Raw genomic sequence first — 51,524 nt, forward strand, 5'->3', positions numbered from 1 at the left:
GCGCGGACCCGGTGGCCACCGGCGACCCGGCGGACTGGCGCCAGATGTACGAGACCAACGTCATCGGCACCCTGAACCTCACCCAGACCCTGCTCCCCGCCCTGGACGCGAGCGGCGACGGCACCATCGTGATCGTCTCGTCGACAGCAGGCCACGCCGCCTACGAGGGCGGCGGGGGCTATGTGGCCGCGAAGAACGGCGCCCGCGTCCTGGCCGAGACCCTCCGCCTGGAGATCGTGGGCCGGCCGGTGCGCGTGATCGAGATCGCCCCCGGAATGGTCAGGACCGACGAGTTCGCCACGACCCGCTTCGGCGGCGACGAGGAGAAGGCCGCCAAGGTCTACGCGGGCGTGGCCGAACCGCTCACCGCCGACGACGTGGCGGAAGCGATCACCTGGACGGTGACCCGTCCCAGCCACGTCAACATCGACCTCCTGGTGGTCCGCCCCCGCGCCCAGGCGTCCAACACCAAGGTGCACAGGGAGCTGTGACCGCCTCGGCATCCACGCGGGAGTGAACGCCGGCCCGCCTCGGACGGGCGCGGGCCACGGTGGTCGGCGCGATCAGTTCTTGATGAATTCCAGGATGCCGGCGTTGATTTCCCCGTGGTGGCTGACGTAGATGCCGTGCCCTGCCGTCGGGTACTCCTGGTACGTGCATCCGGGCAGCAGTTCCGCCGTCTTCCTGCCCGTCACTTCCACCGGCGCCGAGATATCCGCGCCCCCGTGCAGCACCAGCGCCGGCACCGGGATGGCGCGCACGGCCTCTCGGTTGTCGGTGTGGAAGACGGCGTACTGGCACTGCAGCGTCGCCCACACCGAGGCTGACAGGCACTGGTCGAGAGTGAGCGCGGCCTGGCCGGGGGAGACCTGATTGCCGAGGTGAGTGGCGAAGTACGCCTGCAGCTGCTGGGACATCCACTTCGGCCGGTCGGCCCGGACCGCGGCGGTCAGCGCGTCGAAGGCGGCCTCCGGGATACCCGCCGGATTGTCGTCGCTCTGCTTGAGGTACGGCAGCACGGCGGCGAGCAGCACCACGCGGGCCACCCGCCCGGCGCCGTGCCGGTACAGGTAGCGGGCGACTTCCGCGCCGCCGAGGGAGTGGCCGACCAGGGTGGCGCCGGTCAGGTCCAGGTGCGTGAGCAGGGCAGCGAGGTCGTCGGCGGTGGAGTCCGTGTCATAGCCGCAGGAGGGACGGCCGGAACGGCCGTGGCCACGGCGGTCGAAGGCTATGCAGCGGTAGCCGCGCTCGGCGAAGTACGGGATCTGGTACTCCCACATGTCCGCGTTCAGCATGGCGCCGGACACGAAGACGACGGGCTCGCCCTGGCCGTAGTCCTCATAGGCGAGGCGGGTGCCGTCGTGGGTCTCGAAGTACATCGCGTTTCCTCCCGTTGGCCTGTTCAGATCAAGGTGCCAAACCCGGCGGAGGGCGTCGATTACGTTCCAGGTAATGGCGGGACCGGACCCCCTGTCCGCAGCGGACATGACACAGGCCGCGGCCGAGCCGAACCGATCCCGAAGCTCGTGTGAGGTGCGCGTCCCTGAAGGCCCGTCAGTGGCCTGGTTCCACCGGCGAACTCATAGCCGTACGAGGGTGCGAGGGGGTGGCGCACGCTTCTGCCGCGCCCCCTCGCACCGCTCAGCCCTTCACACACACCACCTGCTTGATCTTGGCCACGACCTCGACCAGATCACGCTGCTGCTCCATGACCTGCTCGATCGGCTTGTAGGCGGCCGGGATTTCGTCCAGCACTCCGGCGTCCTTGCGGCACTCCACACCACGTGTCTGATCGACCAGGTCCTGAGTGGAGAAATGCCGCTTGGCAGCGCTGCGGCTCATCCGCCGCCCCGCTCCGTGCGAGGCAGAGTTGAACGCCTTCTCATTGCCGAGGCCCTTGACGATGTACGAACTGGTGCCCATGGAGCCCGGAATGATCCCGTACTCGCCGGAGCCGGCGCGAATCGCCCCCTTGCGGGTGACGAGCACGTCCACACCCTCGTAGCGCTCTTCCGCCACGTAGTTGTGGTGACAGCTGATCTCCTGCCCGAAGGTGACCCGTGCCTTCTTGAACTCCTTCCGGACCACGTCCTTGAGGAGCCCCATCATGATCGCGCGGTTGTACTTGGCGTACTCCTGGGCCCAGTACAGATCGTTGCGGTAGTCACCCATCTGCGGGGTGTCGGAGATGAATACCGCCAGGTCCCGGTCGCTCAGACCCTGGTTGTGCGGGAGCTTCTGCGCGATGCCGATGTGGTGCTCGGCCAGCTCCTTGCCGATGTTGCGAGACCCGGAGTGCAGCATCAGCCACACGACCCCGTCTTCGTCCAGACAGATCTCGATCATGTGATTACCGCTGCCGAGCGTCCCCATCTGCTTCGCAGCCCGGCCCCGACGGAACTTGACCGCTTCGGCGACTCCGTCGAACCGCTCCCAGAAGTCGTCCCACCCCGCCGTCGGGAAGCCGTGCATCCGCCCCGGCTCCACCGGGTCCTCGTGCATGCCACGGCCCACCGGAATGGCCCCTTCGATCCTGGAGCGCAGCCGCGACAGATCGCCGGGAAGATCGTTTGCCGTCAGTGACGTCTTCACCGCCGACATACCGCAGCCGATGTCCACACCGACAGCCGCCGGACAGACCGCACCGTCCATCGCGATCACCGAGCCCACCGTCGCGCCCTTGCCGTAATGCACGTCCGGCATGACGGCGAGGCCCTTGATCCAGGGCAGTGTGGCGACGTTCCGCAGCTGCTGCATCGCGCCGTCCTCGACCGACGCCGGGTCCGCCCACATCCTGATGGGAACCTTCGCACCCGGAACCTCTACATACGACATAACTCCTCGATTCCCCCGAAAAACGTGAAAGAGAAAAACACGCATCAAGATCCGCGAAAGCGACAGCGGACCGGCGTGTACACCAGTGCGTGCGATAGACATTGTGTCCGGTCACCGTCATCAGGCGGTATCCGTTTTCCGTTCCGAAGGGAGCCTCGGACAGTGCAGCGAAGGGCTTACGTACCCGGCATGGTGCTGCTCGCAGCGCTCGTCACCGGCTGCACGACCGGTTCCGGGACCGATGGTTCCACCACCGACTCGAAGCCCGGCGGGACCACTCCCGCCGCAGCGCCCGGCAAGTACTCCACCCTGCCCGAGCCCTGCCGCGCCGCCGACCAGGACGCGCTCAAGGACATGCTCCCGGAGATCGCCGATCTGCCGAAGGACCAGCAGGAGAAGGCGTACGCGGGCACACCCGAGGCCACCTTCGACACCGACCGCCAGGTGGGCTGCCGGTGGAAGGCCGACTCGCCCGCCGACGCGCACCGGCTGCGCATCGGGATGGAACGCGTCGTGAGTTATGACGCATCGGTCAGCGACGACGACCAGGCCAAGGCCCTGTACGAGCAGAAGCTGACCGCGGCGGACCTGCCGGCCGACGCCTCGCCCACCGCGACCCCGTCCGCCACCGCGAGTACCGGAGCGGGCGGCGGCGCCCGTAGCGACGCGCCCAGTGGCACACCGGCCTCCGGAGACGCCGGCGCGCCCGGCGACACGCAGGACCCCGGGCAGGGCGACGACGGCGGGCAGACCGCGGGCGACCTCCAGTCGCGGACGGTCGGCGACCTCGGCAGCGCCGCGTTCCTCGACGACATCCCGCCGAAGGCCGGCGGGGCTCCGCAGCACACCGTCCGGGTCGTCTTCCGCGCGTCGAACGTCCTCGTCACCGTGGAGTACAGCGAGCAGCCCATCGACCCGGCCACTCCCCCCGACACCAAGGACCTGCAGGACAGGACGCAGGCCATGGCCCGCAAACTCGCCGATCAGATCAGCGAATAGTCCCTCGCCGAGGGCCCCGGCGTACCGTGGCCGCCCGGCCCCTACGTCCCGTACGACATGAGCGAAGGAACCATGCACCGATCAGCCCCGCGACTCACCCGCCTTCTCGCCTGTGCAGCCGTCCCCGTGATGCTCGTCGTCGCCGGCTGCTCGTCGGACTCCGGCTCCAGCGGCAAGAAGAGCTCCAGCTCCGCCCCCTCCCCCAGCGCTTCGGCTTCCCCGACCGTCGCGAAGGCGGTGTACCCCAAGCTGCCCGACGCGTGTAAGTCGGTCCCGGCGAAGACCGTCTCGGACCTGGTCCCCAAGGCGAAGGACAAGTCGGGCACCGAGGTCAAGTCGAGTGACCTGTCGGCCCGCGCCGGCTGCTCCTGGAACGGCCTGGAGAGCAAGGGGACCAAGGGGTCGCAGTACCGCTGGCTCTCCGTGTCCTACCTCCGCTTCGGGTCCGACTCCGTGCTCGGCAGCGGCCAGAAGCGCGCCCAGGACCAGTACGCCAAGGCCGTGGCCGACGTGAAGGCGACGGACGGCGCGAAGAGCGTCAAGACGGTGACCACGCCCGGCATCGGCAACGAGGCGACCACCGTCACCTACGAGCAGCGCAAGACCGACGCGGACTTCATCTACGCGGTCACCGTCACGCGCACGGAGAACGTCGTCACCACCGTCAACCACAACGGGGCCGGCTACGAGGGCTCCAAGTCCCCGTCCGCCGACGACATGACGAAGGGCGCGCAGACAGCGGCCAAGGCGGCTGTGGCCTCGGTGGCCGCGGCCAACAAGTAGACACGGCAGGTGCCTTCGGGCACCCGCGTCCGGAGCCCGGCCCCTCGGCGGAGACCGGGCTCCGGGCGTACCCGCGCAACGCCCTCCGCACTGATGTGCCAGGCTGTGCCCGCCGGATGTCGAACTCAGGAGGGGACCGCGGGTGGCCGCGATGCAGCTGACACGCACGCACCGGATACTCATCGGGGTCGTGGTCACGGGCGCGGTGATCATCGCCGGGATCGGGTTCGTGGGTTCCTACGCGGCCGTGCGTGAACTGGCCCAGGAGAAGGGCTTCGGTTCCTTCTCGACGGTGTTCCCGATCGGCATCGACGCGGGGATCTGTGTGCTGCTCGCACTGGACCTGCTGCTGACCTGGATCCGTATCCCCTTCCCGCTGCTGCGCCAGACGGCGTGGCTCCTGACGGCGGCGACGATCGCCTTCAACGGCGCGGCGGCCTGGCCGGACCCGCTGGGCACCGGGATGCACGCGGTGATCCCGGTGCTGTTCGTGGTCTGTGTCGAGGCGGCGCGCCACGCGGTGGGCCGGATCGCCGACATCACGGCCGACAAGCACATGGAGGGCGTGCGCCTCACCCGCTGGCTGCTCTCGCCGGTCCCCACCTTCCTGCTGTGGCGCCGGATGAAGCTGTGGGAGCTGCGCAGGTACGAAGAGGTCATCAAGCTCGAACAGGACCGGCTGATCTACCAGGCGCGTCTCCAGGCCCGGTTCGGCCGCGCATGGCGGCGCAAGGCGCCGATCGAGTCGATGATGCCGCTGCGGCTGGCCAAGTTCGGAGTCCCGCTCGCGGAGACGGCCCCGTCCGGGCTGGCCGCGGCCGGCATCGAGCCGGTGCTGCTGCCCCAGGCGCCCGCTCTGGAGGCGGGCACCAGGTCCGAGGGGCCGACGGCCGTCGCACCCGGACCGGAAGCGGCCGACGCCGCGGAGGCGATGGCCGCCGCGGGCCCCGCCGGTCAGCAGCAGGCGCAGGAGCCGCAGCCCACGCACGAGAGTCCGTGGTTCGCCGCACCGCACGTCTCGCAGGAGGCGTACACCGGCACCTACGACCCGGCGTACGAGCCCGCGTACGACCAGCAGTACCCGCCGGGGTACGAGCAGGAGTACCCGCAGGACTACCAGCAGGAGTACGACGACCCGTACGGACAGGGCTACGACCGGCAGCACGGGCAGCCCCACCAGTACGAAGAGCCCCAGGGCCCTGCGGAGCCGCAGGAGTACGAGCAGTACGAACAGCCCGGTACTCAGGACGGCGCCGCCCAGGTCATGGTCCCCACCGGAGCAGGCGGGTCGCGCCGCCTGGGCGGTGTGATCCCCGGGCAGCGCGCCGAGGAGCCGCCGGCGGACGGGACCGCCGAGGCGGACAGCCCCGAGGTGCAGGGGCTGCCTGAGGACGTGTCACGTGAGGACGCGTACTTCGGGGCCTACCGGAAGTTCATCAGCGAGAACAACGAGGTGCCGACGGTGCGTCAGTTCGGCCGGTACCTGAAGGACCTGTACGGGGTCACGGGCCGCAACAGCGAGACGCTGAGCGACAGTTCGCTCCGTCCGTACCTGGCCCGTTTCCAGCACCGGTACGCGGAGGAGCTGGACGCGGAGCACATCGCGTAATCGCGGGCGGCGCAAGCACAGACCGCACCACGAGAACGACGGGATCAACTGGGCCGACGACAACAGCGCGCGGCACGGCTGAGGGCCGCCGTCCCGGGCAGGAACCCGGGGCGGCGGCCCTCAGCCGTACGTCGTTCTCAGGCAGCGAGCAGCTTGCGCACCCGGTCCGCGCCCACGGCGAGCAGCAGCGTGGGCAGCCTCGGGCCGGTGTCACGGCCGACCAGCAGCTGGTAGAGCAGGGCGAAGAAGGTGCGCTGGGCGACCTTCATCTCCGGGGTGGGCTTGGCGTCCGGTTCGAAGCCGGCCTGGATCTTCGGTACGCCGTAGACGAGCGTCGTCAGTCCGTCCAGCGACCAGTGTGTGTCCAGCCCCTCAAGGAGCAGCCGCAGCGACTCGCGGTCCTGGTCGGAGAGGCCGGCCAGGGTCTCCGTGTCCGGCTCGTCGCGCACCAGGGTGCGCTGTTCGGCCGGGACCTGGGTGGTGATCCAGCTCTCGGCCCGGTCGAGCCGGGGGCGTACGTCGTCTAGGGAGGCGATCGGGTTCGCCGGGTCCAGTTCGCTGAGGATGCGCAGTGTCTGGTCCTCGGCCCCGGCCGTGATGTCCGCGACGGAGGCGAGTGTGCGGTACGCCAGCGGGCGGGGGGTGCGCGGCAGTTCACGCGCCGCCGTGCGGGCCGCGCGGGTGTGCGCCGCGGCGTCGGCGGGGAGCGCCGAGCCGTCGGCGACCTTGGACTCCAGCTTGTCCCACTCGTCGTAGAGCCGCTGGATCTCCTGGTCGAAGGCGATCTTGAACGACTGGTTGGGCCTGCGCCGCGCGTACAGCCAGCGCAGCAGCGGAGCCTCCATGATCTTCAGCGCGTCCGACGGGGTGGGGACCCCGCCCTTGGACGACGACATCTTGGCCATGCCGCTGATGCCGACGAACGCGTACATCGGGCCGATCGGCTGCACCCCGTCGAAGATCTCGCGGACGATCTGCCCGCCGACCACGAACGAGGAGCCGGGCGAGGAGTGGTCGACGCCGCTGGGCTCGAAGACGACGCCCTCGTACGCCCAGCGCATCGGCCAGTCGACCTTCCAGACCAGCTTGCCGCGGTTGAACTCGCTGAGCAGGACGGTTTCGGAGTGCCCGCAGTTGTCGCAGGTGTAGGCGAGCTCGGTCGTGGCGTCGTCGTACGAGGTGACCGTGGTGAGGTCCTTCTCGCACGCCCCGCAGTAGGGCTTGTACGGGTAGTACGCCGTCCCCGCGCCGCTGCCGTCGTCCTCCGCCGCCGCGCCGGACCCGGCCGCCGCTTCCAGCTCGGCCTCGTCGACCGGCTTCTGGCTCTGCTTCTTGCCGCCGCCCTTGCCGCCCGCCGCTCCCGGGTCCTTCTTCGTGCGGTACCGGTCCAGGATCGCGTCGATGTCGGCGCGGTGCTTCATGGCGTGCAGGATCTGCTCGCGGTAGGTGCCCGCCAGATACTGCTCGGTCTGGCTGATCGGGTCGTACTCCACACCCAGCTCGGCCAGCGCGTCGACCATGGCGGCCTTGAAGTGCTCGGCCCAGTTCGGGTACGCGGACCCGGCCGGGGCCGGCACCGATGTGAGGGGCTTGCCGATGTGCTCGGCCCAGGTCCCGTCGATCCCGGGGACGCCGTTCGGCACCTTGCGGTACCGGTCGTAGTCGTCCCAGGAGATGAGGTGGCGCACCTCGTACCCGCGCCGCCTGATCTCGTCGGCGACCAGGTGCGGGGTCATCACCTCGCGCAGGTTGCCCAGGTGGATCGGGCCCGAGGGGGACAGTCCGGATGCGACGACGACCACGGGTGCGCCGGCACCGGAGTCTTTCGCGCCCGCGGCACGGCGCTCCGATTCGGCGATGACATCGTCCGCGAAGCGGGAGACCCAGTCGGTCTCGGTGCTCTGAGCCACGATCGGCACGTCCTTCTTTCTCGTACGCCTTCAAGCAAGGGCGGACGCCATTGTCCCAGGTCCCCGCAGCAGAGCGAAAACGGCTTTACGGGCCATGGGATACTGGGCGGGATCCCTTGCACCCCTATGGAAACGGCAGTCGGCCCCATGCCTGAGCCAGTCTCGGTCAATTCCCTCGCTTCGACGCTCAAGGAGCACCTCGCGGACGCGCTGACGGCAGCTCTGCCGGATGCCGGCGCCGCGGACCCCCTGCTGCGCCGAAGCGACCGGGCCGACTTCCAGGCCAACGGGATCCTGGCCCTGGCGAAGAAGCTGAAGGGCAACCCGCGCGAGCTGGCCGCCACGGTCACCGCGGCGCTCCCGGCCAATGACCTGATCAAGGACATCGAGGTCTCGGGCCCCGGCTTCCTGAACATCACGCTCACCGACCGGGCGATCACCGAGACCCTCGCGGCGCGCGCGGCCGACGAGCGGCTCGGCGTGCCGTACGCCGGGGACGCGGGCACCACGGTCATCGACTACGCGCAGCCGAACGTGGCGAAGGAGATGCACGTCGGCCATCTGCGGTCGGCCGTGATCGGCGACGCGATGGCGAAGATCATGGAGTTCGGCGGCGAGACGGTGGTCCGCCGCCACCACATCGGGGACTGGGGCACCCAGTACGGGATGCTCATCCAGTACCTGATCGAGCACCCGCACGAGCTGGACCACGAGGGCGAGGAGGAGGACGGCGAGGCCGCCATGTCCTCCCTCGACCGGCTGTACAAGGCCTCGCGTGCGGTCTTCGACTCCGACGAGGAGTTCAAGGCGCGCTCGCGGGACCGGGTGGTGGCCCTCCAGGCCGGGGACCCGGAGACGCTCGCGCACTGGCAGCGGTTCGTGGACGAGTCGAAGATCTACTTCTACTCGGTCTTCAACAAGCTCGACATGCGGATCGCCGACGCGGACATCGTCGGTGAGTCCGGCTACAACGACGTGCTGGAGGAGACCTGCCGTCTCCTGGAGGAGTCGGGTGTCGCGGTCAGGTCCGAGGGCGCGCTCTGTGTCTTCTTCGACGATGTGAAGGGCCCGGACGGCAATCAGGTCCCGCTCATCGTCAAGAAGACGAACGGCGGCTACGGCTACGCGGCCACCGACCTCTCGGCGGTCCGCAACCGCGTGCAGGACCTCAAGGCGGACACCCTGCTGTACGTGGTGGACGTGCGGCAGTCACTGCACTTCAAGATGGTCTTCGAGACGGCCCGCAGGGCGGGCTGGCTGGAGACCGCCGACGGCCAGGCAAAGACCGTTCACCTGGGGTTCGGCACGGTCCTCGGCAAGGACGGCAAGCCGTTCAAGACCCGGGCCGGCGAGTCGGTGCGCCTGGTGGACCTCCTGGACGAGGCGGTCGAGCGCGCCACGGCCGTGGTGCGCGAGAAGAACAACGAGAAGATCGCGCTCACCGAGGCGGAGATCATCGAGAACGGCGCGCAGATCGGCATCGGCGCCGTCAAGTACGCGGACCTGTCCACGTCGGCGGCGCGCGACTACAAGTTCGACCTGGACCAGATGGTGTCCCTCAACGGCGACACCAGCGTGTACATCCAGTACGCGTACGCCCGTATCCAGTCGATCCTGCGGCTCTCCGGCGAGGCGAAGCCGGCCGCGCACCCGGAGCTGGAGCTGGCCCCGGCGGAGCGCGCGCTGGGGCTGCACCTGGACCAGTTCGCGGAGGTACTCGCCGAGGTCGCCGCCGCGTACGAGCCGCACAAGCTGGCCGCGTACCTCTACCAGCTGGCCTCGCACTACACGACGTTCTACGCGGAGTGCCCGGTCCTCAAGGCCCCCACGCCCGAGCAGGTGGAGAACCGGCTGTTCCTCTGCGAGCTGACCGCCCGCACCCTGCACCAGGGCCTGGCGCTGCTGGGCATCCGGACGCCCGAGCGGCTGTAGTCCCGAGCGGACCGCGCATCACTGCTGGGCCGGCTCCCAGGTGTCCCCGCCGAGCGGGTGCACGTACCGGGGCCGGCCCTTCACGCTGCTCGCCCGGAACGGCTTGCCGTGGTCGTCCAGACGAATGGTCCCGTGCCGGTCGCCGCTGCTCCACTGGAGATCCAGGTACCAGCTGACGTCGTGGGCCGCGGTACTGGCCTTGATCTCCAGGACCTGCGGGTCGCTGGAGGACACCTTGTACGGGAAGTCGGTGGCCGGGACCTTCCGGTCGCCCTGCACCCCGGCGGCCGGTTCCGCCATCGGGGTACCGGTGTCCAGGTTCACGTCGAACCCGGCCGGGACGATCCCGCCGCCGCAGCCGTCGCCCATCGCGTACGAGGACCAGGCGAGCGGCGCGTGACGGCCCACGATCCGCACGTGCAGGGCCTGGAGCACCACCGCGTCCGACGTCTTGCCCTGCACGGACAGCTCGATCCGCGCACCGCCGCTGGAGACACCGCCCAGCGCGGTCGCCCAGCTCGCGGCGTCCTGTTCGGCCGGGGGCGGCGGCATCTTCGCAGCCGCCCGGTCCACCAGGTAGGACTGGCTGCACGGGTCGTCCCAGACGTAGGGACGGACGTTCACCGTGAGCGGTACCGCGGGAACGCTGTCGCCGTCGGGCCCCAGGTCACCGGTCGTCCCCCCGGCCCGGCCGGCCCGCGCCGAGCGGGAGGCGGAGGGGGACGGGGTCGAGGAGGGAGAGGGCGGAGCGGAGTGGGACGTCCGCGGTGACGGTCCGGCGGACGCGGCGTGGCTCCGCTGATGTTCCGGCAGCCTCTCGGTGACCGAAGCGGCGCCGGACGCGCCGTCGGGGCGCAGCGCCATCGCGACGGGCACGGCCACAGCGGCGAGGACCACGGCGGCCCCGATCAGCCGGAGGCGGGTGTTCCTGCGCGACCGGACGGCCGGGCCCGGTCCGGTGGGAGCGGCGGACGGCGACCCGGGATCGGAGGCGCCGGACAGAGACCGCGGCTGCGGCCCCACGGCATGCTGAACCACAGCCTCCGGAAGCACAGCCTCCGGGACTGTCCGGCCCGCAGCCCGCTGTTCCGGAACTGTCGCTTCCGGCCCCGCACCGTCCTTGGGCCGTCTTCTCGCCGCGTCGGCCAGCAGCCACCGCCGGTGCAGCGCGACCAGTTCGTCCGGGGTCGCCGCACACAGCCGCGCGAACCGCTCGACCGGCGCGTACTCCGTCGGGACGGCGTCACCGTTGCAGTACCTGTGCACCGTCGACGTACTCATATGGAGCTTCCCCGCCAGAGCCCCGTAGCTGCGCCCCGAACGGTCCTTCAGCTCCCGCAGCAGCGCGGCGAATTCCACGGTCTCGGAGCCCACGGCCACCGTCCCCCTCGTCCCTCGCCCCAGGAACGCGTTCCAGGAAGGCATTCCAGGGGCATCCCGTATCCCCTGGTCACAGTACGCGCAGCCGTTCCAGCGTCCCCAATGGGCCGGGAACGATTGCAGGCTGAATCAGCCACCCCACAAGCTGAGTTCGTGTTCAACCGACTCCGGCAAGGCTTTGACCTGAGCATCGTCGACCTGGTCGCGCTGGCCGTAGTGGTCACGACGACGGCAACGGTCATCCTGCTCATCCGTCGCCTCTGAACCTTCGGACAACTCGGACCTCAGAGACCCGCACAGCCCACGGGCCCGCAAAGCTCACAGAACCTCACACCTACGGGGAGCATCACCATGAACGTCCGCCGCACCCGCATCATCACCGCAGCCGCCACCGGTCTGATCTCCGCACTCGCCCTCACCGGCATGTCGGCCGCCACCGCCGACGCCGCGCCGGCCAAGGCCGCCAAGATCGTGACCTGCACCCCCGCCAACACCAAGAGCGTGCTCTCCCCGGTCAGCCGCCCCATCAACCACTTGCTGATCAAGACCACCAACACGGGCAAGGCCCCCTGCTACGCCTACGGTGCTCCTCTCATCGGCTTCGACCACCCGCAGTCGACCGTCCAGATCCTGCGGGAGAGCGTGCCGCAGGCGGTCGTCACGCTGAATCCGGGCCAGTCGGCGTACGCCGGTGTCCTCACCTCCGGTGGTGACGGTGCCGGTGAAGGCGGCCACTGGTCGAAGCAGATGTCCCTCGCCTTCCAGGGCCGTGACATGGCCGGTTCGGTCGGCCCCACGGCCTCCCCCGCCGTACCGAAGAAGACGTGGGTCGACGACTCGGCTGCCGTCTCGTACTGGCAGTCCACGGCAGCCGACGCACTGGTCTGGTAGCCACCCGCCGGACAGCCGGACAGACCCGTTGGCCCCACACACCGAATCCCGTGAGGAACCCCCATGCAGATCCGCCGTACTCGTCGCGCGCTCACCTTCCTCGCCGTCGCCGGGGCGACCGTGCTCGCCACCGCGGCCTGCGGTACGAACGGAAGCAGCTCCGACGGCTCCCCGAACAGGAGCGAGGGCGCGGGCTCCTCGGTGTCCGGCTCCCCGGCATCGGGCTCGTCCGCGGCGAAGGGGACCGACGCGTCAGCGTCCGATGACAGCAAGGCAGGTTCCTCCGCTCAGGGCCCGGACTCCGCCGGCTCCGCCGGGACTTCGGGCTCGTCCGGGATTTCGGGGAGCAAGAGCGGCGGGTCCGGGCCGGCCTCGGGCAAGAGCGGCTCCGGCAGCAGCGCGGCCGACGCCACCTGCTCCGCCGGCGCCATGAAGATCGCGCTGATCAGTACGGGCGGCACCCTGCCCGCCGTCGTCCTCAAGGCCACGAACGCCTCCGGCAGCAGCTGTGACCTCTACGGCTTCCCGACCGTGGGCTACCCCGGAGCACAGGCTGCCGTCGGGGCCAACGAGCGCAGCAAGCCGCAGGCAGTGGTCACCCTCGCGCCGGGCCGGTCCGGGTACGCGGCCATCGCCCTCCCCGACGGCGCCGGCAAGCACCGCGAGAAGACCCTCACCGTCGGTCTGCTCGGCCGGGACATGGGCCCGGTCAACGGCCAGGCCACGGTCACCGCGTCCGGCTCCGGAATCGCCCTCACCGACAGCTCGACGGTCAGCTACTGGCAGTCGGACGAGGCCGCCGCGCTCCAGTGAACCACCACCCCTCCGGGCCCCGGTCCGCCGCTCCGGCACCATGACGCGCCCTGGCCCCCTCTCCCTGTGGCCAGGGCGTTCCGGCGTCACGCGTCACATCAGGACGGCTCCTGGCCGCCCAGCATGAATTCGGCCCGGCTGCTCCACACAGTGCCGTCATGGGCGACCAGTTCGACGGAGCGTACGGACGCCCCGAACGGCAGCTTGTCCCGCACATCGGCCTCGACCCTGTCGAGTACCACGGGATCCTGCCCCTGAGTGATCGTCACGTGCGGCGCCGGATCGCCGAACCTGCCCCGGTAAGGAGGCGCTTCGGGCCAGCGCGCGTGCACCGCCCGGGTCAGTGCGCGGACTGGCCCGTCCGGCTCGGGGGCCAGATACAGCAGCCCGGGGAATCGCCCGCACTCCCGGAAACTCACGTCGAAAGCGCGGTGGCCGCCGAAGAGCGCGGCCAGGGCGCCGAGCACGCCGTCGTCGATGCCGTCCTGCCTCAGGAACGGGTAGAGCACGGTCAGGTGCGCCGGAATGCCGTCCGCCGCCATGGGATCGAACCGCTCCCGCCAGCCACCGACCACGGGCTCGGCCTCGGGCACCGTGATCACCAGGGCTGTGTCGCCTGCCTGGTACATGTCCACTCCGTTCCGTCCTCGGGGGCGCCACACTGCCACAGCACCGGAACGTGCGGCATCGGCTCACCACCGACCCAGTTGGTATACCCAATTGACGCGATCCGCCTCGGGCGTCCGTCATTGCTGCCGCACAAATACCACTGAACTCCACATACCATTCCACGGCATTCACGTTTGGTATGCCGACTGCTAGTGTCGCCTCGTCTCCGCCGACGACAGCCGTCCGGCTGGGCCGGCTCCGGACACCGCACATCCGCAGGAGGCTCCATGCGCACTCGCCGCCGCGGCGCCCACGTCCAGGACTCCGTGCCGCAGTGCCGGACCGTCTCCGGGAGAATGCGCGCGGCGCACGCCGGGCGCGAGAACCGCGCGGCCGTGCCGCCGCCCGTTCCCGCAGCAGTCCCGCAGTTCGAGGAGACGCCCTGATGAACGAACCACCCGAGACCGGTGAGTCACACGTCACCCACGCCGAGCGGACCATCCGCGCACGCATCATCTCCGGTCAGTACCCCCCGGGTTCCCGGCTGCGCGAGCGCGAACTCTCCGAGGCCCTGGGTGTCTCACGCATCCCCGTCCGCGAAGCGCTCACCCGGCTCACCGCGGAGGGCCTGGTGGAGATCTCCCCGCGCCGCGGCGCGTCGGTGCGGCGTCTGTCGCTCCGCGATGTCTCGGAGCTCTTCGATCTGCGCCTCAGCCTGGAGGTCTTCGCCGCCCGCAGAGCCGCGGAAGCGTGTGCGGCAGGCCGCGGAGGCGGGCAGCTGAGCGACATCATGGAGGTGGCCGAGAAAGCCACCCGGCGCGGCGATGTCCACGAGATCACGGCCGCCAACACCGCGCTGCACGCGGAGATCGTCGCGATGACCGGCAACCGGCTGCTCCAGACAGCCCTTCAGCCCTCGCTCGGCCTGGTCCAGTGGCTGTTCACCCTCACCGGTGGTCTCGACCCGCGCGTGCAGTGCTCGGAGCACCAGGACATCTGCGCCGCGATCCACGCCGGCAACCCCGATCTGGCCGACGCCCTCGCCTACGCCCATATCGAGCGGGGCCGCGGCCCCTCCCTGGCCACCCTGACCGGGGTGCTCCCGGCCGAATGACCGACGGGGTGTGCCGCCCCGGCACCGAAACGCCCCGGCACGAAACAAGGAGAGACACCGGATGCTGATCACGAACGTCCGTCCCTGGGGCGGCGCCCCCTGCGACCTGGAGATACGGGACGGTGCGATTGCCGCGCTGACTCCGCACGACCCGAACCGCCCAGCGCCGGGAACGCCCGCGGGCGACGTGGTCGAGGGCCGGGGCCGGCTCGCCCTGCCCTCCTTCTCGGACGTCCACTGCCATCTGGACGCCACGCGTATCGGTCTGCCGTTCCGCCCGCACACCGGAGCCCCCGGTGTCTGGGCCATGACGATGAACGACCGCGCCCACTGGCGCGACGACGAGTGGACCGTGGCCGAACGGGCCACTCACACCCTCGGCCGCATGATCGAGCGCGGCACCACCCGCGTCCGCAGCTACGCGCAGATCGACGCGGACTCCGGGCTTGAGCGCTTCGAGGGCGTCCTCGCCGCCAAGGAGGCACACGCCGGCCGGTGCGAAGTCGAGATCATGGCGTTCCCGCAGGCCGGCCTGCTCAGGGAGAAGGGTGTTCCGGAGCTGATGGACCAGGCGCTGTCCTCCGGCGCGGCCGTGGTCGGCGGCATCGACCCGTGCACCCTGGACCGCGACCCGGTACGCCACCTGGACATCGTCTTCGGCCTCGCGGAGCGCCACCAGGCCCCGGTCGACATGCACCTCCACGAGCCGGGCCCGCTGGGCGTGTTCAGCGTCGACCTGATCCTGGAGCGGGTGCGCGCGCTCGGCATGGCGGGCCAGGTGACCCTGTCCCACGCGTACGACCTGGGGAGCGTCGACGAGGCGACGAGCCGGCGTCTCATCGAGGAGTTCGCGGAGCTGGACATCGCCATGGCCACCATCGCCCCGGCCCAGCACCGCGCGCTGCCGCTGGCCGATCTGACGGCCGCCGGGGTCCGCGTCGGTCTTGGCGAGGACGGCCAGCGCGACTACTGGTCGCCCTACGGCAACGCGGACATGCTGGACCGCACCTGGCAGCTCGCCTTCACCAACCGCTACCGCGCCGACGAGCTGATCGAGCACTGCATGGCCGTCGCTAGCCTGGGCGGTGCCTCGATCCTCGACGGGAACCTGCCCCGTCTGACATCCGTCGCCGACCGCCCCGGCCTCGCCGTGGGCGACCGCGCCGATCTGCTCCTCGTCGACGGTGAGACGGTGACCTCCGCCGTCATGGACCGCGGCACCGACCGTACGGTCCTGCACGACGGCCGGGTCGTCGCGAACGGCCTGCAGCTCGTCGGCTGACGCGCCGCAGCCGGCAGCCCGCGCACGACGGGGCCCGTCCACCGGGTGGTGGACGGGCCCCTCAGCGCCGCCGCAACCGGCAGCCACGGCGCCCGGTCGCTACCCGGAGGTCTCCCCGGCGGCCGGCACCCGTGCCGCGTCCGGCACCGCGCCGTCGTCTGTGACCAGATGGCAGGCCACCTGCCGTACGTCACCACCCGGCCCCGCGGGCAGGGTGCGCAGCGCCGGAGCCTCGGTACGGCAGCGGTCGGTGGCCAAGGGGCACCGGGTGTGGAAGTGACAGCCGGGCGGCGGGTCCAGCGGACTGGGCAGGTCCCCGCCGAGCACGATCCGGCTGCGGCCGCGCTGCTCACCGGGGTCGGGTACCGGCGCCGCCGACAGCAGCGCCTGGGTGTACGGGTGCTGGGGAGCGGCGAACAGTTCGGCGGCCGGGGCCTGTTCGACGATCCGGCCCAGGTACATCACGGCGATACGGTCCGCCAGGTACTCGACGGCCGCGAGATCATGCGTGATGAATAGGCATCCGAAGCCGCGTTCACGCTGCAGGTCGGCCAGCAGATTCAGGACGGACGCCTGCACGGACACATCGAGCGCCGATGTCGGTTCGTCCGCCACCAGGAGGGCCGGATTCACCGACAGGGCGCGGGCGATGGAGATGCGCTGGCGCTGACCGCCGGAGAGCTCGTGCGGGTTCCGGTCGGCCAGCTCGGGCCGCAGACCCACCTGGGCGAGCAGCGCGTCCACTCGCCCGGCGGCCTGCCTGCGGTCCGCCATACCGTGCAGCCGCAGCGGTTCGGCGATGATCTGCCGGATCGTCATACGGGGATTGAGCGAGGACGACGGATCCTGGAAGACGAGATGGAAGTCCTTGCGCAACGGCCGCAGCGCGCGCGGCGAGAGCGTGGTCACGTCCGTACCGTTGATCAGCACGCTGCCGCCGGTCGGCTGGTCGAGCCGGACCACGCAGCGCCCCACCGTGGACTTCCCGCTGCCCGACTCGCCGACCAGGCCGACGACTTCGCCGGGCCGGATCGTCAGCGACACACCGTCCACGGCACGTACGGTGCCGGCGGTCCCGGCGAAATGCCGCTTGAGATCGCGTACCTCAAGGGCCGCCGGGACACCGGCCGTCGTGGTGGGACCTGCCGGTGATATGAGGCTGCCGGTCATCGGACGGTCCCCCCGTTCTCTTCGGTCACTGCCAATTCCACTGCCTCTTCGTTCACGCCGGACCGGGCAGGGCCGGGGGCGGCCGGCCCTGCCGGGTGGTGACAGGCGATCCGGTGCGTACCGGACGCGGGCGCCATGAGCGGCCGGATCTCCAGGCAGTCGGCGGCCGCCGAAGCGCAGCGCGGCGCGAAGCTGCATCCGGCCGGCTGCTCGCGCAGGTCGGGTACGAGGCCGGGAATCTCGTTGAGCCGGGCCCGTCCGCCGGCCGTCCGGCTGCCGGGGCGCAGTACGGCGCCCAGCAGACCCCGGGTGTACGGGTGCCCCGGCGCCGCGAACAGCTCATCCACCGGCGCCTGTTCGGCGGGGCGTCCCGCGTACATCACCAGGACCCGGTCGGCGGCGTCCGCGACGACGCCGAGGTCGTGCGTGATCAGCACGATGGCCGTGCCGAGACGTTCCCGCAGGGAGCGGAGCACATCGAGGATGCCCGCCTGCACGGTGACATCGAGGGCCGTCGTCGGCTCGTCCGCGATCAGGACCGCCGGATCGCAGGCGACCGCGATCGCGATCATCACCCGCTGGCGCATGCCACCGGAGAGCTGGTGCGGATACTCGTCAACGCGGGTGCGGGGCGCGGGGATACCGACGAGGCCGAGCAGTTCGACTGCGCGTTCCCTGGCCTCGCGGCGCTTCAGCCCCTGGTGCCGGACGAGTACTTCGGTGATCTGCCGGCCGATGGTGAGGACCGGGTTGAGCGAGGTCATCGGCTCCTGGAAGATCATCGAGAGCCGTCGCCCGCGCAGCGATCCGAGCTCCTTCTCGGGTGCGCCGACCAGTTCCCGGCCGTCCAGCTCGATCGACCCGCCGACCCGTGCGGTGGGGGGCAGCAGTCCCATCACCGCCATCGAGGTGACGGATTTCCCGCAGCCGGACTCACCGACCACGGCGAGCATCTCGCCTGGCGACAGGTCGTAGGAGACCCCGTCAACGGCGTGCACGGTGCGTTCCGCGCCGTGGAAGGAGACCGTCAGGTCACGGACCCGCAGGACGGGCCCTGCGGAAGCGCCAGGGCCCGGGGCTTCGCGTGGAGCGCCGCCGGGCGCCGTGGGTGTGCCGACTCGGGTCACCGGGAACCTCCGCGGGGGTCGAGGATGTCGCGTACGCCGTCACCGAGCAGGTTGAACGCCAGCGTGGCGAGCACGATGACCAGGCCGGGGAAGACCGCCATCCAGGGGGCGTCGGCGATGAAGGGCTGGGCACTGGAAAGCATTACGCCGAGCGACGGCGAGGGCGGCTGCACGCCGAGGCCGAGGAAGCTGAGCACCGCCTCGCCGATGATGGCGGACGGGATACCCACGGTGGCCTGCACGATCAGAGTCGATGTGGCGTTCGGCAGGATGTGCCGGAAGAGGATCACACCGTCACCGGCGCCGTTCGCGACGGCGGCGCCCACGTAGTCGAGGTGTTTCAGCCGCAAGGTCTCGGCGCGGGTGACCCGCACGATCGCGGGGATCTGCGAGATGCCGATCGCGATGGTGGCGTTCTGCAGCGACGGGCCGAGTACCGCGGCCAGGCCGACGGCGAGCACCAGGAAGGGGAACGCCAGCATCGTGTCGGTCAGCCGGGACACCGCCGTGTCCGCGAAGCGGCCGTAGTACCCGGCGAGCAGCCCGAGCGGCACGGCGATCACGAAGGCCAGCAGCACGGCCACCACTCCGACCTGCATGGAGGCGGTGACTCCGACCAGTACCCGGGACAGCTGGTCCCTGCCCAGATCGTCCGTGCCGAGCCAGTGCGACCAGCCGGGTGCGGCGAGGGCGGCGCCGAAGTCCGGCCGGGCCGGGTCGTACGGGGCGATCAGCGGTGCCAGCACTGCCACGAGCACGAAGACCGCCGTCAGCACCGCACCGGTCAGGGCCAGCCGGTTGCGCCGCAGCCGGCGCAGCGCCACGGCGAGCCGTCCCGCGCGGGCAGGGGCAGCGGTCCCCGAGGAAGCGGTCGGGACGGCCGGCGCCGGGGAGGGGGCGACGGTCATTGGGAACCTCCGAGCCGGATACGCGGGTCGACGACGGAGTACAGGAAGTCGACCAGCAGGTTGATCAGGATGTAGGCGGCCGAGGTGAACAGCACCACGCCCTGGACCATCGCGTAGTCGCGGGTGAAGACCGCGTCGATGGTGAGCTTCCCGAAACCGGGCAGCACGAAGACCTGCTCGGTGACCACGGCTCCGGAGATCAGCTGGCCCAGTTGCAGACCGAGCACGGTGACCACGGTGACCAGGGAGTTGCGCAGCGCGTGGCGGCCGATCACGGTGCGCGGCGCCAGCCCCTTGGCCCGTGCCGTGCGCACGTAGTCCGACTGCAGCGCGTCGATCATCGCCGCCCTGGTCTGCCGCATCACCACGGCGGCGAGCCCGGACCCCAGCACGACGGCGGGCAGCACGAGCCGGCGCAGGTTCTCCACGGGGTCGGTGCCGAAGGGGACGAACCCGGAGGCGGCGAACACCGGCATGGCGATGGCGAAGACGAGGACCAGCACGATGCCGAGCCAGAAGGCGGGGACCGACATCCCCAGCAGGGCGATGCCGTTGGCGAGCCATTCCGCGGGCTTCCCGCGCCGAACGGCCGCCAGCACCCCCGATCCGACACCCACGACCACGGCCATCAGGAGGGCCAGCGCGGCCAGTTCGAGGGTGATGGGGAGAGCCTGCGTGATGGAGTCGAGGACGGGGAGCCCGGTGCGGGCCGATGTGCCGAAGTCCCCGGTGGCGGCGTTGCTGACGTAACGCCAGTACTGGACCGCGATGTTGTCGTCGAGGCCGTACTCGGCGCGTATCGCGGCCAGCACCTGCGGAGAGGTCTGCTCACCGGCCAGTGCCTGGGCCGTGTCGCCCGGCATCGCCCGGACACCGAGGAACACCGTGATGCTGACCAGCACCATCGTCACCAGCGACATGCCGATCCGGCGGCTCACATAGGACGTGAGCAGTCTGCGGAGGATCATCACCGGCTCCCCTTCGCATAGCCGGCTTCCTTGACCCGGATGAGGCCGTCGCCGGAGAGTTTGATGCCGCTCACGTCTTCCGTCGCGGACACGTAGTTGATGGGCCGGTAGAGGTAGATGACCGCGTGCTGCTTGTTGATCGCCGCGGTGAGGTCGCGGTAGATCACGCGGCGCTTCGCGACATCGGACGTGCTCCGGCCCGCCACGATCAGCCGGTCGATCTCCGGGTCGGACAGCTTGCCCTGGTTGTTGCTCCCCGGTGTGCCGACGAGGCTGTCGATGTTGCCCGCAGGATCGGGCTGACCGCCCCACCCGCCGGTCCTGGACTGGAAGTCCCCGGCCAGGGTGCGGGTCAGCCCGGTGGCGAACTCGGTCGGCCGCAGCCGGACATCGAATCCGGCGTCGGCGGCCATCGCCTGGATGACCTGCCCGAGGCGGCTGTCGTCCGGCGTCGTGTTGATCATCAGTTCCAGCGGCACAGGAGTCTTCACCCCGGCCTGCTTCAGCAGCTTCCTGGCCTTCGCCACGTTCCGCCGGGGGCAGGTCACCGGGCTGCTCAGCGGAATCCCTGGAGGCACAGGACCGCAGGCAGGCTCGTACATGCCCTGGAAGACCAGCTTGTTGATCAGGTCGCGGTCCAGTGACAGGTCGAATGCCTGCCGGACACGCACATCACGGCCGAAGGGTGTGTCGACGGTGCCTGGCTTCCTGTCGATGCCGTGCACGTTGCCGACGTTCAGCGTGACGCCCATGTAGCCGAGCGACGGGGTACTGAGGAGCTGAAGCCCCTTCTCACCCATGGAGTTGCGTACTTCGACCGGGCCCATCTGGTCACCGATCTGGACGTCCCCGGACCGGATGTTGGCCATCCGGATATTGCCGTCGGTGATCGTCTTGTAGATCACCCGGTCGAGGTGGACCTTGTCCGCGTCGTAGTACAGGGGGTCCTTCGTCAGCTCGATCCGGTCGCCGACCACCCGCTTGACGTACTTGAACGGGCCCACGCAGGACGGATGGCTCGCGAACTTGCTGCCGTACGTCCTGAGCGCCTTGGGGGACATGATCAGCCCGGCCGTGTTGGCCAGCCGTCCCAGCAGTGGGACGTCGGGGTGCTTGAGCGAGAGCCGGACGGTGTACGGGCCGGGTGCCTCGACCTTGTCGACGGAGTCGATCTCCGAGGCCCGTCCGGATCCGCGCAGGTGCAGATGGCGGTCGAGCGAGGTCTTCACGGCTGCCGCGTCCAGACGCGCGCCGTCGCTGAACCGGGCCCCCTTGCGCACGGTGAAGGTGAAGGTCCTGCCACCGTTCGTGATCCTCGGCATCGAGGCGGCGAGCTGCGGCACGAACCGGTTGTGCTGGTCCACGTCGTAGAGCTGCTCGCACATGGACGTGAACACCGTCCGGGCGACCAGCGTGGAGGTCAGGCTCGGGTCCAGCATGTCGGGATCGGACTTCAGCCCGATCGTGACGGTCCCGCCGTCGCGGACGGGACGCATATCGGTGAGCCGCGCTTTCGCGGCTGTTGCCTCGCCCGGCGGCGAGAGCGCGCTGCATGCGGTGGTGACCGCCAGCAATGCGGCCACCGCGATGGTGGCCGGAATTCGACGCACGGGACCAGGGCTCCTTCGGGCAGCACGGAACTGGAGCGCGGACCGGCACGGGCACGCGTTGAGGCGTCACGGTATACCAAAGGGCGTCGCCCGCAAACGGGTCCCAAGAGTCGTATTCGCCTGTTTCATGCGGTACTTGCTGGCTGAAAAGTGGGCAAGCCATCCCATCGAAATGCTCGTCAAATATCCATCGGGAACCCATTTGGCATACCGAATCGGGTTCCGAGAACAGAAGCCACCCCGGCATCACAGCACTTCGCTACGACCGCCCCCTCACGGAACGTGACACGACACCGTCCGGCCCCTCGGCGAACCGCCCGCCGCCCGGAAAACAGACCCCCAATGGAGCGGGTATGAGCCAGCTCCCGCCCGGCATCAGCCGTACCGGGTGGCCGGATCGGCCGCCCGCCGCGAGAGGGCCGCCGTCCGGCTGGCGTACCCCGCCGAGGTGCGCCCACGCCGGGGCACGCCTCCCTGGCGTGGCTCACCCCCCGAACCACCCCGCCACATCCACCCGGAAGCCGCCGCCCGGCACCGCCCCCGGCACGAGGGCCCGCAGATCGGACTCCAGCCCGGCGAGCCGCTCCGGGCCCAGGACACGCGCCCACTGCGCGTACAACTCGTCGAAGAACTGCCCCGATCGCACCAGCACCTCCACGCCGCGCGCGGTGAGCACCACGATCTTGCGCCGACCGTCGGAGGGGTCGGCGGCCCGCTCCGCGTACCCCAGCTCCTCCAGGCGCTCCACGGTCTTGCCCGCCGCCTGCTTGGAGACCCCGAGCCTGCGCCCCATCTCGCTCGCGGTGGCGCCCCGGACCCCGATCGCCTGCATCGCGAAGCCGTACGCGGGGCGCACATCCGGGTGCCCCTCGTCGGCCAGCCGGGCATGCAGCTGGTCGATGGCCGCACGGAAACCCGCGAAGAGCAGCATCGGCAGCTCGTATCCGCGCCCGTCCGCCGCGCTCACGGCGGCCCTGTCGTCAGCCATGGCGCAGATCACCCTTGCACAACTCGACAACCTCGTTTACGTTTTCGTCAATCACGTTGTCGAGTTTAGAGCGAAGGGCACACCCATGACCACCGCCTTCCCCACCCACACCGTCGACTCCGCCCCCGCCCCGGCGCGCCGCGCCATGCAGGCCACCACTGACCGCCTGGGCTATCTGCCCTCCCCCGTGGCCCGCATGGCCACCTCCCCGCAGACCCTCGACGGCTTCCTCAAGCTGAGCGCGGTCTTCGAGTCGACCACCCTGTCCCAGCCGGCCCGCGAGGTCCTCATCCTCACCATCGCCACCCGCAACGAGTGCCACGTCTGTGTGGCCATGCATACGGCGAAACTCACCGGCATGGGCGCCGATGCCGCCCTCATCGAGGCCCTGCGCGCCCAGAAGCCGCTCCCGGACGAGACGTTGGAGGCGTTGCGCGCCTTCACCCTTGAGGTCCTGGCCACCGCGGGCGCAGTCGCGGAGCCCGAGCTCCAGGAGTTCCTGGCCCACGGATACACCCCTCAGAACGCCCTGGAGGTCGTCCTGGGCATCGGTACGTACACGCTCTCGACCTTCGCCAACCGGCTGACCGGCGCCCCGGTCGACGACCAGCTCGCCGCGTTCGCACCGCAGGGCTGAGCCTCGCCGTGAGCAGCCGATGTCCAGGGAGGGGGGTGGTCGGCTGTTACGTGCCGTTACAGGCCCCGGACAGTCCTGTGAGAACTCCCCCGGTGGGCGGCCCATCTCACTTTCCGTAAGACGCACTGGAATACGGAGCGCGCCGGACTTCAGAGCCCGGCGCCGGAAAAGGGGAACCATGACCGCGAAGCTGAACCGAGTCGCCCGCTGCGCCGCCGCCGTACTGGCCGTCGTGGCTGTCGGAGCCGGTGCTGCCGCGTGCGACTCGACCTCCGGGTCGTCCCCCTCCAAGGCCGGCGCCCGATCCGGGACCAACGCCGGGTCCGGCACCGGCCAGGACTCGTCCTCCACGTCGCAGGACGGCTCCAACAGCTCCAAGAACCAGACCGGCGGCACCGCCGGCGGTTCGCAGGACACCGCTCAGGGATCCGACCAGCACAAGGTGAAGTCGATGTCCGAGAAGGGCTCACGCACCGACGCCGTGAACGAGTCCTCCGCCGCCACCAGCAGCCGCTGCCACACCAGCGACCTGAACTTCACCTGGAGCAAGGGCGCCCCCGACATGAAGGACGACACCGACCAGCAGGTCGCCTCCATCACACTCACGAACGACGGCGCGGACACCTGCACCCTCCACGGCTTCCCGGGCGTCCGTCTGATCAGCAGGACCGGCACCGCGTGGGACCTGCGCCGCTCATCGGACACACCGAGCACCATGACCCTGCACCCCGGCGACAGCACCGCATCCGTCAGCATCAGCCTCCTGGCCATCCCCGCCGACGCCCGCGACACCAAGCCCTTCGTCCCCGCCCGGATCCAGATCACCCCGCCCAACGAGACCACCCACATCACGCTCGACTGGCCCTACGGCGGAGCCATCCTCGACCAGGACGGCGCCACCGACGCCGGTACCTTCGTCAACCCCGTCGGGGTCTGACCCCCAACTCCCCCCACACGCCGGACACATACCGCAGGCTCTGCCGCACACCACGCGGCAGAGCCTGCGGCGCGACGGAAACCTTCAGGGCGGCAACCGCCCACCCGGTCGGCCTTCGCAGGGCTCGTCGCCCGCGCGAAAATCGCCTGATCCGCTCCCTGCGCCAGTGACAGGATGAACGCAGACCGACGGGAACGGGAGAGGTACCCCACACATGGCTGTCATCCACCACACCACGCTGAACCCCACCAAGCTGGAACTGCTCACCGCCTGGCTGCCCACGCAGCCCTGGTATCTCGGCGGGGCCGACGGCAAACCCGAGCTGGCCAAGGCGGGCGGGTTCCGGCTCGATGACCCGCAGGGCGAGGTGGGGATCGAGTTCATGCTGGTCGCCGACGCCTCCGGGGACGAACCCGTCACGTACCAGGTGCCCTTCGGCTACCGCGCCGGGCCGCTCGACGGAGCCGGTGACGACGCGCTCATCGGCACCATGGAGCACGGCGTGCTCGGCGAGCGCTGGGTCTACGACGGAGCCCACGACCCGGTGCTCGTCGCCCAGCTGGTCGCCCTGATGGCCGGGGCCGCCGTGCCGCAGGAGCAGAGCGTCAGCAACACCCCGGACCCGACCGTCGCCGGTCACTTCACGGGTACGGAGCACCCGGTGGCCACCGGGATCGCCGCGGTGACCAGCGACGCGCACGGCACCGGCGTACGGGTACGGACGGCCAACACCTCCGGCCCCGGGCTGACCCTCCACATCAACCGCGTGGTCCGTCCCCGGCAGGACGCAACCGCCCAGGACCTGGGCCACGTCACGGGGGACCTGCAGCTGCCGGACGGCACGAAGGCGCGCACCCTGTTCGCCGCCGTACGCGAGACGGGCTCCGGCCGGGCCTGATCCATCTGCGGGTCCCGGGCCCGCAGGCACTGAGCCCGTGGACACTGACCGCGCAGGCGCTCCGGGTGGGCGCCGGCAGTGCACAAACGTGTGTTGCCGCCGCGATCCGCAAGGGTCGCGGCGGCAACAGTACGAACCGGGTCAGGCCTTGTGCTGCATGCTCGTCCGGGCCGGATTGGACTGCTGGGCAGCCTTCGGGTCCTTCTCCGAGGCCTTGGCCCGCACGCCCTTCGCGATGCGCTCACCGATGGTCTTGTCGATGTTGGACCAGTAGGTGAAGGCACGCGTGAGAACGGGCTCGCTCACATCGTTCAGCAGGTGGCCGACGACGTTGTCCACGAGCCGGTCACGTGCGGCGTCGTCGAGGACCTCGCGCACCATAGTGCCGGCCTGGCCCCAGTCGTCGTCCTCCGCGTGGTCGACATACGCGGCGCGGGTGATGTCCCCGTCCGCGTGCCAGCTGGGCGGAGCGTGCCGGTCGGTGTCGGCGGCCGGACCGCCCTTGGAGTTCGGGGCGTAGACCGGGTCGGTGGTCTTCCGGTACGCCATGGCCCCGTCCTTGGAGTACGTGTGCACCTTCGCGACGGGTGCGTTCACCGGGAGCTGCTGGTAATTGGCTCCGATCCGGTACCGGTGGGCGTCGGCGTAGGAGAACAGCCGCGCGAGGAGCATCCGGTCGGGGCTGGGGCCGATGCCCGGAACCAGGTTGTTGGGCTGGAAAGCGGCCTGCTCGATCTCGGCGTGGTTGTCCGTGGGGTTACGGTCCAGGGTCATCCGCCCGACCTCGACCAGCGGGTAGTCGGCGTGCGGCCACACCTTGGTCAGGTCGAAGGGGTTGAACCGGTACGAGGGGGCGTCGTCGTACGGCATGACCTGCACGTACAGCGTCCAGCTCGGGAACTCGCCGTCGCGGATGTGCTCGAAGAGGTCCCGCGTGTGGTAATCCGTGTCCGCCGCCGCCATCTGGTCGGCCTCGTGCTGGGTGAAGTGCTCGACGCCCTGGTCGGTCTTGAAGTGGTACTTCACCCAGAAGCGCTCGCCCTGGGCGTTGATCCACATGTAGGTGTGCGAGGTGTACCCGTTCATGTGGCGCCAGGACCGCGGGATGCCCCGGTCGCCCATCAGCCAGGTGACCTGGTGCGCGGACTCCGGCGACAGCGTCCAGAAGTCCCACTGCATGTCGTGGTCGCGGAGGTTGTTGTCGGCGCGGCGTTTCTGGGACCGGATGAAGTGCTGGAACTTCATCGGGTCCTTCACGAAGAAGACGGGAGTGTTGTTCCCGACCATGTCGTAGTTGCCTTCGCTGGTGTAGAACTTCACCGCGAAGCCGCGCGGGTCGCGCCACGTGTCCGGGCTGCCGCGCTCCCCCGCAACCGTCGAGAAGCGGGTGACCAGCTCGGTACGGGTGCCCGGCTGGAACACGGCCGCCTTCGTGAAGGCGCTGACGTCGTTGGTCACCTCGAAGTGGCCGAAGGCACCGCTTCCCTTGGCGTGCGGCTGCCGCTCAGGGATCCGTTCCCGGTTGAACTGTGCCATCTGCTCGATCAGGTAGGAATCCTGGAGCAGAATCGGACCGCCCGCGCCGACCGTGAGTGAATGCTCGTCACTCTCGACCGGAGCGCCGGAGTCGGTGGTGGTGGCGGGGGTGCTCTCCGTCATCGGTCTCCCTTTCGATCTGCGGGGTGGGGCATACGGACGTGTAACCGCCGGAACGGGGGTCATAACCTGCCCGGTCGAAACGCCCCCCGGGGGAGGAGCCGGATGATCCGGGTGGAGGCGCTCGGGCCGTGCGGCACGGCGGAGGCAGGGACAGCGCACGGAGCACCGCGGCAGCACGCGGCCCTGCCAGGACACTGCGCTGCGGCGACACCGACGCGCCCGCGGCTTCCCCCGAGGAGCCGGCGCGCCCTGGCGGGTCCCCGGGGACCCGGCGGGCTCCGACGCCAGTACGGGGTGATCCGCGACCGCGACGCGCCGGAGTGTCGGACCGCCCCGCCTGAGTGGATTCGTAGCATGATCCGATTCGCACTCAGGAGCCGGACATCGTGCTGTGAAACGGGGTGGGTGGCGCGTGTCATTGACTCGTCGGGCTGTCATCGCCGCAGTGGCGGCCGCCGGGCTCGCAGGATGCGACGCCGGGTCCGGGTCCGCGGGCGGGGCGATGCCTGAGTCGCACCCGCCGTCCACCCCGTCGGACGTGGAGCCCCCGAGCCGCGACCCGCGCACCGGTCGCCGGACCGGGCCCGGAGCGGCGGCGCCGGCGGTGACCCGGGCGACCGCGGTCGCCCGGTACGGCTCGGCACGGCCGACGAGCTGGGGCTTCGACGCTCCGGGCGTCCTGACCGTCCTGCCCCGTTCGCGACGCGGCATCGCGCTGACCTTCGACGCGTGCGGCGGCCCCGGTGGCAGCGGTTACGACAAGGACCTGATCGGCTTCCTCCGCGCGAGGAAGGTACCGGCCACCCTGTTCCTGAACTCCCGCTGGATCGACGCCCACCCGGCCGTCTTCCGCGAGCTGGCGGACGATCCGCTCTTCGAGATCGCCAACCACGGGACCCGGCACCGCCCCCTGTCGGTCTCCGGCCGCTCCGCGTACGGAATTCCCGGCACGCGCGACGCGGGCGAGGTCTTCGACGAGGTCGCGGGCAACCACACCAAGCTGACCGGACTGCTCGGCCGGCCACCCCGCTGGTTCCGGTCGGGGACGGCGTACTACGACGACGTGGCGTCCCGCGTCGTGAGCGCCCTGGGCGAACGCCCGGTGAGTTTCACGGTCAACGGCGACGGCGGCGCGACCTTCACACCGGGGCAGGTCCACACCACCGTCACGGCCGCCCGGCCCGGCTCGATCGTGATCGGCCACATGAACCGGCCCACCGGCGGCACGGCGGAGGGCATCGCCACGGCGGTCCCCCGACTCCTCGCGTCCGGCCACCGGTTCGTCCGGCTCTCCGACGCGCTGTGACCGAGCCCGGACGTCCGCCGGTACGGCGGGCCGCTCCTCCGGAGTGGCCGCGACGCGGCCGGGACGGTCGCCGAGCGCGGAGCCGCGGCGGAATCCCTCCCGCGTAAAACTGTGCGTTGCCTGTCAGTGGGATGGCTTACTCTGCGATCACCGTGCCCCGACCGAAGGGCCGGCACTGATCAGTGGGGGGCCACTCATCGTGCGTACGCGCACTCTTCCGGCCGCGACAGCGCTCGCGGTCCTTTTCGGCTCGGCCGCGCTCGTCGCGACCGCAGCAGGGTCGGCCACAGCCGACTCCAGCAGGAGCCTGCCCGTGACGTCCGTGGGTGACGTGCTGGTGGACGGCGTTCACCAGCACGTCTTCATCACGGACCCGACGAGCGGCAAACTCGTCGTCACCGACTACACGGGAGGCGTCGTGGCGACCCTCCCGGATCTGCCCGGAGTGTCGGGCCTGGCGATATCCGCCGACTCGGGCCAGGTGTACGCGGCCGTGGCGGACAAGGACACCATCGCCTCGGTCAGCACCACGACGCTCGCGGAGACCACGAGCTACCCGCTGCCCGGCGCCGCCGACCCGCGTCATCTGGCACTCACCGGCAGCACGCTCTGGTTCGGCTACGGGACGGACGGCCGGGGCCACCTCGGCTCGCTCGACCTGTCGGCGGCCGAGCCCGCGACAGCACTCGCCCAGGAGGGCGACGTGTATCTGGGCGGGCCGCCCAGGATCGCGTCGACACCGGCGAACCCCGGCCTGCTGGCCGTCGGGGACACCCAGGTGAGCCCGATGACGCTGGCTCTCTACACCGTCGCGGACGGCAAGGCCACGCTCCGCACCTCCCGCCAGGACCCGAGCGGCGGAGGCGGCGACCTGAGCGACTTCGCGCTCAGCCCGGACGGCACCCAGCTCGTCACGGCGAGCGGAGCCCCGTACTACCAGCCCATCTACTCCACCACCGACCTCACCATGCTCGGCCAGTACTCCACCAACACCTATCCGAACGCCGTGGACATCGCACCCGACGGCACGGTCGCGGCCGGCACCTTCTCCTGGTACGACCCGGACGTGCACATCTTCAACCCGGGGAACGGGACCCCGGTCCGTCAGTACGACTTCCCCAACACGGGCCATACCTCCGGTGCGGACACCCTGGCGGACGACGGCCTCGCCTGGGAGCCGGACGGGACACGGCTGTTCGCGGTGTCCGAGAACAGCGAAAGCGTGTTCACCCTGCGTGTGCTGGACGCGCCTGCCAAGTCGGCCCCGGCGCTGACCGTCTCCGCTCCAGCCAAGGCCGACCGCGCCAAGTCCCTCACCGTGAAGGGCAAGGTGACCGCGACGGTACCGCTCCCGGCCGGGACACCACTGGCCGTCACCCGGACCGACGCCGAATCGCCGGCCGGCAAATCCCTCGGCACGAAGAAGCTCGGGGCGGGCGGCGCGTTCTCGTTCACGGACACACCGCCGGCGGGCGGCAGGGTCACGTACAAGGTCTCGTACGCGGGCGACAGCCTGCACACCGCGGCCTCCGCGTCCACCGCCGTCACCGTCTCGCGCGCCACGCCCGCGCTCTCCCTCGACCGCAACGGCAAGCTCTACGGGTACGGCGCGAAGGTCTCCTTCACCGCCCACCTCGGCACTACGTACAAGAACCGGACCGTCGAGCTGTGGTCGGACCCGTTCGGCGCCGACAAACCGAAGAAGCTGGTGAAGACGGGCAAGGTCAACTCGAAGGGCAACCTGTCCGTCACCGTCGCGATGACCCGTGACACAGCGGTCAGCGCGGTGTTCCCCGGAGACGCCCGCTACGCGCCCCGCACCGTCAAGTCGACCGCGTACGCCCAGGTGAAGATCGCCACGTCGGTGGCGCACCAGTACCGGACCGCCAAGATCGGCTCCACGGCGTTCGCCTACTTCCACAACAAGACGAACCCGCTCTTCACGACCACGATGACGGCGTACCCGAACCGCTCGGAGAAACTGAGCCTGGAGATCTACTACCGGGGCAAGTGGCGCGCCAACGGCCACCAGTACTTCAAGCTCGGATCCAACGGCAGAGTGGGTGTGTCACTCACCGGTGCCCGCGACACCGGCTACCGCCTGCGGATGCGGGCGTCGTACGTGAACGGTTCATCGGGCGACACGGTCAACTCGACCACCAACGGGCCCTGGAAGTACTTCATCTTCACCAAGTAGCCCCGCCGGCGCCGCCCATGACACAGCTGAGCGCCGTGGCCCCCTGTCCGGCGGCCACGGCGCTCACAGCTCTCTGCCGGGGCGACTGCTCAGAGCCACCCCGCGACCTCGGTCGCCCAGTAGGTCAGAATCATGCTCGCGCCCGCCCGCTTGATACCGGTCAGGGTCTCCAGGATCGCCCTGTCCCGGTCGATCCAGCCCTTCTCCGCGGCCGCCTCGATCATCGAGTACTCCCCGCTGATCTGGTACGCGGCCACCGGCACGGACACCGAATCCGCGACCTGCGCCAGGATGTCCAGATACGGTCCGGCCGGCTTGACCATCACCATGTCGGCACCCTCGGCGAGGTCCAGCTCCAGCTCGCGCAGCGACTCACGTGCGTTGGCCGGGTCCTGCTGGTACGTCTTGCGGTCACCCTGCAGCGAGGAGCCGACGGCCTCACGGAACGGCCCGTAGAAAGCGGACGAGTACTTCACCGTGTAGGCGAGGATCGACACATCCTCCTTGTCGATCGTGTCCAGCGCGTCCCTGATCACGCCGACCTGGCCGTCCATCATGCCGCTGGGGCCCACCACATGGGCGCCGGCGTCGGCCTGGACCTGCGCCATCTCCGCGTACCGCTCAAGCGTCGCGTCGTTGTCGACCCGGCCCGACTCGTCCAGGACCCCGCAGTGACCGTGGTCGGTGAACTCGTCGAGGCACAGGTCGGACATGATCACCAGGTCGTCGCCGACCTCGGAGCGCACATCGCGGAGGGCCAACTGGAGGATGCCCTCCGGGTCCGTGCCCGCCGTGCCGATGGCGTCCTTCTTGGCGTCATCGGGGACACCGAAGAGCATGATCCCCGCGACGCCCGCGGAGACGGCGTCGACCGCCGCCTTCCGCAGGGTGTCCCGGGTGTGCTGGACCACGCCCGGCATCGCCGTGATCGGCACCGGCTCCCCGATCCCCTCCCGCACGAAGGCGGGCAGGATCAGATCGGCCGGGTGGACCCGAGTCTCGGCGACCATGCGCCGCATCGCGGGAGTGGTGCGCAGCCGCCGCGGACGGGCGCCGGGAAAAGATCCGTACACAGTCATCCTCAGTTACCTCTTCGAACTCTTCGCTTCGGCCTCCGCGGTCCGCCCGGTGTGCGGGCGGCAGCTCGAACCGCTCAGGTGGTGCGCCGCCTGCGACCGCCCGGACGGCGCTCGCTGGGGCGGGTGACCGTCTCGCCCGCTTCCCTGGCCGCCTCACGGCGCTGCGCGCCGAACTCGGCGAGCGCCTCCGCGAGTCTGTGCACCGAGGGCTCCGGCGAGAGCACGTCCACCCGCAGCCCGTGCTCCTCGGCCGTCTTGGCCGTGGCCGGGCCGATACAGGCGATGACCGTCACATTGTGCGGCTTGCCCGCGATGCCCACCAGATTGCGGACCGTGCTCGAAGAGGTGAAGAGGACCGCGTCGAAGCCACCGCCCTTGATCGCCTCACGCGTGTCGGCCGGCGGCGGCGACGCACGCACCGTGCGGTACGCGGTGACGTCGTCGACCTCCCAGCCCAGCTCGATGAGCCCGGCAACCAGCGTCTCGGTGGCGATGTCCGCGCGCGGCAGGAAGACACGGTCGATCGGGTCGAAGACCGGGTCGTAGGGCGGCCAGTCCTCCAGCAGACCGGCGGCCGACTGCTCACCGCTCGGGACGAGATCGGGCTTGACGCCGAACTCGACCAGCGAGGCCGCGGTCTGCTCGCCCACGGCGGCGACCTTGATCCCCGCGAAGGCACGCGCGTCGAGCCCGTACTCCTCGAACTTCTCCCGCACCGCCTTGACGGCGTTCACGCTGGTGAAGGCGATCCACTCGTACCGCCCGGTGACCAGGCCCTTGACCGCGCGCTCCATCTGCTGCGGGGTGCGCGGCGGCTCCACGGCGATGGTGGGGACCTCGTGCGGCACAGCGCCGTAGGACCGCAGCTGGTCGGAGAGCGAGGCCGCCTGCTCCTTCGTACGCGGAACGAGCACCCGCCACCCGAAGAGCGGCTTCGACTCGAACCACGACAACTGGTCGCGCCTGGCGGCCGAGCTGCGCTCGCCGACCACGGCTATGACCGGCTGGTGGCCGTCCGGCGACGGCAGCACCTTCGCCTGCTTGAGCACCTGGGCGACCGTGCCGAGCGTCGCGGACCAGGTGCGCTGGCGGGTGGTCGTACCGGCGACGGTGACGGACATCGGGGTGTCGGGCTTGCGGCCCGCCGCGACCAGCTCACCGGCGGTCGCGCCGACCGAGTCCAGCGTCGTGGAGACGACCGCGGTCGCGTCGCTCGCGCCGACCTCGCTCCAGCAGCGGTCGGACGCGGTACGGGCGTCGACGAAGCGGACGTCGGTGCCCTGCGCGTCACGCAGCGGCACACCCGCGTACGCGGAGACACCCACCGCCGTCGAGACACCCGGGACGACCTCGAACGGGATTCCCGCCGATGCGCAGGCGAGCATCTCCTCGCCGGAGTTCCCGTCGAGTCCGGGGTCGCCGGTGACAGCACGGACGACCCGCCTGCCACCCCGTGCGGCCTCCATGACAAGATTGCCCGCATCTCGGATGGCCGGGATTCCGGCGGCTGTTGACGCTTCGTCAACAACCGTCAGCTGAGGCGTGCTTACGGTCGCCCGCGCATGGCTGCGTACGACATCGAGCACATGCGGCTCAGCAATCAGTACGTCCGCACTCGCGAGCGCTTCGACAGCGCGCAGTGTGAGAAGTCCCGGATCCCCGGGTCCGGCACCGAGGAAGGTGACGTGCCCGTGTGCGGGAAGGGCGGCTGGCAGGTTCGAGGTGGGGTTCATCGTGCTCGCTCCCCCATAAGACCGGCCGCACCCTTGGCCAGCATCTCGGACGCGAGTTCGCGTCCGAGCGCCTCGTTGCCTTCGTGCGACGTGGGTACGGGACCGGTGGTGGACAGCTGCACCAGCGTGGAGCCGTCGGTCGAGCCGACGACACCGCGCAGGCGCATCTCGGTTACAGCCTGCCCGTCGGCCAGGACGTCGGCCAGTGCGCCAACAGGCGCACTGCAACCGGCCTCCAAGGCGGCGAGCAGGGATCGCTCGGCGGTCACGGCGGCCCGGGTGTACGGGTCGTCGAGCTCGGCGAGCTGGGCGACGAGATCAGCGCGGGATGCCGCGCACTCGACCGCCAGGGCCCCCTGGCCGGGGGCGGGCAAGATGATGTCGACCGGCAGGTACTCGGTCACTTCGTCGGCCCTGCCGGCACGGTGGAGCCCGGCCGCGGCGAGAACCACCGCGTCCAGGTCCCCGCTGCGGACGAATCCGATGCGGGTGTCGATGTTGCCGCGGATCGGCACGGTCTCGATGCGCATCCCGTGGTCGCGGGCGTACGCGTTGAGCTGCGCCATCCGGCGCGACGAGCCGGTGCCCACCCGGGCACCGTCCGGCAGCTGCTCGAAGGTCAGCCCGTCCCGTGCGATCAGCACATCCCGGGGGTCCTCGCGGACCGGGATCGCGGCCAGCACCAGACCGTCCGGCTGGGCGGTCGGCAGATCCTTCAGCGAGTGCACGGCGAAATCGACCTCGCCGCTCATCAGCGCATCGCGCAGGGCGGTGACGAACACACCGGTCCCGCCGATCTGCGAGAGGTGCTCACGGGAGATGTCCCCGTACGTGGTGATCTCGACGAGTTCCACGGGGCGACCGGTGATCTGCCGCACCGCCTCGGCGATTTGTCCTGACTGCGCCATGGCGAGCTTGCTGCGCCTGGTCCCCAGCCTCAAGGCATCGGTCATGCCCGCCCTCGGTTCTTGACGTCTGTGTTGCTCAGGTCGGTCAGATCGGCCCTGCTGACGGCCGCGACCGTCAACGGGTCGAGGTCGAAGAGTTCCCGCAGCGCGTCCGCGTAGCCGGCACCGCCGGGCTCGCTCGCGAGCTGCTTCACCCGCACGGTGGGCGCGTGCAGGAGCTTGTCGACGACACGGCGCACGGTCTGCGAGATCTCGGCACGCTCCTTGTCGTCCAGATCGGGAAGGCGCCCGTCGAGCCGCGCGATCTCACCGGCGACCACGCCGGCGGCCATGGTGCGCAGGGCCACAACGGTCGGAGTGATGTGGGCGGCCCGCTGCGCCGCGCCGAACGCCGCGACCTCGTCCGAGACGATGGTCCGTACGGCGTCGACATCGGCGGCCATGGGCGCGTCGGCCGAAGCGTCGGCGAGCGACTCGATGTCGACCAGCCGCGCACCGCTGACACGGTGCACCGCGGCGTCGATGTCGCGCGGCATCGCCAGGTCGAGCAGGGCGAGGCGCGGCGGCGGGCCGTCACCGGCGGGGCGAGGCACGGTACGGGCGACGGGCGCCGCGGGCGCGGTGGACCCCGCCCAGGCGCCGTGCTGCTCAAGCGCGTCGACCGCGCGCACCGCGGCCGCGGCAGCGGTGGCGTCCGCGGGCACGTCGAGGACCGCACCGGCCGCCGGTACCGCGGACGAGTCGGCGGCCGGCACCGCGGGCGTCGCCGCGGTGCGCGCGGTCGACGCGTCCTGCGCGGCCGGTCCGGCGGGGGTGAACTCCTCGCCGAGCGCGCGGGCCACGGACTCGGCGCTCAGCACGAGACCGGTCGCTCCCGTACAGGAGACGACCAGGTCGGCGCGGGCCAGCTCCTCGTCGACGGCGTTCATGGGAACGGCAGCCGCACTCACCCCGGCGCCGCCGAGGATCTCCGCGAGCCGCTCCGCACGCGCCTGCGTCCGGTTGGCGACGACGATCTCCGCGGCCCCCGCACGCGCCAGTGTCGCGGCGGCCAGTGAGGACATGGAGCCCGCGCCGATCACCAGGGCGCGCTTGCCGCGGGCCCAGCCGGCCACATCCGTACCACCTGCGAGCTGCTCGAGGCCGAAGGTGACGAGCGACTGCCCGGCCCTGTCGATCCCGGTCTCGCTGTGCGCGCGCTTGCCCACCCGCAGGGCCTGCTGGAACAGGTCGTTCAACAGCCGCCCGGCGGTGTGCAGTTCCTGGCCGAGCGCGAGAGCGTCCTTGATCTGGCCGAGGATCTGGCCCTCGCCCACGACCATGGAGTCGAGCCCGCACGCCACCGAGAAGAGGTGATGGACGGCCCGGTCCTCGTAGTGCACATAGAGATAGGGAGTGAGCTCCTCGAGCCCGACACCGCAGTGCTGGGCGAGCAGCGTGGACAGCTCGGCCACGCCCGCGTGGAACTTGTCCACGTCGGCGTACAGCTCGATGCGGTTGCAGGTGGCCAGCGTCGCGGCTTCGGCAGCGGGCTCGGCGGCCAGCGTGTCCTGCAACAGCTTGGCCTGCGCATCAGCGGAGAGCGCGGCCCGCTCCAGCACGCTGACGGGCGCACTGCGGTGACTCACTCCGACGACCAGGAGACTCATGCCGGCATCACGGCGGGCATGTCCCCGTCGGGTCCCTTCCGGTCGGCGCGGGCGGTACGGGCGTTCACGGTGTGCGCGGCGGCGGCCGCCGCGGCCGCGTGCGCGCCGCCCCGCATCGGCGGCGCGTCGGCGTCGGGGGCCGCGAGCGCCCCCTCCCCGGCCTTCCGCTGCTCGTGGAAGGCGAGGATCTGCAGCTCGATGGAGAGGTCCACCTTGCGCACGTCGACGCCTTCCGGCACCGAGAGCACGGTGGGAGCGAAGTTCAGAATCGAGGTGACACCGGCGGCGACGAGCCGCTCGCAGACCGGCTGCGCCGCACCCGCGGGGGTGGCGATGACGCCGATGGAGACACCGTTGTCCGAGATGATCTTCTCGAGGTCGTCGCTGTGCTGGACCGGAATCCCGGCCACCGGCTTCCCGGCCATGGCGGGGTCGGCGTCGATCAGCGCGGCGACCCGGAAGCCGCGCGAGGCGAATCCGCCGTAGTTGGCGAGCGCGGCGCCGAGGTTACCGATACCGACGATGACGACGGGCCAGTCCTGGGTGAGACCCAGCTCACGCGAGATCTGGTATACGAGGTATTCGACGTCGTACCCGACGCCCCTGGTCCCGTACGAACCCAGGTAGGAGAAGTCCTTGCGCAGCTTCGCGGAGTTGACCCCGGCGGCGGCGGCGAGCTCCTCGGACGAGACCGTGGGCACGGAGCGCTCCGACAGGCCGGTGAGGGCGCGGAGATACAACGGAAGTCGGGCGACGGTGGCCTCGGGGATTCCTCGGCTACGGGTCGCCGGTCGGTGAGTTCGGCCAGTTGCCACGGTGCTCCTGCGGGATGAGCGAGGCTGCAGGCGGCCATATGCAGCAGGACCGCCCCGTCGAATGCAGGCTATGTCTTTGTGAACGCGTGCACAAAGATGGTGTCCGTTTTGTCCGTGCAAAGTGACCGGGGTCACGCACTTCGGCAGCGTATTGACGGAACCGCGGGCCGATCCGATGCGTTGAGATCCCAAAGGGGGCAAAACCGCACACACTCCTCACGCCTACGCCCCCGAGACCGCTCAAATCGCCCACGATGGTAACCGTCTTTGAGGGCCGGGGTCTCCCGCGAGGAACGACCGGCCTCAGCAGCGGGCCCCGCCGGGAGCGGGCCCCTCAGGAACGCAGCGCGTGGCGGAGCCGGTCGGGGTCGACCCGCCAGAAGGTGTGCTGTTCGCCGTCGACGAGGACCACGGGGATCTGCTCCCAGTACGCCTCGTTGAGCGCGGAGTCCTGGGTGATGTCCTTCTCCTCCCACGCCGCGCCGGCCTCCGCGCACACCGCCGCGACGATGGCACGTGCGTCGTCGCAGAGGTGGCACCCGGGCTTCCCGACCAGAGTGACGACCCGCTCGGCGGGATTCCCTTTACCGGCGCTGCGGCGGAACAGAGGACTCATACCGCCATTGTCCGCCGCCCGTACGGCCACACCGCGCGAGGGACTCGCCCGGCAGCCGCGCCGGGCGGTTCCGGGCGGACCGGACGCACCGGGACCCCTCGGGCGGACCCGCGTCCGGGCCGGCCGGCGCACGCCGGATACACATCCGCACACCCAGAGTTCACGCCACCGCATTCCGTCAGGTGAAGAACCCTCCGCCGGACTGGCTATGCTCGCACCATGGCCGCACTGGGATGGCTCACCCCTCGTAGGCGCTCGGCGACAGCACGCAGCGTGCTGGCGGGCGAGGCCGCAGCCGAAGCAGCCCGCAAGACCTCGCAGGAGCCGCTGCCCGCCGATGCGGGCACCATCGAGGGGCTCGGCGAAGAGGCCGCCCCGGAGCCCGAGTTCCCCGTAGCGGGGGACAGCCTGGCCGCCGCCTTCTTCGACCTCGACAACACCGTGATGCAGGGCGCCGCGATCTTCCACTTCGGCCGCGGCCTGTACAAGCGGAAGTTCTTCCAGCGCCGCGAGCTGGCCAGGTTCGCCTGGCAGCAGACCTGGTTCCGGCTGGCCGGTGTCGAGGACCCCGAACACATGCAGGACGCCCGTGAGAGCGCCCTGTCCATCGTCAAGGGCCACCGCGTCTCCGAGCTGATGTCCATCGGCGAGGAGATCTACGACGAGTACATGGCCGACCGCATCTGGCCCGGCACCCGCGCCCTCGCCCAGGCCCACCTGGACGCGGGCCAGAGGGTCTGGCTGGTCACGGCCGCCCCCGTGGAGACCGCGACGATCATCGCCCGCCGCCTCGGCCTGACCGGAGCACTCGGCACCGTGGCGGAGTCGATGGACGGCGTCTACACGGGCCGGCTCGTCGGCGAGCCGCTGCACGGGCCGGCGAAAGCGGAGGCCGTACGGGCCCTCGCCGCCGCCGAGGGCCTCGACCTGGCGCGCTGCGCCGCGTACAGCGACTCGCACAACGACATCCCGATGCTCTCGCTCGTCGGGCACCCGTACGCGATCAACCCCGACGCAAAGCTGGCCCGTTACGCCCGCGAACGCGACTGGCGGCTGCGCGACTACCGGACCGGGCGCAAGGCCGCCAGGGTCGGCATCCCGGCAGCCGCCGGGGTCGGCGCGCTGGCGGGCGGCACCGCGGCGGCGGTCGCCCTGCACCGCCGCCGCCACTGAACCCGTACGCCGCCCGCACCCTGCCCGTACGTCACCCCTCTGTACGTCACCGCACGTACGTCACCCCCGTGCGGCCCGCAGCACGGCCCGCACGCGTTCCGGCCGGCCGGAACGTCAGCCGGCGCTGACCGGGGCGTCAACAGCCCTCCCGGCGGCCGTCCGCCGCCACGCCACTCCGGCGGGACGCGGCAAATCGAACTTCTTACCCCCCTGCGCCCGCCGCCAGTCCTGTTGCGGCCACTCGCGCACAAGTGACCCCTCAATCAAACGGATCGTGGGGCTATCCGATCAATAAACGGTCACGAAGTGCTACTTGATCCGACGCGTAGGCGTAACAGAAGCGACGTAATCGATGATTTGAGCAACTGGGTGTAGCGCTGCCTGTACGAAGCGTTATTCTCCTCAGACGCATACCGGACCTCACTCGCCATCACGTCGAGTGAATCATCCAGCACTGCACGTGATGGAAGCTCTGCCTCTGGGAGTCCCGTGTACCCACACGTCGGGGTTGACGCCTCGGGCCTGGCTACGCTGCGCGCAACGGTCTTTGACCAGCTGCGCGGCTTCGTCCCCACCGCGTACGCCGTCCCCGCATTCGCCACAGCCGCACCTGCCGGCCCCTGCTACGCCCTCGCCGATGGCGGTGCGGCCGTCAGCAGACGCAGCCGCGGCGGCACCGGCACGTCCACCGCCCGTCGGCCTGCGGCCGACAGCGACAGCGCACGCATGATGGACCTCGTCGAACGAGCTCAGGCCGGCGAGGCCGACGCCTTCGGGCGGCTCTACGACCAGTACAGCGACACGGTCTACCGCTACATCTACTACCGCGTCGGCGGAAAGGCGACGGCGGAGGATCTCACCAGTGAGACCTTCCTGCGCGCCCTGCGCCGAATCTCCACCTTCACCTGGCAGGGGCGCGACTTCGGCGCCTGGCTGGTCACGATCGCCCGGAACCTGGTCGCCGACCACTTCAAGTCGAGCCGTTTCCGGCTGGAAGTGACCACCGGAGAAATGCTCGATGCCAACGAGGTCGAGCGCAGCCCGGAGGACTCCGTCCTGGAGTCCCTCTCCAACGCCGCCCTGCTCGAAGCCGTACGGAAGCTCAATCCACAGCAGCAGGAGTGCGTGACCCTGCGCTTCCTGCAAGGGCTCTCCGTCGCCGAGACGGCACGGGCCATGGGCAAGAACGAGGGCGCCATCAAGACGCTCCAGTACCGTGCCGTCCGCACGCTGGCACGGCTCCTTCCCGATGACGCGCGCTGATCGCAACTCACCCTCAGTGACAGCCTCATGACACTGCGGTCCGATCATCCTTCGTCCGTAACCCAAGGGCCGTGCGGCTCGTTGAGTGGGATGCAGGCTCCCTGTGGTCAAGCCACGCCCGCAAGTGTTCACCCGATCGTGTGGAAGCGCTCAAGGTGGGCAACCTTCCGGACCCCGAGGGGAGTCGATCGTCATGACGAGAGGAGGTGCCGCCAGTGATCGGACAAGTTTCGGCACACCGGCGGGCGAACGCCTTCGCCCAGGCCCTGGAAGAGCAGACACTCCAGGGCTCGGCGGCCGACCAGCCCGAAGCTCCCACCGAACCGAGCACCCAAGGGCAGTTGCTGGCCCTGGTGACCGGTCTCGAAGAGCTACCGAAACCGCAGCTGGATCCTGAGGTCAAAATGGTGCAGCGAGCCCAGCTCGTCGCCGCCATGGAGACGATGCTCGCGGGGGGAGGTGTGTCCGAGGGCCCTCAGGTGCCCGAACAGCGGACCGGCCGAGGCGCCCACCGGGCGTCCCCGCTCCGGAAATTGCGCCCCCGCTCCCGCTGGTCGAAGGGCCTCGCTGCGGGCGGACTCACCGTCGGCGTCGCAGCCGGAGCCTTCAGCGGCGTCGCAGCTGCCAGCTCCGACGCCCTCCCCGGTGATTCGCTGTACGGGCTGAAGCGCGGCATGGAAGATCTCAAGCTGGGGATGGCGAACGATGATGCCGCCCGCGGCCAGATCTACCTCGACCAGGCTTCCACCCGTCTCCAGGAGGCACGCCGCCTCATGGAGCGCGACCGGGCGGGCCGGCTCGACCACGAGCAACTGGGCGAAGTCAGACGCGCGCTGAACGGCATGAACCACGACGCCGGAGAAGGCCACCGGCTGCTGCACGAGGCATACACGAGGGACGGGTCACTCGCACCGATCCAGACACTCTCCTCGTTCTCCCGTTCGCACCGGGAGGCCTGGAGCAAGCTCCGGGGCCGGCTGCCCGTCCAGCTCGACGACGTGGGAAACCAGGTCAATTCGGTCTTCGACGCCATAGACCAGGAGGTCAGCCCGCTCCAGTCGCAGCTGCCGCGCACCCCCGGCATTCCCCATACCCCGGGGCAACCGGACACCTCCAGGCAGGGCACCCCCGGGACCGACCGTCCCGGACCCACCTCGGCAGCCCCCGATCACAGCCGCAGGGAAAACACCCGGCCGAAGCCTTCCGGTTCCGAGAGCGGCAGAGCCGACCAGGGACTGATCGGCGGCAGCACCGGTGGCCTCCTGGACCCGCCGAAGAGCAGCGGCGGCTCGTCCTCCTCGTCGCAGGACACGGGCAAGTCCGGCGAGGGCACCAAGCCCGCCCCGGACGTCACACTCCCCCCGCTGCTCCCCGGCCTGCTCCCGGGCCTGGGCATCAACAGCGAGGACGCCCCGTAGGACACCAGGACACCCGCAGGACATCAGCGAGGCAAAGTGCCGGGCCCGGAACATCACGGGCCCGGCACTTTCCCGCGTCGGCCTGTCGGCACCCCGCGCCGGACCGTTCCGGCACCGGTCGGAAGAAGCCCGGTCAGAAGAAGACCGACCGCCGCTGCACCAGCAGCTTGTACAGCGTGTGCTGGATCTGCTCCCGCACCTGGTCCGTCAGGTTGAACATCAGCATCGGGTCCTCGGCGGCCTCCGGGGAGAACCCGTCCGTCGGGATCGGCTCACCGAACTGGATGGTCCACTTCGTCGGCAGCGGCATCAGCCCCAGCGGCCCCAGCCACGGGAACGTCGGCGTGACCGGGAAGTACGGGAAACCCAGCAGCCGGGCCACCGTCTTCGCGTTGCCGATCATCGGGTAGATCTCCTCGGCCCCGACGATCGAGCACGGCACGATCGGCACCCCGGCCCGCAGCGCGGTCGACACGAAGCCGCCCCGCCCGAACCGCTGCAGCTTGTACCGGTCGGAGAACGGCTTCCCGATTCCCTTGAACCCCTCGGGCATCACCCCGACGACCTCACCGCGCTGGAGCAGCCGCTCCGCGTCCTCGGCGCACGCCAGCGTGTGCCCGGCCTTCCTCGCCAGTTCGTTGATGACCGGCAGCATGAAGACCAGATCGGCCGCGAGCAGCCGCAGATGGCGCTCCGCTGGGTGCTGGTCGTGGACGGCCATCTGCAGCATCAGCCCGTCGAGCGGCAGCGTCCCCGAGTGGTTGGCGACGACGAGCGCCCCGCCGTCGGACGGGATGTTCTCGATGCCCTTCACCTCGACGCGGAAGTACTTCTCGTACAGCGGCCGCACCACCGACATCAGGACCTGGTCGGTGAGTTCCTCGTCGTACCCGAACTCGTCGACGTCGTACTCACCGGTGATCCGCCGCCGCAGAAACGCGAGCCCGCCGGCGATCCGCCGGTCCCAGTCGGCGCCGCCGGCCACCGCACGGTCCTCCGCTTCCCTCTCGGGCGCCTCAGCCGGCGGCTCTGCCGCGCCGGACGGCTCCGGCCCGGCCTGCTGCTCCGGTACGGGCGCGAGGGGCCCAGGGACAGCCCTGCCGCGCGCCCCGGGCCGCTTGGCGGCCTTGCCGTTCCTGATTCGCCTCGCTCTGGGCTCGTCGCCGAAAGGGATGACCTTGGCATCGGCCATGTCAGATGCGCTCCTTGCTGACGGAGTGGGCGGAGTTCACAGGCCGGCCGACGGCGGCGGGTCCGGCCGGACCGATGGATTCGGCGAAGGCAGCGACCCGGTCGACCACCCGCGCCAGCGCCCTGGGCGGCAGCAGGCCGTCCCCCCGGCCGATCGCGAAGTCCTCGAAGGTCTCGGCCGTCGTGTACCTCGGCACGAACCCCAGTGTCTCGCGCATCTGCGCCGTACTGACGACGCGGCCATGGGTGAGCAGCCGGATCTGCTCCGGCGAGAAGTCGGTGACCCCGACGGTCCGCAGCGCGGAGCCGACCCAGTTCACGGCGGGCAGCAGTACCGGAACGGTCGGCCGGCCGAGCCTCCGTGAGCACTGCGAGAGCAGCAGCACACCGTCGCCGGCGATGTTGAAGGTGCCGCTGTTGAGCGTCCCGCGCGGCGGTTCGCCCAGCGCGAGGCGGAGTACGTCGATGACGTCGTCCTCGTGGACGAACTGGAGGCGCGGGTCATAACCGAACACGGTCGGCAGCACCGGCAGCGACAGGTACTCGGCGAGCGGGTATTCGGTGCTCGGACCCAGGATGTTCGCGAAGCGCAGGACACAGACCGCCACATCGGGCCTGCGCCGGGCGAAGCCCCGCACATAGCCCTCGACCTCGACCGCGTCCTTCGCGAAACCGCCGCTCGGCAGGGACTTGGGAGGTGTCGTCTCGGTGAAGACGGCCGGGTCGCGCGGCGCCGCCCCGTACACGTTGGTGCTGGACTTGACCACGAGACGCCGGACGGTCGGAGACTTCTGGCAGGCACCGAGCAGCTGCATGGTGCCGATGACGTTGGTCTCCTTGACCGTCGCCCGGCCACCGGTGCCCAGCGGGGTGCCCGTGACGTCCATGTGCACGACCGTGTCGACGTCGTACTCGGCGAGCACCCGGGCGATGGCGGGCTGGCGGATGTCCGCCCGTACGAAGACGGCGTCACCCAGTCCGTGCGCGGGTTCCACGATGTCCACCGCGATCACCCGGTCCACCTCGGCGTCCCGCAGTACGCGGCGCACGAGCCGGCCACCGAGCTGCCGGGCCACCCCGGTGACGAGCACGACCTTGCCCAAGATCAGCGCCTTCCCATTCGGACTCCCGTACGGCCACCGTAGCGGCTCGCTGTCGCGCTGTACTGGTGATGCGCTGCGTGAAGTCACCGGAAATCTACCCCCAGGAACGCGCAGAGGCCCTCCCACCATGCTGGTGGGAGGGCCTCAGAACCACGTACAGCTGCCGCTTACTTCTTGTTGCGACGCTGAACGCGGGTGCGCTTGAGCAGCTTGCGGTGCTTCTTCTTAGCCATCCGCTTGCGCCGCTTCTTGATAACAGAGCCCACGACTACCCTCGCTCACTTCTCTTCACTCGGTGCGGGGCGTCTGGGCCCACACGACCTACGTCGGCCTAGCCTACCTGCCGCCGAGTGAGGGACGTAATCCGAGGGGAAACCCCGGACTTCCCTAGGCGGTCGGGACCCCCACAAAAGACTCGCGGAGGTACTCGTGCACTGCTTGCTCCGGGACCCGGAAGGACCTGCCCACCCTGATCGCCGGCAGATGACCGCTGTGCACCAGCCGGTACACGGTCATCTTGGACACACGCATCACCGAGGCGACCTCCGCCACGGTCAGGAACCTGACCTCGTTGAGAGGCCTCTCACTCCCAGCAGCCATGACCCACCTGAACCTTCCGCACCCGACGGGGCACCGGCTTCCCCTTCCGGTGACTCTTCGTCGTGGCGCGCTCACTCATCAGACTAGGTGCGGGTGATACGAGTGGGGAAGAGGAGCAACCACCCCTTCCCTACTGGGACAGAAGCGCGCGATTGAGTACATAGCGCGTGAGGGGCCGGTAGTAGTCGGGCCGCACCGCGTCATCAATCGGAACGGCCACGGAGACCTGCCCCTCCGCCTCACCGACGAACAGCGCGGGATCGTCGGTGTCCGCGAGGCCGATGGCCTCGACCCCCAGCTGACCTGCCCCGCAGACCCATCCGTGATCGCCGACGACCAGACCGGGAAGGCCGTACGAGCCCCCCGCCGCGGCCTCCAGCGCGACCCGGACCGGCAGCGGGGAATGGGTATGTGCGCCGGGCTCACTCCCCGGCACTCGCACGCCGGGTTCGCGCATCAGCGCGACTCCCCGTTCGTACTCCAGCAGGTACGTGCGTACGCCGAACCGGGTCGTTATGTCGACACTGTGGCCCTGCGCGGGGGTGAGGACAGTACATCCGGCCGCCGACAAGGCGTCTGCCAGCGCGGCGTAGAAACCGAGCAGCCGGTGCGGATGCCCCGTCCCGAACAGCACGCAGGCCCCCCGCGCCACAGCCGCGCCGAGCCGCGCGGCGAACGCGTCGAGCGCCGCCAGCGTCCGCTCCGGGTCGATCACATCGGGCCCCGACACATGCCCCGGATCTCCGGACACCCCGCACCGCTCGGCCATCAGGCCCAGCAACTCCCGCTCGTCCCAGACCCGTTCGGGGTGGATGCCGAGGGTCACACGCGGGTCGCGCGCCGCGAAGAGCCGGTAACTGCGCAGACTCACCTCCCGCGAGGTGGCCACGGGCCCGGCCAGCCTGGCCGCCAACAGATGCGCGCGGAGGGCGCCGGTGGTCAACACCCTGCCGATGGTGCCGCAATGGCCGCGGGACCGGGCGGGAACCGTGGATATCCGGCACCGTTGGCGTAACGCCACACGAGAACCCGACGCGAGACCTGGACGCCGCCTGAGCACACCCCGGGAGGCACGGCTGCCCTCTCCCGGCACAGTCGAGCCCGTCGTGGGGACCGCAGCGTCAGCCGGGAGAGACCACGGGCGCCCGGGGCTCGCCCCCAGGCGCCTGGAAGGGACAAGGCGGGGACAGCGAACGAGCCCACCGCAGGCGCCCCACGAACCGCACCGCAGCACCAGCACCAGCACCAGCACCAGCACCAGCACCAGCACCAGCCGCACCGAACCCCGCTGCCCGCTGCCCGCTAAGGCAACAGCCCCCGCAGCGGAAACACCGCCCGCCGGGTGGCCAGCACCGCCTGGTCCAGCCGGTCCGCCGGGTCGTACCCCTCGTCCCACGAACGCCAGGCCACCGGCCACCGGCCGTCCGTCATCCGGGCGGGCCCCGTCCCCCGCGTCCGCGCGTACACCTCGTCCCGCCAGGAAGCCGGAATCACCGACTCCGGCTCGATCTCCGCGTGCCCGGCGATCCCCACCAGATGCGTCCACGACCGCGGTACGACGTCGGCCACCGCGTAACCGCCCCCGCCGAGCGCGACCCAGCGCCCGCCGTCGGCGTACTCGTGGGCCAGTTCGTGGCAGGCGACCTGCACCGCCCGCTGCGCGTCCAGCGAGACCGCCAGATGGGCCAGCGGGTCCTCGAAGTGTGTGTCGGCGCCGTGCTGCGACACCAGCACCTGCGGCCGGAAGTCGGCGAGCAGCTCGGGCACCACCGCGTGGAACGCCCGCACCCACCCGGCGTCACCGGTCCCGGCCGGCAGCGGCAGATTCACCGCAGACCCCTCCCCCGCGCCCTCTCCCGTCTCGGTCGGGAAACCCGTACCGGGAAAGAGCGTCCGGGGATGCTCGTGCAGCGAAATCGTCAGCACACGAGGATCGTCCCGGAAAGCCTCCTGCACCCCGTCCCCGTGGTGCACGTCCACGTCGACGTACGCGACGCGCTCAGCCCCCAGTTCGAGAAGCCGGGCAATGGCCAGGGCGGCGTCGTTGTAGATGCAGAATCCGGATGCGGCGCCGGGCATCGCGTGGTGCAGTCCGCCCGCGAAGTTCACCGCGTGGGCGGCCTCCCCGCGCCACACCGCTTCGGCAGCGCCCACCGACTGACCGGCGATCAGCGCGGAGACCTCGTGCATCCCGGCGAAGGCAGGGTCGTCGGGCGTTCCGAGGCCGTACGAGATGTCGGCCGCCCCGGGATCGGCCGATGCCGCCCGCACCGCCTCCAGATAGTCCGCGCGGTGCACGAGCCTCAGGGTGGAGTCCCCGGCCGGTCTGGCGGCCACTACATCGACCGCACCGTCCAGTCCGTACGCCCGGACCAGCCCCATGGTCAGTGCGAGCCGCACCGGATCCATCGGGTGACCGGGCCCGAAGTCATACCTCGTTACTGCTTGGTCCCACATCAACAGTCCGCGGCCGTTCATGCCCGCCACCGTATCGGGCGTCGCCGTGACCGAACGAGCGGGCGTACACGAGGGTCGCCAGCACCAGCACCATCGGTATGAGCATCGCCCCCCGGTAGTTCCACGCGTCGCCGATCGCCCCCACCAGCGGCGACCCGACGAGGAACCCCACGTAGTTGAAGATGTTGAGCCGGGCGATGGCCGCGTCGGACGCTTCCGGGAACAGCCGCCCCGCGGCCGCGAACGTCTGCGGCACGATCACACAGAGCCCGAACCCCAGCAGGGTGAACCCGAGCATCCCCACCCAGGGGCCGCTCGCGGCGGCGACCACACCGAACCCGGCAGCCGCGACGACGGTCCCGAACCGTACGACGGCCACCGCCCCGAACCGCCGCACCCCGAAGTCTCCGACCGCCCGGCCCAGCAGCGTGGTCACCATGTAGACGTTGTAGGGGACGGTGGAAAGCTGCTCGGAGCTTCCCAGCACGTCCTGGAGGTACTTGGCGCTCCAGTTGGAGACGGTCGAGTCGCCGATGTACGCGAAAGCCATCACCAGGCAGAGAGGCAGCAGCAACCGGAAGACGACACCACCACCGGCACCACCGCCCGCCCGTACAACGCCCGCCTCCACATCGCCCGCAGCGACACCGGCGTCCCGCGCGTCCGCGTACCAGCGGCTCCCCACCAGGCAGACGGGCAGCAGCACCACGGCGACCGGCCAGTACGAGCTGAGCAGCGACAGATGCCAGTGCGCCCCGACCCAGGCCAGTGAGGCTCCGGCGATCCCGCCGAGGCTGTACGCGGCGTGGAACCCGAGCATGATGCTGCGCCCGTACGCCCGCTGGAGACTCACCCCCAGCATGTTCATGGAGGCGTCCAGCGCCCCCACACCGAGCCCGAACACGCCGAGCGCGAGGGAGGCCTGCCACAGCTCGGTACCGGCCGCGGCGCCGAGCAGGGCCAGCAGCACCACGGGCTGCGCCCAGCGCAGCACGACGGAGGGCCGCACCCGCTTCACGAGCTGCTCGGTGGCGACACTGCTGACACCGGCGAGGACCGGCACCGCGGCGAGGAAGACGGGAAGCAGGCCGTCGGATATCCCGTAACGGTCCTGGATGGCGGGGATCCGCGTCACCAGGAGAGCGAACGCGGCGCCCTGCGCGAAGAAGCTGAGCCCCAGGGAGGCCCTGCCGTGCCGCAGGCGAACATCTGTCGTCATGGCGGCACAGTAGGCCCCTCGCCTACCCGTGGGTAGATGGATCAGGCAAGGAGTTGCGGCAGCTCCGGCATCCGGGAGAAGAAGCCGTTCGCCCCGGCGAGACGTTCTGCGGGAGTCATCGCCGTAAACCCGTACACATCCATCCCCGCGGCGTGAGCGGCCGCCACTCCGAGCGGGCTGTCCTCGATGACGACACACCGCTCCGCCGCCACGCCCATCTGCTGGGCGGCGTGGAAGAACAGGTCCGGCGCCGGCTTGCCACGGCCGACGTCCTGCACGCTGAAGATCCACTCGTCCTCGAACCACTCGTCGAGTCCGGTGGCCCGGTGCCCGACCCGGATCCGCTCGTGGGTGCCGGAGGACGCGACGCAGTACGGCACCCCCTGGGCGACCAGGTCGGCGAGGACGTCGGCCACCCCGGCGACCGGCTGCAGCTCCGCCTCGAAGGCGGCGAAGACGCGGGCGTGCAGTGTGTCGTCGAAGTCCTCGGGGAGCTGCTGGCCGGTCCGCTCAAGGATGGTGTCGTGTACGCGGTGCACGGCGGCACCCATGTAGTCGCGGAGGGACTCGTCGTACGAGGTGGGGTGACCCAGCTCGGTCAGGTATCCCGCGAGGATCGTGTTGGAGATCGGCTCACTGTCCACAAGGACGCCGTCGTTGTCGAAGATGACCAGGTCGTAGCGCATACCCTGACCATAAACGCAAAAATGCCTCAGTCCCGGACCATAACGGTCCGGGACTGAGGCTAAAAATTGTTCGGCGGCGTCCTACTCTCCCACAGGGTCCCCCCTGCAGTACCATCGGCGCTGAAAGGCTTAGCTTCCGGGTTCGGAATGTAACCGGGCGTTTCCCTAACGCAATGACCACCGAAACACTATGAAATTAACCAACACCGGATACAACACGGTCGTTCGTTATTTCAGAACTAACACAGTGGACGCGAGCAACTGAGGACAAGCCCTCGGCCTATTAGTACCAGTCAGCTCCACCCGTTACCGGGCTTCCACATCTGGCCTATCAACCCAGTCGTCTACTGGGAGCCTTAACCCCTCAAAGGGGGTGGGAATACTCATCTCGAAGCAGGCTTCCCGCTTAGATGCTTTCAGCGGTTATCCTTTCCGAACGTAGCCAACCAGCCATGCCCTTGGCAGGACAACTGGCACACCAGAGGTTCGTCCGTCCCGGTCCTCTCGTACTAGGGACAGCCCTTCTCAATATTCCTACGCGCGCAGAGGATAGGGACCGAACTGTCTCACGACGTTCTAAACCCAGCTCGCGTACCGCTTTAATGGGCGAACAGCCCAACCCTTGGGACCGACTCCAGCCCCAGGATGCGACGAGCCGACATCGAGGTGCCAAACCATCCCGTCGATATGGACTCTTGGGGAAGATCAGCCTGTTATCCCCGGGGTACCTTTTATCCGTTGAGCGACAGCGCTTCCACAAGCCACTGCCGGATCACTAGTCCCGACTTTCGTCCCTGCTCGACCCGTCGGTCTCACAGTCAAGCTCCCTTGTGCACTTACACTCAACACCTGATTGCCAACCAGGCTGAGGGAACCTTTGGGCGCCTCCGTTACTCTTTAGGAGGCAACCGCCCCAGTTAAACTACCCATCAGACACTGTCCCTGATCCGGATCACGGACCGAGGTTAGACATCCAGCACGACCAGAGTGGTATTTCAACGACGACTCCACAACCACTGGCGTGGCCGCTTCAAAGTCTCCCACCTATCCTACACAAGCCGAACCGAACACCAATATCAAACTGTAGTAAAGGTCCCGGGGTCTTTCCGTCCTTCTGCGCGAAACGAGCATCTTTACTCGTAGTGCAATTTCACCGGGCCTATGGTTGAGACAGTCGAGAAGTCGTTACGCCATTCGTGCAGGTCGGAACTTACCCGACAAGGAATTTCGCTACCTTAGGATGGTTATAGTTACCACCGCCGTTTACTGGCGCTTAAGTTCTCAGCTTCGCCACACCGAAATGTGACTAACCGGTCCCCTTAACGTTCCAGCACCGGGCAGGCGTCAGTCCGTATACATCGCCTTACGGCTTCGCACGGACCTGTGTTTTTAGTAAACAGTCGCTTCTCGCTGGTCTCTGCGGCCACCCCCAGCTCACCGAGTAAATCGGATCACCAGAAATGGCCCCCCTTCTCCCGAAGTTACGGGGGCATTTTGCCGAGTTCCTTAACCATAGTTCACCCGAACGCCTCGGTATTCTCTACCTGACCACCTGAGTCGGTTTAGGGTACGGGCCGCCATGAAACTCGCTAGAGGCTTTTCTCGACAGCATAGGATCATCCACTTCACCACAATCGGCTCGGCATCAGGTCTCACCCTTAATGTCATCCGGATTTACCTGGACAACGGGCTACACCCTTACCCCGGGACAACCACCGCCCGGGTTGGACTACCTTCCTGCGTCACCCCATCGCTTACCTACTACCACCTTGGTTCGACGGCTCCACCACTTCCCTTTCCCCGAAGGGTCCAGGACGGCTTCACGGCCTTAGCATCAGAGGATTCAGTATTGGGCGTTTCAAAGCGGGTACCGGAATATCAACCGGTTGTCCATCGACTACGCCTGTCGGCCTCGCCTTAGGTCCCGACTTACCCTGGGCAGATCAGCTTGACCCAGGAACCCTTAGTCAATCGGCGCACACGTTTCTCACGTGTGTATCGCTACTCATGCCTGCATTCTCACTCGTGAACCGTCCACAACTCGCTTCCGCGGCTGCTTCACCCGGCACACGACGCTCCCCTACCCATCCCAGCCCCCGTTGGGGGTATGTGCTGGAATGACACGACTTCGGCGGTACGCTTGAGCCCCGCTACATTGTCGGCGCGGAATCACTTGACCAGTGAGCTATTACGCACTCTTTCAAGGATGGCTGCTTCTAAGCCAACCTCCTGGTTGTCTCTGCGACTCCACATCCTTTTCCACTTAGCGTACGCTTAGGGGCCTTAGTCGATGCTCTGGGCTGTTTCCCTCTCGACCATGGAGCTTATCCCCCACAGTCTCACTGCCGCGCTCTCACTTACCGGCATTCGGAGTTTGGCTAAGGTCAGTAACCCGGTAGGGCCCATCGCCTATCCAGTGCTCTACCTCCGGCAAGAAACACACGACGCTGCACCTAAATGCATTTCGGGGAGAACCAGCTATCACGGAGTTTGATTGGCCTTTCACCCCTAACCACAGGTCATCCCCCAGGTTTTCAACCCTGGTGGGTTCGGTCCTCCACGACCTCTTACAGCCGCTTCAACCTGCCCATGGCTAGATCACTCCGCTTCGGGTCTAGAGCGTGCAACTCAAACGCCCTATTAGGACTCGCTTTCGCTACGGCTTCCCCACACGGGTTAACCTCGCTACACACCGCTAACTCGCAGGCTCATTCTTCAAAAGGCACGCAGTCACGACCCACATTCCGAAGAATATGGCCAGCGACGCTCCCACGGCTTGTAGGCACACGGTTTCAGGTACTATTTCACTCCGCTCCCGCGGTACTTTTCACCATTCCCTCACGGTACTATCCGCTATCGGTCACCAGGGAATATTTAGGCTTAGCGGGTGGTCCCGCCAGATTCACACGGGATTTCTCGGGCCCCGTGCTACTTGGGAGTCACACAAGCAAGCCGTTGATGTTTCAGCTACGGGGGTCTTACCCTCTACGCCGGACCTTTCGCATGTCCTTCGCCTACACCAACGGTTTCTGACTTGCCCAACAGCCGGCAG

Annotated in this window: 44 protein-coding genes and 2 rRNA genes (2 of these 46 only partly in view); 18 read left to right on the plus strand and 28 right to left on the minus strand. The window is 69.5% G+C overall.

Features of this window, described 5'->3' with window-relative positions; genetic code table 11:
• Positions 1–491, plus strand: partial view of an SDR family NAD(P)-dependent oxidoreductase gene (locus OG584_RS14270; RefSeq protein WP_405778195.1) — the 3' portion only. It extends 283 nt beyond the left edge of the window; the window shows 491 of its 774 coding nt (coding positions 284–774); its start codon lies off the left edge, out of view; its stop codon occupies positions 489–491.
• 72 nt (positions 492–563) lie between these two features.
• Here the strand turns inward: OG584_RS14270 and OG584_RS14275 are convergent, their stop codons facing one another.
• Complete coding sequence (locus OG584_RS14275; protein ID WP_405778196.1) at positions 564–1,379, minus strand: alpha/beta fold hydrolase; 816 nt, start codon at positions 1,377–1,379, stop codon at positions 564–566.
• 262 nt (positions 1,380–1,641) lie between these two features.
• Complete coding sequence (locus tag OG584_RS14280; RefSeq protein WP_405778197.1) at positions 1,642–2,835, minus strand: RtcB family protein; 1,194 nt, start codon at positions 2,833–2,835, stop codon at positions 1,642–1,644.
• 162 nt (positions 2,836–2,997) lie between these two features.
• On the opposite strand from OG584_RS14280, the gene OG584_RS14285 reads away from it, so the two are divergent.
• The 3 genes from OG584_RS14285 to OG584_RS14295 all read left to right on the plus strand — a co-directional run bounded on the left by OG584_RS14285 (position 2,998) and on the right by OG584_RS14295 (position 6,226).
• Entirely contained in the window at positions 2,998–3,834 is an 837-nt protein-coding gene (locus OG584_RS14285; protein WP_405778198.1) for a DUF3558 domain-containing protein, read from the plus strand.
• Between the two features lie 72 nt (positions 3,835–3,906).
• Positions 3,907–4,617 carry a DUF3558 domain-containing protein gene (locus OG584_RS14290; RefSeq protein WP_405778199.1) on the plus strand — a complete coding sequence of 237 codons (711 nt, stop codon included), beginning with the start codon at positions 3,907–3,909 and terminating at the stop codon, positions 4,615–4,617.
• A 151-nt stretch (positions 4,618–4,768) separates the two neighbouring features.
• On the plus strand, positions 4,769–6,226 hold the full coding sequence (locus OG584_RS14295; protein WP_405778200.1) for a DUF2637 domain-containing protein: 1,458 nt from the start codon (positions 4,769–4,771) through the stop codon (positions 6,224–6,226).
• Positions 6,227–6,363: 137 nt separating this feature from the next.
• On the opposite strand, the gene lysS is transcribed toward OG584_RS14295, so the two are convergent.
• Complete coding sequence (gene lysS, locus OG584_RS14300; protein WP_405778201.1) at positions 6,364–8,145, minus strand: lysine--tRNA ligase; 1,782 nt, start codon at positions 8,143–8,145, stop codon at positions 6,364–6,366.
• 138 nt (positions 8,146–8,283) lie between these two features.
• Between lysS and argS the strand changes: the two genes are divergently transcribed.
• Positions 8,284–10,068 (plus strand): arginine--tRNA ligase, encoded by a 1,785-nt coding sequence (gene argS, locus OG584_RS14305; RefSeq protein ID WP_405778202.1) that lies wholly within the window; start codon positions 8,284–8,286, stop codon positions 10,066–10,068.
• Positions 10,069–10,086: 18 nt separating this feature from the next.
• Here argS and OG584_RS14310 read toward each other — a convergent pair whose 3' ends face one another.
• Positions 10,087–11,442, minus strand: coding sequence for a helix-turn-helix domain-containing protein (locus OG584_RS14310; RefSeq protein WP_405778203.1), 1,356 nt, complete (start codon positions 11,440–11,442; stop codon positions 10,087–10,089).
• A 357-nt stretch (positions 11,443–11,799) separates the two neighbouring features.
• On the opposite strand from OG584_RS14310, the gene OG584_RS14315 reads away from it, so the two are divergent.
• Together OG584_RS14315 and OG584_RS14320 are read left to right on the plus strand one after the other, a co-directional pair.
• Complete coding sequence (locus OG584_RS14315; protein ID WP_405778204.1) at positions 11,800–12,339, plus strand: DUF4232 domain-containing protein; 540 nt, start codon at positions 11,800–11,802, stop codon at positions 12,337–12,339.
• Between the two features lie 63 nt (positions 12,340–12,402).
• The gene (locus tag OG584_RS14320; protein WP_405778205.1) at positions 12,403–13,152 is read left to right on the plus strand and encodes a DUF4232 domain-containing protein; all 750 of its coding nucleotides are present in this window, start codon (positions 12,403–12,405) and stop codon (positions 13,150–13,152) included.
• Positions 13,153–13,250: 98 nt separating this feature from the next.
• Here the strand turns inward: OG584_RS14320 and OG584_RS14325 are convergent, their stop codons facing one another.
• Positions 13,251–13,781 (minus strand): 2'-5' RNA ligase family protein, encoded by a 531-nt coding sequence (locus OG584_RS14325; RefSeq protein WP_405778206.1) that lies wholly within the window; start codon positions 13,779–13,781, stop codon positions 13,251–13,253.
• Positions 13,782–14,048: 267 nt separating this feature from the next.
• Between OG584_RS14325 and OG584_RS14330 the strand changes: the two genes are divergently transcribed.
• From OG584_RS14330 to OG584_RS14340, 3 genes are all read left to right on the plus strand, one after another.
• Positions 14,049–14,207, plus strand: a complete 159-nt coding sequence (locus tag OG584_RS14330; RefSeq protein ID WP_405778207.1) for a hypothetical protein — start codon at positions 14,049–14,051, stop codon at positions 14,205–14,207.
• Complete coding sequence (locus OG584_RS14335; protein WP_405778208.1) at positions 14,207–14,875, plus strand: GntR family transcriptional regulator; 669 nt, start codon at positions 14,207–14,209, stop codon at positions 14,873–14,875. The genes OG584_RS14330 and OG584_RS14335 overlap by 1 nt, the downstream gene beginning before the upstream one ends.
• Positions 14,876–14,936: 61 nt before the next feature.
• The gene (locus OG584_RS14340; protein WP_405778209.1) at positions 14,937–16,157 is read left to right on the plus strand and encodes an amidohydrolase family protein; all 1,221 of its coding nucleotides are present in this window, start codon (positions 14,937–14,939) and stop codon (positions 16,155–16,157) included.
• Between the two features lie 99 nt (positions 16,158–16,256).
• On the opposite strand, the gene OG584_RS14345 is transcribed toward OG584_RS14340, so the two are convergent.
• The 6 genes from OG584_RS14345 to OG584_RS14370 form a co-directional block, all read right to left on the minus strand.
• On the minus strand, positions 16,257–17,327 hold the full coding sequence (locus tag OG584_RS14345; protein ID WP_405778210.1) for an ABC transporter ATP-binding protein: 1,071 nt from the start codon (positions 17,325–17,327) through the stop codon (positions 16,257–16,259).
• On the minus strand, positions 17,324–18,373 hold the full coding sequence (locus OG584_RS14350) for an ABC transporter ATP-binding protein (protein ID WP_405784071.1): 1,050 nt from the start codon (positions 18,371–18,373) through the stop codon (positions 17,324–17,326). The genes OG584_RS14345 and OG584_RS14350 overlap by 4 nt, the downstream gene beginning before the upstream one ends.
• A gap of 77 nt (positions 18,374–18,450) precedes the next feature.
• Positions 18,451–19,362, minus strand: a complete 912-nt coding sequence (locus OG584_RS14355) for an ABC transporter permease (protein WP_405778211.1) — start codon at positions 19,360–19,362, stop codon at positions 18,451–18,453.
• Complete coding sequence (locus tag OG584_RS14360; protein ID WP_405778212.1) at positions 19,359–20,330, minus strand: ABC transporter permease; 972 nt, start codon at positions 20,328–20,330, stop codon at positions 19,359–19,361. The genes OG584_RS14355 and OG584_RS14360 overlap by 4 nt, the downstream gene beginning before the upstream one ends.
• Positions 20,330–21,940: an ABC transporter substrate-binding protein gene (locus tag OG584_RS14365; RefSeq protein ID WP_405778213.1), complete on the minus strand. Its 1,611-nt coding sequence runs from the start codon at positions 21,938–21,940 to the stop codon at positions 20,330–20,332. Before OG584_RS14365 ends, OG584_RS14360 begins: the two co-directional genes overlap by 1 nt.
• A 484-nt stretch (positions 21,941–22,424) precedes the next feature.
• Positions 22,425–22,928: a MarR family winged helix-turn-helix transcriptional regulator gene (locus tag OG584_RS14370; RefSeq protein WP_405778214.1), complete on the minus strand. Its 504-nt coding sequence runs from the start codon at positions 22,926–22,928 to the stop codon at positions 22,425–22,427.
• A gap of 85 nt (positions 22,929–23,013) precedes the next feature.
• Here OG584_RS14370 and OG584_RS14375 point away from each other — a divergent pair, with 85 nt between their 5' ends.
• The 3 genes from OG584_RS14375 to OG584_RS14385 all read left to right on the plus strand — a co-directional run bounded on the left by OG584_RS14375 (position 23,014) and on the right by OG584_RS14385 (position 25,400).
• Positions 23,014–23,565, plus strand: coding sequence for a carboxymuconolactone decarboxylase family protein (locus tag OG584_RS14375; protein ID WP_405778215.1), 552 nt, complete (start codon positions 23,014–23,016; stop codon positions 23,563–23,565).
• Between the two features lie 178 nt (positions 23,566–23,743).
• Positions 23,744–24,502 carry a DUF4232 domain-containing protein gene (locus OG584_RS14380; protein WP_405778216.1) on the plus strand — a complete coding sequence of 253 codons (759 nt, stop codon included), beginning with the start codon at positions 23,744–23,746 and terminating at the stop codon, positions 24,500–24,502.
• Between the two features lie 214 nt (positions 24,503–24,716).
• Positions 24,717–25,400: a maltokinase N-terminal cap-like domain-containing protein gene (locus OG584_RS14385; protein ID WP_405778217.1), complete on the plus strand. Its 684-nt coding sequence runs from the start codon at positions 24,717–24,719 to the stop codon at positions 25,398–25,400.
• Positions 25,401–25,541: 141 nt separating this feature from the next.
• Here the strand turns inward: OG584_RS14385 and OG584_RS14390 are convergent, their stop codons facing one another.
• On the minus strand, positions 25,542–27,059 hold the full coding sequence (locus OG584_RS14390) for a catalase (protein ID WP_405778218.1): 1,518 nt from the start codon (positions 27,057–27,059) through the stop codon (positions 25,542–25,544).
• Positions 27,060–27,471: 412 nt separating this feature from the next.
• Between OG584_RS14390 and OG584_RS14395 the strand changes: the two genes are divergently transcribed.
• A complete protein-coding gene (locus tag OG584_RS14395) occupies positions 27,472–28,365 on the plus strand; it encodes a polysaccharide deacetylase family protein (RefSeq protein ID WP_405778219.1) in 894 nt (297 codons plus the stop codon).
• A 199-nt stretch (positions 28,366–28,564) separates the two neighbouring features.
• Positions 28,565–30,562 carry an Ig-like domain repeat protein gene (locus tag OG584_RS14400; RefSeq protein WP_405778220.1) on the plus strand — a complete coding sequence of 666 codons (1,998 nt, stop codon included), beginning with the start codon at positions 28,565–28,567 and terminating at the stop codon, positions 30,560–30,562.
• Between the two features lie 89 nt (positions 30,563–30,651).
• On the opposite strand, the gene hemB is transcribed toward OG584_RS14400, so the two are convergent.
• The 6 genes from hemB to OG584_RS14430 all read right to left on the minus strand — a co-directional run bounded on the left by hemB (position 30,652) and on the right by OG584_RS14430 (position 37,362).
• Complete coding sequence (gene hemB / locus OG584_RS14405; protein ID WP_405778221.1) at positions 30,652–31,641, minus strand: porphobilinogen synthase; 990 nt, start codon at positions 31,639–31,641, stop codon at positions 30,652–30,654.
• A 74-nt stretch (positions 31,642–31,715) separates the two neighbouring features.
• Positions 31,716–33,374 carry a uroporphyrinogen-III synthase gene (locus OG584_RS14410; RefSeq protein WP_405778222.1) on the minus strand — a complete coding sequence of 553 codons (1,659 nt, stop codon included), beginning with the start codon at positions 33,372–33,374 and terminating at the stop codon, positions 31,716–31,718.
• On the minus strand, positions 33,371–34,327 hold the full coding sequence (hemC, locus tag OG584_RS14415) for a hydroxymethylbilane synthase (RefSeq protein ID WP_405778223.1): 957 nt from the start codon (positions 34,325–34,327) through the stop codon (positions 33,371–33,373). The genes OG584_RS14410 and hemC overlap by 4 nt, the downstream gene beginning before the upstream one ends.
• A complete protein-coding gene (locus tag OG584_RS14420) occupies positions 34,324–35,931 on the minus strand; it encodes a glutamyl-tRNA reductase (RefSeq protein ID WP_405778224.1) in 1,608 nt (535 codons plus the stop codon). The genes hemC and OG584_RS14420 overlap by 4 nt, the downstream gene beginning before the upstream one ends.
• Positions 35,928–36,746 carry a redox-sensing transcriptional repressor Rex gene (locus OG584_RS14425; protein ID WP_405778225.1) on the minus strand — a complete coding sequence of 273 codons (819 nt, stop codon included), beginning with the start codon at positions 36,744–36,746 and terminating at the stop codon, positions 35,928–35,930. Before OG584_RS14425 ends, OG584_RS14420 begins: the two co-directional genes overlap by 4 nt.
• 334 nt (positions 36,747–37,080) lie before the next feature.
• Entirely contained in the window at positions 37,081–37,362 is a 282-nt protein-coding gene (locus tag OG584_RS14430) for a glutaredoxin family protein (RefSeq protein WP_405778226.1), read from the minus strand.
• Between the two features lie 219 nt (positions 37,363–37,581).
• On the opposite strand from OG584_RS14430, the gene OG584_RS14435 reads away from it, so the two are divergent.
• The 3 genes from OG584_RS14435 (at position 37,582) to OG584_RS14445 (ending at position 41,216) form a co-directional block, all read left to right on the plus strand.
• Complete coding sequence (locus tag OG584_RS14435; protein WP_405778227.1) at positions 37,582–38,535, plus strand: HAD family hydrolase; 954 nt, start codon at positions 37,582–37,584, stop codon at positions 38,533–38,535.
• Between the two features lie 489 nt (positions 38,536–39,024).
• Positions 39,025–39,798 (plus strand): ECF subfamily RNA polymerase sigma factor, BldN family, encoded by a 774-nt coding sequence (locus OG584_RS14440; protein ID WP_405778228.1) that lies wholly within the window; start codon positions 39,025–39,027, stop codon positions 39,796–39,798.
• A gap of 215 nt (positions 39,799–40,013) precedes the next feature.
• Positions 40,014–41,216 (plus strand): DUF5667 domain-containing protein, encoded by a 1,203-nt coding sequence (locus tag OG584_RS14445; RefSeq protein WP_405778229.1) that lies wholly within the window; start codon positions 40,014–40,016, stop codon positions 41,214–41,216.
• 133 nt (positions 41,217–41,349) lie between these two features.
• On the opposite strand, the gene OG584_RS14450 is transcribed toward OG584_RS14445, so the two are convergent.
• The 10 genes from OG584_RS14450 to OG584_RS14495 all read right to left on the minus strand — a co-directional run.
• Positions 41,350–42,408, minus strand: coding sequence for a lysophospholipid acyltransferase family protein (locus OG584_RS14450; RefSeq protein ID WP_405778230.1), 1,059 nt, complete (start codon positions 42,406–42,408; stop codon positions 41,350–41,352).
• A gap of 1 nt (position 42,409) precedes the next feature.
• Positions 42,410–43,510 (minus strand): NAD-dependent epimerase/dehydratase family protein, encoded by a 1,101-nt coding sequence (locus tag OG584_RS14455; RefSeq protein ID WP_405778231.1) that lies wholly within the window; start codon positions 43,508–43,510, stop codon positions 42,410–42,412.
• Between the two features lie 167 nt (positions 43,511–43,677).
• A complete protein-coding gene (locus OG584_RS14460; protein ID WP_003948845.1) occupies positions 43,678–43,776 on the minus strand; it encodes a 30S ribosomal protein bS22 in 99 nt (32 codons plus the stop codon).
• A 121-nt stretch (positions 43,777–43,897) separates the two neighbouring features.
• The gene (locus tag OG584_RS14465; protein WP_405778232.1) at positions 43,898–44,110 is read right to left on the minus strand and encodes a helix-turn-helix domain-containing protein; all 213 of its coding nucleotides are present in this window, start codon (positions 44,108–44,110) and stop codon (positions 43,898–43,900) included.
• Positions 44,111–44,240: 130 nt separating this feature from the next.
• Positions 44,241–45,056: a phosphatase gene (locus OG584_RS14470; protein WP_405778233.1), complete on the minus strand. Its 816-nt coding sequence runs from the start codon at positions 45,054–45,056 to the stop codon at positions 44,241–44,243.
• A 356-nt stretch (positions 45,057–45,412) separates the two neighbouring features.
• Complete coding sequence (locus OG584_RS14475; RefSeq protein ID WP_405778234.1) at positions 45,413–46,588, minus strand: acetoin utilization protein AcuC; 1,176 nt, start codon at positions 46,586–46,588, stop codon at positions 45,413–45,415.
• Positions 46,539–47,786, minus strand: a complete 1,248-nt coding sequence (locus tag OG584_RS14480) for an MFS transporter (RefSeq protein WP_405778235.1) — start codon at positions 47,784–47,786, stop codon at positions 46,539–46,541. The genes OG584_RS14475 and OG584_RS14480 overlap by 50 nt, the downstream gene beginning before the upstream one ends.
• Positions 47,787–47,827: 41 nt before the next feature.
• Positions 47,828–48,472 carry an HAD family hydrolase gene (locus OG584_RS14485; protein WP_405778236.1) on the minus strand — a complete coding sequence of 215 codons (645 nt, stop codon included), beginning with the start codon at positions 48,470–48,472 and terminating at the stop codon, positions 47,828–47,830.
• A 68-nt stretch (positions 48,473–48,540) separates the two neighbouring features.
• Positions 48,541–48,657 (minus strand): 5S ribosomal RNA (rrf, locus tag OG584_RS14490).
• A gap of 78 nt (positions 48,658–48,735) precedes the next feature.
• Positions 48,736–51,524: ribosomal RNA gene (locus OG584_RS14495) — 23S ribosomal RNA — on the minus strand (it continues 339 nt past the right edge of the window).

Source organism: Streptomyces sp. NBC_00859 (assembly GCF_045161865.1).
Lineage (GTDB): Bacteria > Actinomycetota > Actinomycetes > Streptomycetales > Streptomycetaceae > Streptomyces.

What these genes read in the sequence shown, in the direction of transcription:
- OG584_RS14275 (WP_405778196.1), bottom strand. Translation starts at nt 1,379, where the DNA reads ATGTACTTCGAGACCCACGACGGCACCCGCCTCGCCTATGAGGACTAC.
- OG584_RS14280 (WP_405778197.1), bottom strand. Translation starts at nt 2,835, where the DNA reads ATGTCGTATGTAGAGGTTCCGGGTGCGAAGGTTCCCATCAGGATGTGG.
- OG584_RS14290 (WP_405778199.1), top strand. Translation starts at nt 3,907, where the DNA reads ATGCACCGATCAGCCCCGCGACTCACCCGCCTTCTCGCCTGTGCAGCC.
- OG584_RS14295 (WP_405778200.1), top strand. Translation starts at nt 4,769, where the DNA reads ATGCAGCTGACACGCACGCACCGGATACTCATCGGGGTCGTGGTCACG.
- argS (WP_405778202.1), top strand. Translation starts at nt 8,284, where the DNA reads ATGCCTGAGCCAGTCTCGGTCAATTCCCTCGCTTCGACGCTCAAGGAG.
- OG584_RS14315 (WP_405778204.1), top strand. Translation starts at nt 11,800, where the DNA reads ATGAACGTCCGCCGCACCCGCATCATCACCGCAGCCGCCACCGGTCTG.
- OG584_RS14320 (WP_405778205.1), top strand. Translation starts at nt 12,403, where the DNA reads ATGCAGATCCGCCGTACTCGTCGCGCGCTCACCTTCCTCGCCGTCGCC.
- OG584_RS14325 (WP_405778206.1), bottom strand. Translation starts at nt 13,781, where the DNA reads ATGTACCAGGCAGGCGACACAGCCCTGGTGATCACGGTGCCCGAGGCC.
- OG584_RS14330 (WP_405778207.1), top strand. Translation starts at nt 14,049, where the DNA reads ATGCGCACTCGCCGCCGCGGCGCCCACGTCCAGGACTCCGTGCCGCAG.
- OG584_RS14335 (WP_405778208.1), top strand. Translation starts at nt 14,207, where the DNA reads ATGAACGAACCACCCGAGACCGGTGAGTCACACGTCACCCACGCCGAG.
- OG584_RS14340 (WP_405778209.1), top strand. Translation starts at nt 14,937, where the DNA reads ATGCTGATCACGAACGTCCGTCCCTGGGGCGGCGCCCCCTGCGACCTG.
- OG584_RS14345 (WP_405778210.1), bottom strand. Translation starts at nt 17,327, where the DNA reads ATGACCGGCAGCCTCATATCACCGGCAGGTCCCACCACGACGGCCGGT.
- OG584_RS14355 (WP_405778211.1), bottom strand. Translation starts at nt 19,362, where the DNA reads ATGACCGTCGCCCCCTCCCCGGCGCCGGCCGTCCCGACCGCTTCCTCG.
- OG584_RS14360 (WP_405778212.1), bottom strand. Translation starts at nt 20,330, where the DNA reads ATGATCCTCCGCAGACTGCTCACGTCCTATGTGAGCCGCCGGATCGGC.
- OG584_RS14370 (WP_405778214.1), bottom strand. Translation starts at nt 22,928, where the DNA reads ATGGCTGACGACAGGGCCGCCGTGAGCGCGGCGGACGGGCGCGGATAC.
- OG584_RS14375 (WP_405778215.1), top strand. Translation starts at nt 23,014, where the DNA reads ATGACCACCGCCTTCCCCACCCACACCGTCGACTCCGCCCCCGCCCCG.
- OG584_RS14380 (WP_405778216.1), top strand. Translation starts at nt 23,744, where the DNA reads ATGACCGCGAAGCTGAACCGAGTCGCCCGCTGCGCCGCCGCCGTACTG.
- OG584_RS14385 (WP_405778217.1), top strand. Translation starts at nt 24,717, where the DNA reads ATGGCTGTCATCCACCACACCACGCTGAACCCCACCAAGCTGGAACTG.
- OG584_RS14390 (WP_405778218.1), bottom strand. Translation starts at nt 27,059, where the DNA reads ATGACGGAGAGCACCCCCGCCACCACCACCGACTCCGGCGCTCCGGTC.
- hemB (WP_405778221.1), bottom strand. Translation starts at nt 31,641, where the DNA reads ATGACTGTGTACGGATCTTTTCCCGGCGCCCGTCCGCGGCGGCTGCGC.
- OG584_RS14410 (WP_405778222.1), bottom strand. Translation starts at nt 33,374, where the DNA reads ATGAACCCCACCTCGAACCTGCCAGCCGCCCTTCCCGCACACGGGCAC.
- hemC (WP_405778223.1), bottom strand. Translation starts at nt 34,327, where the DNA reads ATGACCGATGCCTTGAGGCTGGGGACCAGGCGCAGCAAGCTCGCCATG.
- OG584_RS14420 (WP_405778224.1), bottom strand. Translation starts at nt 35,931, where the DNA reads ATGAGTCTCCTGGTCGTCGGAGTGAGTCACCGCAGTGCGCCCGTCAGC.
- OG584_RS14430 (WP_405778226.1), bottom strand. Translation starts at nt 37,362, where the DNA reads ATGAGTCCTCTGTTCCGCCGCAGCGCCGGTAAAGGGAATCCCGCCGAG.
- OG584_RS14435 (WP_405778227.1), top strand. Translation starts at nt 37,582, where the DNA reads ATGGCCGCACTGGGATGGCTCACCCCTCGTAGGCGCTCGGCGACAGCA.
- OG584_RS14450 (WP_405778230.1), bottom strand. Translation starts at nt 42,408, where the DNA reads ATGGCCGATGCCAAGGTCATCCCTTTCGGCGACGAGCCCAGAGCGAGG.
- OG584_RS14465 (WP_405778232.1), bottom strand. Translation starts at nt 44,110, where the DNA reads ATGGCTGCTGGGAGTGAGAGGCCTCTCAACGAGGTCAGGTTCCTGACC.
- OG584_RS14475 (WP_405778234.1), bottom strand. Translation starts at nt 46,588, where the DNA reads ATGAACGGCCGCGGACTGTTGATGTGGGACCAAGCAGTAACGAGGTAT.
- OG584_RS14480 (WP_405778235.1), bottom strand. Translation starts at nt 47,786, where the DNA reads ATGACGACAGATGTTCGCCTGCGGCACGGCAGGGCCTCCCTGGGGCTC.
- OG584_RS14485 (WP_405778236.1), bottom strand. Translation starts at nt 48,472, where the DNA reads ATGCGCTACGACCTGGTCATCTTCGACAACGACGGCGTCCTTGTGGAC.